We start from the raw sequence: 57,093 nt of genomic DNA on the forward strand, positions 1-57,093 counted from the left end.
CGGCTCCAGGCTGAAGTCCATGAAGTCTTCCATGCGCAACTCGCCACGGCTGTAGGCGTCCATCAGCTCGGTGTTCCGACGCATGAATGACTCGGGGTCGACCCAGCCCAGGCGGCCCATCTGCTCGCTCCACAGGGTGGCGCAGTCGCCGTGGATCAGGGTGTCATCCAGATCAAAAATTACCAATGCCATCCGTAATGCTCTCTCTTTCGTCAGTCAGTGCCGGTCAGGCTACTTCACACAGCGCGGCGGGGTCGATGGAAAGTGCCAGGCGCTGACCGTCCGGGTACAGGTCGTGGGCCGAGCGGTTGAGCACGTCCACCACCAGCTCCACGCCGCGTGCTTCGATGCGGTAACGGATGACGTTGCCCAGCAGGCTGTGGCTGCGCACCAGTGCGTCGAGTTCGCCGCTGCGGCTCAGTTCGATGGCCTCGGGGCGGATCGCGATGCGCCCGTGGATCGGCCGCTGCAACAGCTGGCTGGCTTTGCCTGCGTCGAGCAGGTTGTAGTTGCCGATGAAGCCGGCGGCAAAGGCATCGACCGGCGCGGTGTAGAGGGTCTCGGCGTCGCCGCTCTGCACAATCCTGCCCTGGTTCATCAGGAAGATGCGGTCGGACATGGTCAGCGCTTCCTCTTGGTCGTGGGTCACGAAAATTGTGGTCAGCCCCAGTTCGCGCTGGATCTGGCGGATCTGTTCGCGCAGGTGCTTGCGAATCCGCGCATCCAGTGCCGACAGCGGCTCGTCCAGCAGCAACAGGCGCGGACGGGTGACCAGGGAGCGGGCCAGAGCAACGCGCTGGCACTGGCCGCCGGACAACTGATGCGGGTAGCGCCCGGCAAAATCGCGCAGCTCCACCAGTTGCAGCACGTCCTGCACGCGCCGGTGGCTGTCGTCGGCGTTGACCTTCTGCATGCGCAGGCCGAACGCGACGTTCTGTTCCACGGTCATGTTGGGGAACAGCGCGTAGCTCTGGAACACCATGCCGATGTGACGTTTCTGCGGGCTCAGCGGGACGATGTCCTGGCCATCCAGCAGGATTTTCCCACTGTCCACCGAGGTCAGGCCGGCGATGCAGCGCAGCAGGGTGGATTTGCCGCAGCCGGAAGGACCCAGCAGGGTGACGAATTCACCCTTGGCGATGTCGCAGCTGATGTCGCTGAACACCGGCGTACCGGAATAGCCTTTTTGCAGATGTTGGACGCTGACGAAGCTCATTGGCTTTTGTCCTTGTTCAAGATATTGGCGGCCCAGGTGAGCACCAGCACAAAGAAAAAGTAGGAAATGACGATGGCGCTGGTGAAGTGGCCGCTGCTGTTGCGCATGTTGTTCAGGTACACCTGCAGGGTTTCGTATTGAGTGCCGACGAGGATATTGGCGAACACGAACTCGCCAAACAGGAACGAGAACGACAGCAGCAACGCCACCATCAGGCCCTTGCGCAGGTTGGGCAGCACCACCAGGATCGCCGCCTGCCAGGTGCTGGCGCCGAGCAGTTGCGAGGCGTCCATCAGGTCGCGCAGGTTGATGGCCTGCAGGTTGTTGGTGATCGCGCGGTACATGAACGGCAGCGCCACGGTGAAGTAGCAGCCGATCAGGATCCACGGCGTGCCCACCATCGCCAGCGGCCCGGAGCCGTAGAGTTGCAACAGCCCCACCGACGACACCACCGGCGGCACCGCGAAGGGCAGCAGGATCAGAATGTTCATCAGCGCATCGAGCCGTGGGAAGTGGTAGTGCACCACAAACAGCAGCGGCAGAATCAGCACCACCGACAGCACCAGCGCGCCCACGCACACCAGCAGCGACTGCCCGAAGGCCATCAGAAAGCGCGGGTCACTCCACAGTTGCACGTACCATTTCAGGGTAAAGCCGGCGGGCAGGATGGTTGCCGACCAACTGCTGGCAATGGAATAGACAAAGGTGCCGAGCAGCGGCAGCACCAGGATCGCAAACAGCAGATACACCACTGCGCGGTGGTAGAGGGAGGCCGGGCCGGCTTCAGCGCGAGACATGGTAGCTCCTCTTGAGCAGCAGTTGATGGACCGCCGTGACCACGGTCATCAGTGCCACCAGCACCACGGCCAGGGCACTGGCCATGTTCGGGTCGAGTGAAACATCACCGGACACCAGGCCTGCAATGCGGATGGGCAGCACGTTGAAGTTGCCAGTGGTCAGCGCGTAGACCGTGGCGTATGCACCGAGGGCGTTGGCCAGCAGGATCACGAAGGTGCCGAGCAGCGCGGGCGTGAGCACCGGCAGGCCGATATGCCGCCAGAACTGCCAGCCATTGGCCCCCAGCAGCGCCGCCGATTCACGCCAGTCTTCGCGCAATGCATCGAAGGCCGGGTACAGCAGCAGCACGCCCAGAGGAATCTGGAAGTAGGTATAGAGGATGATCAGGCCGGTCTTGGAGTAGAGGTTGAAATCCTGAATGATCCCGGCCTGCTTGAGCATGATGGTGATGCTGCCGTTGAAACCGAGCAGGATGATGAACGCGAAGGCCAGGGGCACGCCGGCGAAGTTGCTGGTCATATTGGTGAAGGCGGTGACGAAGTTGCGCAGCGGCGAGTCCACCCGGCGCAACGAGTAGCTGCCCAGGGTGGCGATGAGGATGCCGAACACGCTGGAGTAGAAGCTGATTTCCAGGCTGAGCTGGATCGCTTGCAAGTAAAACTTCGAGCTGAAGATCCGTGTGAAATTTTCCAGGCTCCAGCCGGCGTCTTCGGTTTGCACGCTGTTGATCAGCACCCACACCAGTGGGGCGATCTCAAACACCATGAAGAACAACGCGAAGGGCACCAGGCAGAGCAGGGCCAGCCATTTGCCGCGGGTCATTGAGTTCACGTGAGCAACTCCCGGCACACCGGTTTGTCGTGGGGCACGCCGAGCAGTTCGCAGACCGTGCCGCACAGTTCGGTCTGCTTTGGCGCAGCGTCAGGGTTGAGGCTGAAGGCATTGCCGAGGACAAACAGCGGCACTTCGCGCTCTTCCGGCAGCAGGCCGTTGTGGGAACGGTCATTGTTCATGCCGTGATCGGCGGTGACCAGCACCTGGTAGCCCGCGTCGAGCCAGCCTTGCAGATAATCGGCCAGGATGATGTCGGCCGAGCGCGCGCTGTTGCGGTATTGCGCGGTGTCGAGGCCGTGCTTGTGGCCGGCGTCGTCGATGTTCATCGGGTGTATCAGCAGAAAGTCCGGTGTGTGCTTGAGCCGCAGGCTCTCTGCGTCGGCGAACAGGTGGGAATCGGGGTAGTGGTCATTCCAGTAGAAATGCCCGTGCTGGATCGCCAGCGTCTCGTCATCGGTGTGGCGGTCGCGGGCGGCGAGGAAGGGCGTGCGGTTATACAGTTCGCTGATCCAGTGATAAGCCGCCGCAGCCGTGGTCAGGCCGGCGTCGGTGGCATAGTGGAAAATGCTGCGCTGGTTGGACAGGCGCGCGACCTGGTTGTGCACGATGCCGCTCTGGATCGGCGGCACACCGGTGAGGATGCATTCATACAGCGGGCGGGACAGGGCGGGCAGTTCACATTCCACTGTGTAGAGGGCTGCGCGTCCTGCGCCGACATAGGCCTGCAAGTGTCCCATGGCGTGTCTCGCAACCTCGAAGTTCAGGCCGTCGAGCACGACAAGGATGACAGTGTGCTTCATGGGGGCTGGCGCTCCGCAACAGAGGGGTTGACTCGATACTGAATTGAAACTGGATCAACTGTGGGAGCAGGCAAGCCAGCTCCCACACTGGCTGTATTTCTGGCAGAAACTGCGATTACTTCATCTCTACGATGACCTGCTCGTTCCACAGTTGCGGCAGCTTCTTGGAGGTTGCTTCCCAGGCATCCGCGTCCTTGATCGGCTGCGGGTTGGCCTTGGTGTACTGCTCGGCAGGGACCAGGTTCTTGGCGATGTCGGCCGGCAGTTTCAGGTCGGTTTCGGCACGGATCGGACGCGCATTACCCTTGGCCAGGGCCAGTTGGCCGGCATCGCTGAACACGTATTCGCGGGTCAGCTTGGCGGCGTTGGGGTGCTTGGCGTATTTGTTGATGATGGTGGTGTAGCCGGACTTCACCGAGCCGTCCGACGGGATCAGCACCACGTAGTCATCCGGGTTGGCCATCTTGGCTTTGTAGCTCAGACCGTTGAAGTCCCAGACGATGCCCACTTCGACTTCGCCCTTTTCCATGGTGGCGATGGTCGGGTTGGACAGTGACAGGCGACCTTGCTGGGCAATCTTGGTGAAGAACTGCAGACCGGGTGCGATGTTCTTTTCATCGCCCTTGTTGGCGATGGCAGCGGCCAGTACGGCGTTGGAGGCCTGGGCCGCCGTGCTCACGTCACCCACCGACACCTTGTACTTGCCGGTTTGCAGGTCTGACCAACGGGTCGGCACTTCGGAGCCGTGCAGCAGTTTTTTGTTGACGACAAACGCGATGGTGCCGGTGTAGGCCAAAGCCCAGTGACCGTCCTTGTCCTTCGCCCAATCCGGTATCGAAGCCCAGTTGGACGGCTTGTACGGCTGCGTCACGCCCTGCTTGACCGCGAGCGGGCCGAAGGCTGCGCCCACGTCGCCTATATCCCCGCTGGCGTTGTCTTTTTCGGCTTTGAACTTGGCAATTTCCTGGGCCGAGCTCATGTCGGTGTCGATGTGCTTGAGGCCGTAGAGCCGGGTCATGTCCGCCCAGATGCCTCCCCAGTTGGCCCAATCGTCGGGCATGCCGAGGCTGTTGACGGCGCCTTCACTCCTGGCGGCCGCTTCAAGGGTTTTCAAATCGGTATCAGCGGCCATGGCGGTAGTGCACAGGGCAATGGTCGAGCCTAACAGTGATGCCAGGAAAAGCTGTTTCATCCGAAGCTCCTTTGGGCGTTTTCAACGCGGCGTTTTAGCGGGCTGTGTTGTTGGTCTAGGTCAGAGCAATACCTGAGCCAATCTAGACGCGGTGGATGACAGTTTCGTGTCGATGTCGTTTTTGAAACGCCAATGTCGTCTGGCGCTGACTTAGCGTAGACCATGCTCAAGTGCCCGCAGGCCAGGGACTTGGCCGATGTATTGCAAGGTTTTCGCGTGAGTCGGGCAGCGGCTGTCATCTGTCGGTCATCTGTACTGCCTAGGCTGACACGGCAAGAAACAGGAGCGGTTATGCAGGGTTTTGTGCCCTCCAATGGTGCTGGTCTAGTCCAGATAGGTAACGTTGATGCGGGATGAGGCAATCAAGGCGGTAACCTCCATTGGCTTGGCGCTGCAGGAGCAGATCAACCACGGGCTGCTGGCGCCGGCGAGCAAACTGCCGGCCGAGCGCAAGCTCAGCGAGCTGTTCGGCACCACGCGCATCACGGTGCGCGAAGCCTTGTTGCAACTGGAGGCGCAAGGGCAGATTTACCGCGAGGAGCGCCGTGGCTGGTTTGTCTCGCCGCCACGATTGGCCTACAACCTCATACAGCGCAGCCACTTTCACGCGATGGTGGCCGAGCAGGGGCGGGTAGCCTCCACCGAAGTGATTTGCGCACGGCTGCAACCGGCATCGGCGGCGGTGTGCGCGTGGTTGCAATTGCCGGCGTTGTCCAGCGTGATCCAGATTTGCCGCAGCCGGCGGATCGATGGCCGGCTGGTGCTGTACGTGGAGCACTACCTGAACCCGCAGTACTTTCCGGGGATTCTTGAGTGCGACCTGAATCAATCGATGACCGAGTTGTATGCGCGCATTTACGACCTGCATTACGGTCGCGTGCGCTTCGAGATTGTGCCGACCTCACTGCCGGTCGAGGCCGCCGCTGCATTGCGCGTGTCGGCGGGCAGCCCGGGCTTGCGGATTGCCCGGGTCAATTATGACCAGCACCAGCGGTTGATCGACTGCGACCTGGAGTTCTGGCGACATGATGCGATTCATGTCGGGGTTGATGTGGTGTGAGAAACAACGTGTGGGAGGGGGGATGCTCCCACAGGCTGAGTGTCAGTCAGTGGCGAGGGCCTTGATCACCTGATCCACGTTGGTTTCCAGCTCTGCCACCGGGTCGGCACCGTCGACGTTAAGCACCAGCAGCTTCGCGCCGGCTTCGGTGATGGCTGCCTTGACCGCCTCACTCGGCTGGCGATGATGCAGCACCACCGCCACATCGTTTTCCTTCAGCTCAGCACTGAGCTTTTGCAAATCCTCGGGCGTCCACTGGGCGTCAGGGCGGGCGTCTGTGCGCAATGCTTCCAGGTTCAGGCTGCTGACCAGATAAGCGAAGTGATCGCTCAGGCTCACCACGCTCAGGTTGTCCGCCTTGGCCAGCCGTGCCTCGCTGTCGGCGCTGAGGTTGAGCAGGCGGTGTTTGAGTGCGGCCAGATTGGCGTCGATCTTCACCTTGGCGCCGGGCGCCAGGCGACTGAGGTCGGCGGCCATCACATCGGCCATGCGTCCCATGTTGTTGCTGGACTGCCACGGCTGGCTGTTCAGCCCATCGGCGGCGCCTGGCTGCAGGGCGATGCCCGGCAAGCCTCCATCCACCGGGCGCGCTGCATCGACCTCAACGATGCGGATGTTGCTGCGGCGCGCCACTGGATAAAGCGGGTCGTCCGGCCACAGTGAGCGCAGCCCGATGGCCGCGTCGGCGTCCTGGGCCAGGGTACCCAGCGCCTGGGCGCCGCGCCCGGTGAAGTAGGACACCTGCCGCGAGCCGGGCAGGTTGGCCGGCGCGGCGCGTTCCAATAGCACATCGGTGCCGTTGAGCAGCACCTCGGCCAGGCCGTAGGTGATGGGCAGCGAAGCCAGCACCTTGATCGGCTTGACGGATTTGGCCTTGATCAGCGCGGCATGGCCGAGCCCGTGATTGGCGACGAAATCCTTTGTGTGGAAACCATCCACCACGGCCAGCGCCGGTGTACTGAGCAAGCAAGCGATGGTCAGAGCCAATGGGCGACATACAGGGCGCATTATCCAAGATTCCCTTTGAGGCTGGGCACGGTGCCGCGCGCGATGGCGGCCACGGCGAAAGCGATGCCGGCTACCAGTATGATCGCGGCGCCGGACGGAACAGGCAGGTCGAAGATGATTGGCAGCAGAATCCCGCACAGGGTACTGACGGTGGCGATCAGCACCGAGATCCAAAAAAAGCCCTTGAGCGACTGGCTCAACAGGCGCGCCGCCGCCGCCGGAATCACCAGCAGAGCACCCACCAGAATGGCACCGATCACCTTGACCGCCGCCACGGTGATCAGCGTCACCAGAATCACGAACAGGTAATCCAGGCTCTTCACCGCCACCCCGCGCACCACCGCCAGCTGCGGGTTGAAGCTGGCCAGCATGATGCGGTTGTACAGCGGCAACGCGAGGGCCATCACCAGCGCACCGACAATCGCCAGCACCAGCAGATCATTGCCGTTGACGGTCAGCACCGAGCCGAACAGCACGTTCTCGAGGATGTGCACGTTGATTTTGCCGGCCAGGATCAGCAGCAGGCTCGCCCCCAGCGCCAGTGACACCGACAGGAACACGCCGATCAAGGTGTCCGGCGCCAGACCGGTGCGGTTGCGCAGGTAGTTGAGCAGGATGCCGAACAACAGGCAGTAGCCGAACAGGCTGCCATAGGGGCCGGTGTAGGGCTCGCCGAGCAGGATGCCCATGGCCACGCCGGTCAGCGCGGCGTGACCGACCGCCTCGGAGAAAAACGCAAAGCGCTTGACCACCACCAGCGTGCCCAGGCCGCCCAGCACCGGACCGATCAGCAGGCCGGCGAGCAGGGCGTTGACCACAAAACCGTAGGCCAGTGCTTCTGGCAAATAACCAGACGAGGCCCAGCCCTGGACCATCAGGCGAAACGCTTCATAACTCATTGCGCCGGGCTCCGAGGGTGGGTGGAGAACAGGGTCAGCAGGCGATCCGGGGTGAGCGCTTCTTTCGGGGTGGCGTCGAACAGCACGCGGCGGTTCAGGCCGGTGACGCGGTCTGCCAGGCGGCCGACGGCTTCCAGGTCGTGCTCGATCCACAGCACGGTGATGCCGGACGCGCGCCAGTCGTGCAGCAATCGCTCGAACACCTGGATACCCGCCTCATCGAGGGCCGACATCGGTTCGTCCAGCACCAGCAAATGCGGGGCCGGGATCAGGCCCTGGGCCAGCAGCACGCGTTGGCGTTCACCACCGGACAGCGCGCCCATGCGGCGCTTGCGTTTGTCCTGCATGCCGACACGTGCCAGCGCCTCGCCAATCGCTGCCGCGTAATGCCGCGACAGGCCGAGAAATGCCGGACGGCGCTGGCACATGGCGGCCATGAAATCGTCCACCGTCATCGGCAGGCCACGGTCGAATTCCAGCGCCTGGGGCACATAGCCGATGGTGCCGGGGCTGTGCGGCCATGTCAGGCTCAAGCGGCCCTGGTGTGGCGTCTGCCCCAGCAGGGTCTTGATCAACGAACTTTTGCCGCCGCCGTTGGGACCCACCAGGGCATGGATGCTGCCTGGCTGTACCTGGAAACCCACGCTGTCCAGAATCAGCGTGCGGCCCAGGGTGAGAGACACCTTGTCGAAGTCGATGGTCGGGCCGACGCTGGCGAGGTTGAGGTGTTGAGCCGCCGTCATGCCCCCGACTCCTGAATTGCGCGCACGACCGTGTTGAGGTTGCCGGTCATTTCCACTTCATACTTTTCAGCGCTGTAGTCACCGTAGGAAATGTGCGACAGCGGGTACAGCTTGACGCCTGACTCACGCTGGATGGTGTCGACATAGGTGGACGGGAAATCCATCTCCGAGAAGATCACCTTCACGTCCAGTGCACGCAGCTCATCGATGGTCTTCTTCAACTGGCTGGGGCTCGGTTCGATCCCATGGGCCGGTTCGACCACGGCGGTGACTTCCAGGCCGAACTCGCGCAGCAGGTAGTCGTAGGCTGCGTGCACAGTGGCCACGCGCAAGTCCGGGTTGGGCGCGCGGGTGAGCTTGGCCAGAGCGTCGGCGCGCATCTGGCGCAGGCGCTTGCCGTAGGCGCGGGCGTTGCGGGTGTAGGCACTGGCGTTGTCCGGGTCGAGCTTGCCCAGTTCGCGGGCAATGTTGTTGACCTGGGCTATCGACGCGCTGATCGACAGGAACGTGTGCGGGTTGACCACTTTGCCCGCACCGCGCGCGGCATTGCCGGTGGCGGCCAGCAGTGGCACGTTGGCGTTGGCTTCGATCACAGGTATGTCCGGGCGCTCGCTGGTGGCGATCATGCGGTCGGCGAAGTCGTCATGGCCGACGCCGTTGAGCACGATCACGTCGAGGGTGCCGATGCGTTTGATGTCTTCGGCGCGCGGTTCGTAGGCGTGGGGGTTGAAGCCGGCCGGGATCAACGGCACCACGTCGGCCTTGTCGCCGACAATGTTGGCCACGTAGCTGTAATAAGGGTGCAGGGTGATACCGATGCGCAGGCGTTTGGCCGCCTCGGCGTTGGCGAGGGGAGCCAGTAGCAGGCTGAGCAGGCCAACCAGTAACAGGCGCAACAGGGGAGATGAAATGGGCATAAGCAATCGGTCTTCTCGTTCAGTGACGGTGCTGGCGGGTGACGCCGGCATCGAATTGCGCGACTACCTGCCGCCAGCCGGCGGCCATCAGTGCCTGGTCAGTAAGGTCGGAGGGGGCGGCGACATGGGCGCTGCGGTTGAGCCAGATATCCGGCTCGCTGCCCTGCACGCGCATCAGTAGTGAACCGCTGGTGGCCGGTGCCTGGCTCAGGCCCAGGTAGGTCGCCGGCGCCAGCAATTGCCAACGATGGTCGCCACGGCTGACCGAGCTGGCGTCCTGGGCAAATGGCGCGAACCCTTCTGCGGCCAGTTGCTCAGGCGTTGGCAACGCGTTTTGTTCCTGCTGCAGCAGATGGATTTCATCCAGCGTCACCCGCAGGTCGGCGTAGATGCCTTGCTCGGCGGCGCTCAGATCGCGGCGGGCGTCCAACTGATGGCTGGGCACGGCGGCCACTTCCCGGGATTCACCGTGCAACGCCACCACGCTGCCCGCTACCGCGAGGATGATCAGGCACAGCAGCAACACGTAGAGGGTTTCGTGGCCGGCCCCGGCAGGGCGTACAACCTGTGGGGTACTCATTGCGGCTGGATATCCGCTTGGTCGATTTCCACCACATGGCCAGGGCCCGCATCGAACAGCACGTAGAACTCGGCCGAAGGCTTCTTGAAGGTCAGGGTCGAATCCTCGCCAAGCTTGCCTGGCACCAGGATGGTCTCGTCGTAGCCGATCACGTCGAGGGTCACGCCGGGTGCGCCGCTGCCGTCGGAAAAGCCGCCCTTGCACTGGATCTGCTCGCCGGGGATTTCCTTGCATTCGCACATCGGGTTGTGGGCCAGCGCTGGGGTACTGAGGCCGGCGCACAGCAGCAGGGCTGCGGCGACTCGGGTCAGGCGCATCATGTTCATGGTTTGACTCCTTGCTTGTTCAGCCAGGCAATGGTGGCAGGCGAGGCCTGGCTCAGCGGGATGGAACCCTGGTGCATCGTGCCGTCCCAGCCTTCCATGGTGACCCACAGTTCGGCGTCGGCCGGCGTGCGTTCCGGCACGGGCAGGGCGGCGCCCATGCGATACGGTGTACCGAAGAAGATCACCCCGGCGGCGCGCAGGCTGCGGGGTTTGCCGATACGCAGGTAGGTGGCCTTGACCTGTTCGGTGCAGCTGTCGCACAGGGCGGCGTTGAAAAACTTCATCGGGCCCGCCGGGTCGGGGCTTGGACCTTCGTTGCGAAATTCAGCGAGGGTCAGGCTCCAGGGCCCGACCTGCACCTGGCCGGCCACCCGCTCGCCCAGGCCGGTGTCACCGCGAAACAGCGCGGCGTCGGCAAAGTATTTGGGCATGAAACCCAGGGGGATCAACAGCAGCAGGACATTGATATGAAAGCGCCATTTGCGCCAGAAGGCGCGCAGTGGCGACGCCGGTACAGCGGCAACCTTGCTCATGAGTGGGCCTCCGAGGTCTCGGCCAGTTTCGCAATCGGCGCCCGCTGAACTTTGGCTTCGCGCTTGAGGGCATTGAGCGTGGCCAGCGCCGTGCGCTTGGTCCAGATCAACAGGCCGCTCAACACCATCATGCTCAGCACCAGGCCGAAGAAGGCCCAGATCAGCTTGATCCACAGCCCGCCAAAATCACCGGTGTGCAGTGGACGCATGGATTCGGTGACGAACTCCAGCGTGCTGCGGTCGGACAACAGGTGCGACACGGCGATTTCACCGTTATAGGGGTTCAGTTGCGCGGTCTGGAACATCAACGGGTACCAGCCCCGGCCGCCGATCTGCAGATGGCTGTAGGCATTGAGCGGCAGGAAGGCGAAGGTGGCGTCCAGCCCGGGAATGCGCTGGGTGGCGATTTCGATCGCCTCGTCCAGCGCAATCATGGGCGCCGGCACGCCAGGGGCCGACAACGGCACCTTGTCGCGGGCTATCACCGGCACGATGGGCTCGCTGGAGATGGAGATCTGGTTGTCGCCCAGAATCGCCTGGATCAGGAACCAGGTGCCGGTGATGGAAATCACGGCGATGAACCAGATCGACCAGATCCCGCTCAGGCGGTGAAAGTCGCCCCAGAAAATGCGCGCGCCGTGGCGGATGCGCAGGGTCGGACGCAGGAAGCCTTTCCAGAAGCGTTTGTACACAACCAACCCGGTGACCAACGATGCCAGCAGCGGCAGACCTAGCAGCGACACCAGGTACCAGCCCCAACTGTAGCCATTGGTGAACGGCACCAGCCACCAGCCGTGAAGGGCGCGGGTGAATTGCTGGAAGTTGAACGACGGACTGATGCCCTGGATGGCGCCGGTATAAGGGTTGGCGTAGGCCTCAACCGTGCGGCCATCGGGGTAGCTGAGGCCGACGGTCAGGGCAAAGTGTGATTCATCGGGACGGATGATCGATCGCACGATTGCCTTGGGCTCGTCGCGCCTGATGGCGGCGATCACCTGGTCGAAGCTCAGCGGTTCGGCATCATCCGACGGTTTGCTCGCGCGGATATCCGGGTTGGCCAGCCACACGATTTCCTGGCTGACCACTGCCAGGGTGCCGGTGACGCAGACGATCAGCACGAAGAACCAGATGGGCAACGCCAGCCAGCTGTGTACGAGAAACCAGAGTTTTGAGCGTGACTTCTTCGACATGTCAATGCGGGTCTTGATGGGAGAGGGCGCTGCAGGCCCGGGAAAGGCCGGTCGTAGCTTTTGCTGACGCGACAGGCTGTATCTAAGTTAAGACGGATGAGGATGAGAAATCCCCAAGGCGCAAATGAAAGAAAATGTTTCAGGTGGTCGTATCGTGCTCTTGTGGGAGCGGCAAGCCTGCTCCCAAATGAGTTCTCGTAGATCGAACGAGCGCCGTATCAGGGGGGTGGGGTGGGTTCCAGCAACTGCGCCCCCGGCCCGCGCTCACCGAGTTCATCGTTCTGGTTGCGCAGCGGACACGCCTCCAGCGACAGGCATCCGCAGCCGATGCAGCCGTTGAGCTTGTCGCGCAGCAGCGTCAGCTTATTGATGCGTTCATCCAGGTCTTCCCGCCATTGCGCCGACAGGCGCTCCCAATCCCGGGCATCCGGCGTGCGGCCGTCCGGCAGCGCCTGCAATGCCTCGCCGATGGCCGCCAGTGGAATGCCCAGGCGCTGGGCAATCTTGATCACCACCACGCGCCGCAGCACATCCCGCGGGTAACGCCGCTGGTTGCCAGCATTGCGATTGCTCTGGATCAGCCCCTTGGTCTCGTAGAAATGCAGAGCCGTGACCGCTACGCCGCTGCGGGCGGCAAGTTGGCCGACGGTGAGTGCCTTGTTGAGCATGAAAAAACTCCCTGGATGAGGCTTGACCTTGACTTAACTCGAGGTTTTAACCTGCATGGCATTGAATCGCAAGATTCTGCCTACAGAGAGAGGGGAGTGTTCATGCAGGTATTAGAGAAAAATCGCAGCTTCACTCAACTGATCGAGTTTCAGATCGAGCCCCGGCAGCAGGGGCCGCTGGTGGCCGCTCTGTGTACTCAAAGCGAGCGCCTGGCCGAGGCCCATGGTGGTTTTTTGAGTGCCAGCGTGCAGGTAAGTGACGATGGTCGGCGCGTGCTCAACTGCCTGCAATGGCGGACCCGCGAGGAGGGAGAAGCGGCGTTCCAGCGTTTTGAGCAGGGCGAAGAGAGCTTCTGGGCGCTGATCCGTGCGCACCAGGCTCGGGCTGTGACCTTTGGTTCATTCCAGGTGCTGCGCAGTTTTGAGCGTAGCCATGACGATGCCTTGCACTGCCGCCTAAACGGATAGGTGCAGTACACGCTCGCCTTGCATGTTTGCGCCGGGCCGCCGTTTGTTTACCGCCAGCTCGCCGATCTTGATCAGGCGTGTGCGCGTTACATTACGGCTCAGGCCCAGCAGATTGGCCGTATGCACCTGGTTGTAATGGCTGAAGCGGTAGGCGGCGCGCAGCAGCGCGTCTTCGACTTTTTCATGCAGGGCGCCGGCCTGTTCTTCGAACAGTTTTTGAAACGCACGGGCGAGCAGGGCTTCGGCACTGTTGTCGATGTGCGGGCTGTCGTCCTGGCGTTCGATGCGCAGGTTTGACAGACGCAGGTCGTCGCGTTCAATCACGCGGTTACGGCAGATCAGCAGGGTGTGGTGGATGACGTTTTCCAGCTCGCGGATATTGCCCGGCCAGCTATAGCCTTGAAGTTTCTGTTCGGCCTCGCGGCTGATGCTGATCGAGCCGTAGCCCAGGCGCCGGCTGTAGGCTTCGATAAAGTGTCGCACCAGCGGCATGATGTCGCCGGGGCGCTCGCGCAACGGGCTGAGTTCCAGGCTGACCACGTCCAGTCGGTAATAAAGATCCTCGCGAAAATGTCCGGCGTTGATGGCTTTTTCCAGTTGTACATTGGTGGCCGCGAGCACGCGCACATCGATAGGGATGCTCTTGCGCGACCCCAGCCGCACCACTTCGCGCTCTTGCAATACGCGTAATAACTTGACCTGGATGGCCATTGGCAAATCGCCGATCTCATCCAGAAACAGCGTGCCGCCATCCGCCTCCTCGAACCAGCCGGCCTTGGCGCCAAGGGCGCCGGTGAACGCGCCTTTTTCCTGGCCGAACAGTTCGGCTTCCACCAGTGATTCTGAAAACGCGCCGCAGTTGACCGCCACAAACGGCCGGTTTCGCCGCGCGCTGAGGTTGTGGATATGACGCGCCACCAGCTCTTTACCGGTGCCGGTCTCGCCGATGATCAGCACGCTGGCTTCGCTGGGCGCCACTTGCTGAATGTGGTCGAGCAGCGCCTGGGATTTGGGGTCTTCAAACACTTGGGCCGTGGCGCGTATCGAGGTGGCCAGGGCGGGTGAGGGCGGTAGGGTCAAAAGCTGCATGGTTTGCTCACTCCTTGTTTGAAGAAGATCTGAGGCGTTGGTGGGCAGGGCATCGTTGCGTCTTCCAGGGGCGGGTTTCCTTACCCTTTATAGGAGGTTAGGTTTATTCCGTAAATGAACGTATTTCTCTATTTATAGATCATAACTGAATATTAAGGTCTTGCTGTCGAGTGGGGTGAAACGGTTGATAGCGACTATCACGGGCGGTGATTTTTCACCTTGCGAGCCCAGGAGTAGCCTGTGTTCATTGACTCGCAACCGACTTCCCAGGGCCATCGCCATGAACCGTTCACTCGCTGTTTTGCTACTGCTCGTTACCTCTGTATTGGCCGGATGTGCGACGCATCCGGCGCCGCAATTGCGTCCGTACACCGCTGAAGAAACCCGCCAATTGGCCTTGGAAGCGCTGAGCCGTCGCGGCTTATCGTTTGATGAATACCAACAGCAGCGCGCCGCATTGACCCGGCAGTCGTCCAAGCCGATTGGTTTTGATCGCCAGGGCGAGATGAATGCAGAGCGCAGCATCAAGTTGCTGGGCCGTCCCAGTTGAGCTTGCAGCAGGCGGCAAAAAGCCCGAGGTTTTCCAGGAGGAACATCGGGCTTTTTGTTTGCCATGGGATCACTTCAGCCTGTTAAGCTGAATTTCAGGAGCGTTCCTACGCACATTTACATACAGTGGCCCTTTTTCAATGGCATTTGATCGGTTAAACCTGACGACTTCTGTTCTGGTCAATGCCCCGGGATGTTGCTCTCGGTAATACGCTCTGCGAGTTTTTAACGTCATGAATAAACGTCCGTTGTATTTCGACTACGCCGCCACCACCCCGGTGGATGCGCGGGTGATCCAGGTAATGGTCGAGTGCCTGGGCTTCAATGCCAATTTCGGTAACCCCGCGTCCAGCTCCCATGCGTTTGGGCAGGCGGCCCGGCACACGGTTGAACAGGCACGTGGGCAGGTAGCCGAGTTGGTGGGGGCCCTGCCTGAGCAGATCGTCTGGACTTCCGGCGCTACCGAGTCCAGCAACCTCGCGATCAAGGGCGTGGCTCAGGCACGCGGTGTGGCGGGTGGGCATGTCATTACCAGCCAGATCGAGCACAAGGCCACGCTGGACACCGCACGGCAGTTGCAGGAAGCCGGTGTGGCGGTGACCTACCTGGTGCCGGACGCCGATGGCCTGATCAGTGCCGATGCGGTCAGCGAAGCATTGCGCGATGACACTTTTCTGGTCTCGCTGATGCTGGTGAACAACGAACTCGGCACCCTCACCGATATCCCGGCCATTGGCGCGCGCGTGCGAGCCCATGGCGCGTTGTTTCATGTGGACGCGGCGCAGGGGGCGGGCAAGGTGGTGATCGACCTGGCGCAATGGCCAGTGGATCTGATGTCGTTTTCCGCTCACAAGCTTTACGGTCCCAAGGGGATTGGTGCGTTGTATGTCGGGCCTCGTGCGCAGCAGAAGGTGCTGGCGCAGATTCACGGCGGTGGTCACGAGGGTGGACTGCGTTCCGGCACCTTGGCCACGCACCAGATTGCCGGCATGGGCACGGCATTCGCCCTGGCGGCGCAGTCCTTTGCCGAGGAGAAGGCGCAGATTGCAGCCTTGCGTCAGCGCTTGCTGGATCAATTGCAGTCGATTGCCGGCATGCGCCTCAACGGCAGCCCCACGCAGCGTGTTCCCCACACGTTGAGCCTCACGTTCAGTGAAGGCGAATTCAATGCCGCCGCACTGAGTGCAGGCATTGCGTTTTCAGCGACGTCGGCGTGCAACTCGGCAAGCAACGCGCCATCGCACGTCCTTTTGGCGCTGGGACATGATGCGCGTGCTGCCGGTCGTACCATTCGCTTGAGCCTCGGTCGGTTTACCACCGAGCAGGATATCGACGAGGCCGTGCAACTGATCAAGGCCGCAGTCGCCAGTGCACCGGCGTTCTGGGCCGTCTGAGTTTTGATTCGCACACATAATAATGATGAGTGATTAGCAGGAGACACAATGAGTACGCAGCCTTTGACCCATGGCACGGTTCCCCGTCGCCTGGCACTCACCCGTGAATTGATGAGCCGCGAGGGCATTCATGCCTTGCTGGTGCCGTCGGCCGACCCGCATTTGTCCGAATACCTGCCGGGTTACTGGCAGGGCCGTCAGTGGTTATCGGGGTTCCATGGCTCGGTTGGGACGTTGGTTGTTACCGCCGATTTTGCCGGTGTGTGGGCAGACAGCCGCTACTGGGAACAAGCGACCAAGGAGCTGAAGGGCAGCGGCATCGAGTTGGTCAAGCTGCAACCGGGTCAACCCGGCCCGCTCGAATGGCTGGCCGAACAGACTCCCGAAGGCGCTGTGGTGGCGGTGGATGGTGCGGTAATGGCCGTGGCCTCGGCGCGAACCCTGGGCGGCAAGCTGGCCGAGCGGGGCGCGCGTTTACGCACCGATATCGATGTGCTCGGTAGTGTCTGGCAGGACCGACCGACGCTGCCGAACCAGCCGATTTATCAGCATTTGCCGCCGCAGGCGACCGTCAGCCGTGGCGAGAAACTCGCGGCCCTGCGCGCCAGCCTGGCAGAAAAGGGAGCCGCCTGGCATTTCATCGCGACCCTGGATGACATTGCCTGGTTGTTCAACCTGCGCGGCGCTGATGTGTCGTTCAACCCGGTGTTTGTGTCCTTTGCCTTGATCAGCCAGCAGCATGCCACCCTGTTTGTGGCTCTGAGCAAAGTCGACGCCGAGCTGCGTGCCGTGCTCGAGCAGGATGGCGTGACCTTGCGCGATTACAGCGAAGTGGCCGATGCGCTGCGTGCGGTGCCGTCGGGCGCCAGCTTGCAGATTGATCCGGCGCGGGTAACGGCGGGTTTGCTGGAAAATCTCGATGCTGGCGTCAAACTGATCGAAGGCCTCAACCCGACCACGCTTGCCAAGTCCCGCAAGAGTCTGGCCGATGCGGAACATATCCGTCAGGCGATGGAGCAGGATGGTGCGGCCTTGTGCGAATTTTTCGCCTGGCTGGACAGCGCTCTTGGGCGCGAGCGTATTACCGAGCTGACGATTGATGAACACCTGACAGCTGCTCGAACACGTCGACCGGGTTATGTGTCGCTGAGTTTCAACACCATTGCTGCGTTCAACGCCAATGGCGCAATGCCGCACTATCACGCGACTGAAGAAGAGCACGCGTTGATCGAGGGTGATGGCCTGCTGCTGATTGACTCAGGTGGCCAATACCTGGGGGGCACCACGGATATCACGCGGATGGTGCCCATCGGTACACCGAGCGAAGAGCAGAAGCGCGACTGCACGCGGGTGCTCAAGGGCGTGATTGCCTTGTCGCAGGCGCATTTCCCCAAGGGCATTCTGTCGCCGTTGCTGGATGCAATAGCACGTGCGCCGATCTGGGCTGAAGGCGTGGATTATGGCCATGGCACCGGTCACGGTGTGGGCTATTTCCTCAATGTGCACGAAGGCCCGCAGGTGATTGCCTATCAGGCGGCTGCCGCGCCACAGACCGCGATGCAGGCGGGGATGATTACGTCGATTGAGCCAGGCACGTATCGTCCGGGTCGTTGGGGGGTGCGTATCGAGAACCTGGTGTTGAACCGCGAGGCGGGTAAAACCGAGTTTGGTGAATTCCTGAGGTTTGAAACCCTGACCCTGTGTCCTATTGATACGCGTTGCCTGGAGCCGTCGTTGCTGACGGTCAATGAGCGAGTGTGGCTCAATGCTTACCATGCCGAGGTGCGTGAACGCTTGAGTCCATTGCTCAATGGCGCCGCGTTGGAGTGGTTACAGGTGCGTACTGTAGCTATCTGATGAGTTGCAGTGGGGGCGTCCGGGGCAGGGCGCTGCTGCTGCGATGGTCGAGCAGGCGGGATATGCAAGAGCAGTCATGGGCGGACTGCTCGGGCAATTACTTGCAGATAACGATCATGCTGCGGCTGGTGTAACCGGCAGGGTTGAGGCCGAACGGATAATCCCCCGGCTCTTCGGAGTTTTCACCGGACTTTGCGATAATCCGATAGCCCTTGGCGCCGCATGCATTGACTGCACTGGTGTAGCACTGGTCCCAGGATGAGGACAGGCCGGAACAGTTGATATGCAGTCCTTTTTTGCCCCGCTTAACTTCTGTCTTGGTGGTCGCAGCACAGCCTGAAACGGCCACGATCATTAACAGTATCAAAATTCGCTTCATTCCTATCCTTAAATAGCCGCCTGGCGAAAATGCTTGAAGCAGGCCGTGTTCGCTCTCGATTGCGTTCGCGCTGTCCTTGTCGAATTCTCCATGAGTGACATCTGTTTACGGCCTAAACATGGCCTAAAAAAGCGGCAAATACCATACCTGGTTTTGAAAGATGATCAGTCTACGGGCACCAGCGGTTTGGATTGGTTGCGCATTGTCAGGGTGGCGCCTACGGAGGCCAGGATGATGCAGGTGATTGCCATCCATTGCGCAAGGGAAAGATGCTCGTGCAGAAAAAACATACCCGAAAGCGCGCCGAATGCAGGTTCGATGCTCATCAGCGTGCCGAATGTGCGGGCAGGAAGCCGGGTGAGCGCGACCATCTCAAGGGTGTAGGGCAGGGCCGTTGAGAGAATAGCGACGCCAATGGCGACCGGGATCAGGGCTGGCGTCAACAATGCGGTGCCGGCGTGCACGATGCCGATCGGCGCTATGAACACCGCGGCTATCATGACGCCCAGGGCGGCGGTCTGTACGCCATTGTCGTTACCAGCCTTTTGCCCGAACAGTATGTAGAGCGCCCAGCACGCGCCTGCGCTCAGCGCGTAGGCAGCACCTGTCAGGTCAATGCCACTGCTGGTTTCGCCGGTCGGTATAAGCAGGAGCAGGCCGATGATCGCCAGTGCGATCCACAGAAAGTCTATTGCCCTGCGCGAGGCGTAGATTGCGACAGCGAGAGGACCGGTGAACTCAAGGGCGACCGCAATACCCAGTGGTACGGTGCGCAGCGACATATAGAAGAGGAAGTTCATGCCGCCCAGTGCTATCCCGTAGATGAACACGGTGCGCAGGGATCTTGCGGTAAACGTGGCGCGCCACGGTCGTAATATAAGCAACATGATGATACTGGCGAAAATCAGGCGCAAAGTGGTGGTGCCTTGTGCGCCAACGATCGGGAACATGCTCTTGGCCAGCGACGCACCGGTTTGGATAGAGGCCATGGCTATTAAAAGCAGGCCTACCGGAAAGAGGGCCGATGCCAGGCTGCGGGGTGGGGTGCTCATTAAGGGTGCTTGTCCGAAGTTATAAAGGCAGAGGCCGCTATGATGCTTAAAGGTGGCGCAATGAGCAATATATTGCTCATTGCTGGAGTCGTAGGGCTGGTCTGCAGAATTTGAGATGAATTGGCAGGGAATACAAAATTAGGGGTTGACGGCAGATTCTGGACGTCTATAATTCGCCCCACTTCCGGCGCAGTCGAAACGGAAAACTCCTTGGTAAACAAGTAGTTAAGCAGAATTCGGCAGCGAGTTGCTTCAGGTCATCGAAGCCCAGAAGGAGTTGATAGTGCAGTGTTGTTTGGCGCTATTAACGTTTCGATCTTCTCGATCGAAAGCGGAGAAAAAGAGGTGTTGACAGCAGCGTGTAACGCTGTAGAATTCGCCTCCCGCTGACGAGAGATCGGAAGCGCAAGTGGTTGAAGTTGTTGAAGAATTCTTCGAAAGCTTCTGAAAATAATCACTTGACAGCAAATGAGGCTGCTGTAGAATGCGCGCCTCGGTTGAGACGAAAGATCTTAACCAACCGCTCTTTAACAACTGAATCAAGCAATTCGTGTGGGTGCTTGTGGAGTCAGACTGATAGTCAACAAGATTATCAGCATCACAAGTTACTCCGCGAGAAATCAAAGAATAACCAACGATTGCTGAGCCAAGTTTAGGGTTTCTTAAAAACCCAAAGATGTTTGAACTGAAGAGTTTGATCATGGCTCAGATTGAACGCTGGCGGCAGGCCTAACACATGCAAGTCGAGCGGTAGAGAGAAGCTTGCTTCTCTTGAGAGCGGCGGACGGGTGAGTAATGCCTAGGAATCTGCCTGGTAGTGGGGGATAACGTTCGGAAACGGACGCTAATACCGCATACGTCCTACGGGAGAAAGCAGGGGACCTTCGGGCCTTGCGCTATCAGATGAGCCTAGGTCGGATTAGCTAGTTGGTGGGGTAATGGCTCACCAAGGCGACGATCCGTAACTGGTCTGAGAGGATGATCAGTCACACTGGAACTGAGACACGGTCCAGACTCCTACGGGAGGCAGCAGTGGGGAATATTGGACAATGGGCGAAAGCCTGATCCAGCCATGCCGCGTGTGTGAAGAAGGTCTTCGGATTGTAAAGCACTTTAAGTTGGGAGGAAGGGCAGTTACCTAATACGTGATTGTTTTGACGTTACCGACAGAATAAGCACCGGCTAACTCTGTGCCAGCAGCCGCGGTAATACAGAGGGTGCAAGCGTTAATCGGAATTACTGGGCGTAAAGCGCGCGTAGGTGGTTTGTTAAGTTGGATGTGAAATCCCCGGGCTCAACCTGGGAACTGCATTCAAAACTGACTGACTAGAGTATGGTAGAGGGTGGTGGAATTTCCTGTGTAGCGGTGAAATGCGTAGATATAGGAAGGAACACCAGTGGCGAAGGCGACCACCTGGACTAATACTGACACTGAGGTGCGAAAGCGTGGGGAGCAAACAGGATTAGATACCCTGGTAGTCCACGCCGTAAACGATGTCAACTAGCCGTTGGAAGCCTTGAGCTTTTAGTGGCGCAGCTAACGCATTAAGTTGACCGCCTGGGGAGTACGGCCGCAAGGTTAAAACTCAAATGAATTGACGGGGGCCCGCACAAGCGGTGGAGCATGTGGTTTAATTCGAAGCAACGCGAAGAACCTTACCAGGCCTTGACATCCAATGAACTTTCTAGAGATAGATTGGTGCCTTCGGGAACATTGAGACAGGTGCTGCATGGCTGTCGTCAGCTCGTGTCGTGAGATGTTGGGTTAAGTCCCGTAACGAGCGCAACCCTTGTCCTTAGTTACCAGCACGTCATGGTGGGCACTCTAAGGAGACTGCCGGTGACAAACCGGAGGAAGGTGGGGATGACGTCAAGTCATCATGGCCCTTACGGCCTGGGCTACACACGTGCTACAATGGTCGGTACAGAGGGTTGCCAAGCCGCGAGGTGGAGCTAATCCCATAAAACCGATCGTAGTCCGGATCGCAGTCTGCAACTCGACTGCGTGAAGTCGGAATCGCTAGTAATCGCGAATCAGAATGTCGCGGTGAATACGTTCCCGGGCCTTGTACACACCGCCCGTCACACCATGGGAGTGGGTTGCACCAGAAGTAGCTAGTCTAACCTTCGGGAGGACGGTTACCACGGTGTGATTCATGACTGGGGTGAAGTCGTAACAAGGTAGCCGTAGGGGAACCTGCGGCTGGATCACCTCCTTAATCGACGACATCAGCTGCTCCATAAGTTCCCACACGAATTGCTTGATTCATTGAAGAAGACGATAAGAAGCAGCCCGAAATTGGGTCTGTAGCTCAGTTGGTTAGAGCGCACCCCTGATAAGGGTGAGGTCGGCAGTTCGAATCTGCCCAGACCCACCAATTTTGTGTGGGAAACGCCTGTAGAAATACGGGGCCATAGCTCAGCTGGGAGAGCGCCTGCCTTGCACGCAGGAGGTCAACGGTTCGATCCCGTTTGGCTCCACCACTACTGCTTCTGTTGTATGAAAGCTTAGAAATGAGCATTCCATTGTGATGATGGTGAATGTTGATTTCTAGTCTTTGATTAGATCGTTCTTTAAAAATTTGGGTATGTGATAGAAAGATAGACTGAACGTTACTTTCACTGGTAACGGATCAGGCTAAGGTAAAATTTGTGAGTTCTCTTAATTGAGAAATTCGAATTTTCGGCGAATGTTGTCTTCACAGTATAACCAGATTGCTTGGGGTTATATGGTCAAGTGAAGAAGCGCATACGGTGGATGCCTTGGCAGTCAGAGGCGATGAAAGACGTGGTAGCCTGCGAAAAGCTTCGGGGAGTCGGCAAACAGACTTTGATCCGGAGATGTCTGAATGGGGGAACCCAGCCATCATAAGATGGTTATCTTACGCTGAATACATAGGCGTAAGAGGCGAACCAGGGGAACTGAAACATCTAAGTACCCTGAGGAAAAGAAATCAACCGAGATTCCCTTAGTAGTGGCGAGCGAACGGGGACTAGCCCTTAAGTGGCTTTGAGATTAGCGGAACGCTCTGGAAAGTGCGGCCATAGTGGGTGATAGCCCTGTACGCGAAAATCTCTTAGTCATGAAATCGAGTAGGACGGAGCACGAGAAACTTTGTCTGAATATGGGGGGACCATCCTCCAAGGCTAAATACTACTGACTGACCGATAGTGAACTAGTACCGTGAGGGAAAGGCGAAAAGAACCCCGGAGAGGGGAGTGAAATAGATCCTGAAACCGTATGCGTACAAGCAGTGGGAGCCTACTTTGTTAGGTGACTGCGTACCTTTTGTATAATGGGTCAGCGACTTATTTTCAGTGGCGAGCTTAACCGAATAGGGGAGGCGTAGCGAAAGCGAGTCTTAATAGGGCGTCTAGTCGCTGGGAATAGACCCGAAACCGGGCGATCTATCCATGGGCAGGTTGAAGGTTGGGTAACACTAACTGGAGGACCGAACCGACTACCGTTGAAAAGTTAGCGGATGACCTGTGGATCGGAGTGAAAGGCTAATCAAGCTCGGAGATAGCTGGTTCTCCTCGAAAGCTATTTAGGTAGCGCCTCATGTATCACTGTAGGGGGTAGAGCACTGTTTCGGCTAGGGGGTCATCCCGACTTACCAAACCGATGCAAACTCCGAATACCTACAAGTGCCGAGCATGGGAGACACACGGCGGGTGCTAACGTCCGTCGTGAAAAGGGAAACAACCCAGACCGTCAGCTAAGGTCCCAAAGTTATGGTTAAGTGGGAAACGATGTGGGAAGGCTTAGACAGCTAGGAGGTTGGCTTAGAAGCAGCCACCCTTTAAAGAAAGCGTAATAGCTCACTAGTCGAGTCGGCCTGCGCGGAAGATGTAACGGGGCTCAAACCATACACCGAAGCTACGGGTATCACGTATGTGATGCGGTAGAGGAGCGTTCTGTAAGCCTGTGAAGGTGAGTTGAGAAGCTTGCTGGAGGTATCAGAAGTGCGAATGCTGACATGAGTAACGACAATGGGTGTGAAAAACACCCACGCCGAAAGACCAAGGTTTCCTGCGCAACGTTAATCGACGCAGGGTTAGTCGGTCCCTAAGGCGAGGCTGAAAAGCGTAGTCGATGGAAAACAGGTTAATATTCCTGTACTTCTGGTTATTGCGATGGAGGGACGGAGAAGGCTAGGCCAGCTTGGCGTTGGTTGTCCAAGTTTAAGGTGGTAGGCTGAGATCTTAGGTAAATCCGGGATCTTAAGGCCGAGAGCTGATGACGAGTGTTCTTTTAGAACACGAAGTGGTTGATGCCATGCTTCCAAGAAAAGCTTCTAAGCTTCAGGTAACCAGGAACCGTACCCCAAACCGACACAGGTGGTTGGGTAGAGAATACCAAGGCGCTTGAGAGAACTCGGGTGAAGGAACTAGGCAAAATGGCACCGTAACTTCGGGAGAAGGTGCGCCGGTGAGGGTGAAGGACTTGCTCCGTAAGCTCATGCCGGTCGAAGATACCAGGCCGCTGCGACTGTTTATTAAAAACACAGCACTCTGCAAACACGAAAGTGGACGTATAGGGTGTGACGCCTGCCCGGTGCCGGAAGGTTAATTGATGGGGTTAGCTAACGCGAAGCTCTTGATCGAAGCCCCGGTAAACGGCGGCCGTAACTATAACGGTCCTAAGGTAGCGAAATTCCTTGTCGGGTAAGTTCCGACCTGCACGAATGGCGTAACGATGGCGGCGCTGTCTCCACCCGAGACTCAGTGAAATTGAAATCGCTGTGAAGATGCAGTGTATCCGCGGCTAGACGGAAAGACCCCGTGAACCTTTACTATAGCTTTGCACTGGACTTTGAATTTGCTTGTGTAGGATAGGTGGGAGGCTTTGAAGCGTGGACGCCAGTCTGCGTGGAGCCAACCTTGAAATACCACCCTGGCAACTTTGAGGTTCTAACTCAGGTCCGTTATCCGGATCGAGGACAGTGTATGGTGGGTAGTTTGACTGGGGCGGTCTCCTCCTAAAGAGTAACGGAGGAGTACGAAGGTGCGCTCAGACCGGTCGGAAATCGGTCGTAGAGTATAAAGGCAAAAGCGCGCTTGACTGCGAGACAGACACGTCGAGCAGGTACGAAAGTAGGTCTTAGTGATCCGGTGGTTCTGTATGGAAGGGCCATCGCTCAACGGATAAAAGGTACTCCGGGGATAACAGGCTGATACCGCCCAAGAGTTCATATCGACGGCGGTGTTTGGCACCTCGATGTCGGCTCATCACATCCTGGGGCTGAAGCCGGTCCCAAGGGTATGGCTGTTCGCCATTTAAAGTGGTACGCGAGCTGGGTTTAGAACGTCGTGAGACAGTTCGGTCCCTATCTGCCGTGGACGTTTGAGATTTGAGAGGGGCTGCTCCTAGTACGAGAGGACCGGAGTGGACGAACCTCTGGTGTTCCGGTTGTCACGCCAGTGGCATTGCCGGGTAGCTATGTTCGGAATAGATAACCGCTGAAAGCATCTAAGCGGGAAACTAGCCTCAAGATGAGATCTCACTGGAACCTTGAGTTCCCTGAAGGGCCGTCGAAGACTACGACGTTGATAGGTTGGGTGTGTAAGCGCTGTGAGGCGTTGAGCTAACCAATACTAATTGCCCGTGAGGCTTGACCATATAACACCCAAGCAATTTGCGTCGAAAGGCCAGATTGCGGTGTGTGAAGACGAGATGAACCGAAAGTTCGACGCTCACAAAGCACCGACAGCTGTCACATACCCAATTTGCTGAAGCGAGGCCATCTGGTCACGACTCAGTACCCGAATTTCTTGACGACCATAGAGCATTGGAACCACCTGATCCCATCCCGAACTCAGCAGTGAAACGATGCATCGCCGATGGTAGTGTGGGGTTTCCCCATGTGAGAGTAGGTCATCGTCAAGATTAAATTCCGAAACCCCATTTGCGAAAGCAGATGGGGTTTTGTTTTGGGCGATCGGAAAGTTTTAAAAATCGCTTACCGTCTCGGTCATCGCCTGATGACCAATGCCAGCCTGCCGTTCGGGAAATCGATGCAAAGTGTTTCCGCATTTTTGGTATGGTGCAGCACCTTTTCCAAAGGATTGATCTCTTACCGCAGGACGCGGCGTCGACCTTCTTCAACGAGATGCTGTAGAAATGCCCGGACCCATACCGATCAAAGATCACGAAAAAGAAAACAGCCTGGTCAACAAGCGCCTGCTGGCCTGCGCCCTGCTGGTGATCGGCATCACCTGTGCACTGGTGGGCCGCTTGTATTTCCTGCAGGTGGTGCAGTTCGATTACCACTCCACGATCTCTGAAAATAACCGTGTCCATGTTCTGCCTATCACCCCAACCCGCGGCCTGATCTATGATCGCAATGGCGTGGTGCTGGCTGACAACCGGCCCAGTTACAACCTCACCATCACCCGTGAACGCGCTACTGACCTCAAGGGTGAACTGGACGCCATCGTCAGCCTGCTTCACTTGCCCGCCGAGGACCGCGCGGTATTCGACAAGGCACTAAAGCAGGCACGCCATCCGTTCGTCCCTGTCACATTGTTTTACGAGCTGACGGAAGAACAGATCGCTCTGTTTGCGGTTAACGAATTCCGTCTGCCCGGGGTCGACGTCGAGCCGCAGTTCGTCCGGCATTACCCGCTCGGAGCGCACTTCGCGCACTCCATCGGCTACGTGGGTCGTATCAACGAGAAAGAATCCAAGGCCCTGGACTCGGTGGAATACCGCGGCACCCAGTCCATCGGTAAAACCGGCATTGAACGCTTCTACGAATCCGAGCTGCATGGTCATGTCGGCTATGAAGAAGTTGAGACCAATGCCCAAGGCCGCGTATTACGAGTGCTCAAGCACACCGATCCGATTCCCGGTAAAAACATTGTCCTGAGCCTCGACGTTCATCTTCAGGAAGCCGCCGAAGAGGCCCTGGGCGACCGTCGTGGTTCGGTGGTCGCTCTCGATCCGCAAACGGGCGAAGTGCTCGCCATGGTCAGCAAACCCAGTTTCGATCCTAACCTGTTCGTCACTGGCATCAGTTTCAAGGAATACGCCGCACTGCACGATTCCATTGACCGACCGCTGTTCAACCGCGTCCTCAGGGGCTTGTACGCCCCGGGTTCAACCATCAAGCCGGAAGTGGCCATCGCCGGCCTCGACAGCGGAGTCGTCACCCCACAAACCCGTGTGTTCGATCCGGGTTACTACCAACTGCCGGATTTCGATCACAAATACCGCAACTGGAACCACAGCGGTGACGGCTGGGTGGACATGGACGCGGCGATCATGCGCTCCAACGATACCTATTTCTACGACCTCGCCCACAAGCTTGGCATCGACCGCCTGCATGACTACCTGGCCGAATTCGGCCTTGGCCAGAAAGTCTCGCTGGACATGTTTGAGGAGTCCGCAGGTCTCATGCCATCCCAGGCCTGGAAGCGCGCTACCAGACGCCAGCCCTGGTTCCCCGGCGAAACCGTGATCCTCGGCATCGGTCAAGGCTATATGCAGGTCACGCCGTTGCAATTGGCGCAGGCCACGGCGTTGATCGCCAACAAAGGTGTGTGGAATCGACCGCATCTGGCCAAGACCATCAATGGTGTGCCGCCGGTGGATGAAAATCCGATGCCCAATGTCGTCCTCAAGGACCCGCGTGACTGGGAGCAAGTCAACCACGGCATGCAACTGGTAATGCACGACCCGCGCGGCATCGCCCGAGCAGCCGCGCAAGGTGCGCAATACCGCATCGCCGGCAAGAGTGGTACGGCGCAGGTGGTAGCGATCAAGCAGGGCGAGCGTTACAACCGCGACAAAACCCTGGAGCGCCATCGCGACAACGCCTTGTTCGTTGGCTTCGCGCCCGCCGAGCATCCGAAAATCGTCATCTCGGTGATGATTGAAAACGGCGAGGCCGGGGGGCGAGTGGCTGGCCCGGTGGTCAGGCAAATAATGGACGCCTGGTTACTCGACCAGGACGGCCATCTGAAGCCGCAGTACGCGACACCGAGCAAAGCGCCAGGCGACCCGCATGTCTAGATCAAGCCGTTAGCGCGCCAATTACAAAAGCAACTTCCCTGCAACGGATCAGTCATAACCATTGGCTTGGTCAAGGACGGGGCATCAGCGCGCGCAACCCAGGTTGCGCATCTGTCGATGTCACCTAAGGTCAATGGAGGAGGTGACTTATGCACGTATTGGATCGCATCGAGCGGAAAATTCTGCTCAACGCTTCACGTAAAAAGGTGTGGGAAGCGCTCACCGACGCCGAGCAGTTTGGCGCCTGGTTTGGCGTTGCTCTCAAAGGCAAGCGCTTTGTCGAGGGGGAAACCGTCGAAGCGCCGATTACTTATCCGGGCTACGAACACGTGGTCTGGAAAGCCAGAATTGAACGCATCCTGCCGCAAACCCTGTTCTCCTTCCATTGGCATCCCTTCGCGGTGCTGGAGGGCGTGGACTACGACAGCGAAACGCCGACGCTTGTGGAATTTACCATTGAGGACCGTGCGCCGGGCATCCTGCTGAGGGTTGTCGAATCCGGTTTCGACAAGGTCCCTGAAGCCCGGCGTCAGAAAGCGTTCAAGATGAACTCCCGTGGCTGGGACGACCAGATGGGCAACATCGAAAGCTACCTCGGCGCCGCTCGCCAGGCGTGACGCAAACGGGCATCGATAACGATGCCCGGTTTCGAAGCGATTAAAAATCAATGGTCGCCGACAACTTGGCAACGCGCGGTTCACCCTGACTCAGGTAGCCCCCCAACGCCGACTCCCAGTATTTTTCATTGGCGACGTTCTCCACATTGGCGCCGAGCGTCACATCGCGTTGATCCACCTTGAAGGTGTAGCGCGCACCCAGGTCGAAGCGATTCCAGGCCGGCAGACTCAGGTTGTTGGCCGCATCGGCGTACTGGCCGCCGGTGCGCAGCATGCGACCGCTGAGGGTCGCGCCCTGCAGCCCCGGCACATCCCAATCCACCCCTGCGTTGAGCTGGAATGAAGGCACACCGATAGGGCGATTGCCGTCGTTGGCGCCATTGAGCGTGTCCTTGAGTTCGGTCTTCATCACCGTTACGCCGCCGAGCAAACGCACACCACTCACCGGCTCACCGAAGACGTTCAGTTCCACCCCCTGGTTGATTTGCTGACCTTCTCGCACATAGGTCGCGGTGGTTGCGCCGGTCTGGATCGAGTAGCCATCACTCGGTTGCTCGATACGGTACACGCCCAGCGTTGCGCCGTAGGTGCCCATGTCCAGCTTGATCCCCGCTTCAGTCTGCTTCGAGCGGGCGGGCGCGTAGGCTTGTGCGCCATTGGTCACCGTCAGGCCGCCGGACGACACCGGTGCCGTTGGCCCCTGGGCCAAGCCTTCGATGTGGTTGGCATACAGCGACACATGTTCCCAGGGTTTGAACACGATGCCGTAAACCGGCGTATTGATTGATGCTGTGTAATTGGAACTGCGCGGGCCGGAACCATACGCATAGTTCTGCATGACCATTTCCTGATGGCGCAGCCCTGCGGTGAACAGCAGACGGTCGTCCAGGAAGCCGAAGGTGTCAGAGATGGCCGCACTGCGCACGAAGGTCTTGGCGGTGATGCCGGGGTCGCCCAGGTCACCACCGTTCACCGTGCCCCGCACGGGTTGCGCAATGTCGCTCGAAGGGTGGTAAATATTGCTGGCATTGGGCGTGAAGTCGAACTCGTAGGCATTGCGCGCCTGCGTCCAGGTGCCGGTCAGACCGACGTTCAGTTGGTGGCTGACCGCACCGGTCTGGAACTTGCCATTGAGGCCGGTCATCAGGCTGGTGTTGTCTTCCTGATGGGCGATGCGCGAACCCGTCACCCTGGCCGTGCCGAGGTTATCGGTCAGGGTTACCGACGAATAGCGCCCGCTTTCATTAGTGTGTTTGGCGCCGGCGGCAAGGTAGGCGGTCCAGGTGTCGTTGAGGTCGTATTCGCCGCGCAGCATGCCCAGCGTGTCCTCGATATCGGTTGCGTTCCAGCTCGGCGCGTAGTTGGTGTCGGCCGAGGGCGCATCCGGAATGCGGGTGACGCCGGTGCCGAGGAACACCGAGTTACGGCCGCCGTTGACGCGCTGTTTCTGATAAACGAAATCACCCGATAAACGCAGGGCATCGCCACGGTAATCCAGGCCGACGGCGAACAGCTTGGCGCGCTGGTTCTCGTCATCGATGCCGGTATCGCCTTCGCGCTGGGAAATATTCACCCGCGCGCCAAACCGGTTGTCCTGACCAAACCGCTGGCCAACATCCAGATGTTCGCCAACCCGACCATCACTGTTGATATCGGTACTGAAACGGCGCAGCGGCACATCATCGGCGCGCTTGGGTTGCAGGTTCACACCGCCACCAATTCCCGAGCCGCCTGGCGTGACGCCGTTGATAAAGGCATTGGGGCCCTTGAACACTTCCACACGCTCCAGCGCGTCGGTGGACATGATCTGGCGCGGCAGGATGCCGTACAGGCCGTTGAAGGAAATGTCGTCGCCATTAAGTTGCAGGCCGCGAATCACAAAGACCTGTGCCTGATTCGCATACCCCGACGCCTGACGCACGGATGAATCGTTGAGCAACACATCCGCCACCGTTTCGGCCTGCTGGTCGCGGATCAATTGCTCGGTATAGGACGCCATGCTGAACGGCACATCCATGATGTCCTGGTTGCCCAGCACACCCAATTGGCCACCGCGGGCCACCTGGCCGCCGCTGTACGCCGGCGGCAGTGTGTTTGGTGCGAGGGCGTCAGCGCTGATGTTGGTAGCGCCTAGCTCCAGCGTGCTGCCGTCCTGGCGCGTACTCGTATCGGCCGGGGTGGCGGCATGGGTGGTAAGGCTCAGGGAGCAGCAAAGAGCGAGCAGGGTAGGGCGCAACGGCACTGCGATTCGGTTACGGGTGGGCATGGTCGATCCTGACGGAAGAACCGTCAATGTGAGGAAAAAGGGCAACAGCGTTGCGCGTCCTCACTGCGCGGATACGACTCCGATGCAAATGATAGTAATTGTTATTAGCGTATTGCAACAAATTTGTCAGATTAAGGTCCGCGCGAGCGTTAACCTGCCGCACCTGAGCGGATGCCGGGTAGAATCACACGCTCAAGGCAACGGCTGAGGTGCGGTACGGTGGATTTACAGCAGGGTTTTGTCCTGACCCGGCATTGGCGCGACACCCCGGAAGGCACGCAGGTCAGCTTCTGGCTGGCCACCGACCAGGGGCCCAGGTTCATCCGCTTGCCCGTGCAGACCTCAGTGATGTTCATCCCCGAAGCCCATCGCAAGCCGCTCGATTGGCTGCTCAAGGACGAGCGCGAGATCGAGCTGCGGCCGTTGCAGTTGTGCGATTTTCATCACCGCCCCGTCCTTGGCCTGTATACACGCCAGCACCGCCAGGCGATGGACCTGGAAAAGCGCCTGCGCACCGCCGGCGTCGACGTCTACGAAGGCGACGTGCGCCCGCCCGAGCGCTACATGATGGAGCGCTTCATCACCGCGCCGGTGTGGTTCGGTGGCACACCCGATGCCGACGGCACCTTGCTCGACGCGCAGATGAAACCCGCCCCCGACTACCGCCCGCCGCTCAAGCTGGTGTCCCTGGACATTGAAACCACTGCCCAGGGCGATCTCTATTGCATTGGCCTGCAAGGCTGCGGCGAGCGCCAGGTGTACATGCTCGGCCCGCCGAACAACACCTGCGCGGTGGACTTCAAGCTTGATTACTGCGACACCCGCGCCCAACTGATCGAAGCCCTCAACCTCTGGCTCGCCACCCATGACCCCGATGCGATCATCGGCTGGAATGTGGTGCAGTTCGACCTGCGCGTGCTCCACGAACATGCCCAGCGCCTCAACGTGCCGCTGATGCTTGGCCGTGGCGATGAACCGATGGCTTGGCGCGAACATGGCAGCCGCAATCATTACTTTGCCGCCGCCGCAGGGCGCCTGATCATCGACGGCATCGAAGCCCTGCGCTCGGCGACCTGGAGTTTCGAGTCCTTCAGCCTGGAAAACGTCGCGCAAACCCTGCTCGGCGAAGGCAAGGACATCTCCACGCCGTACCAGCGCATGGACGAAATCAACCGTATGTTCGCCGAGGACAAGCCCGCCCTGGCGCGCTACAACCTCAAGGACTGCGAATTGGTCACGCGGATTTTCGCCAAAACCGAGCTGCTCAAGTTCCTGCTGGAGCGGGCCAGCGTCACCGGGTTACCGGCCGACCGCAACGGTGGTTCGGTCGCCGCCTTTACACACCTGTACCTGCCGCTGATGCACCGTCAGGGCTTCGTCGCGCCGAACCTGGGCGACAAACCACCCCAGGCCAGCCCCGGCGGCTTTGTCATGGATTCACGCCCTGGCCTGTATGAATCGGTGCTGGTGCTGGACTACAAAAGCCTCTACCCGTCGATCATCCGCAGTTTCCTGATCGACCCGGTGGGCCTGGTCGAAGGCCTCAAGCACCCTGACGACAGCGACTCGGTGGAAGGCTTTCGCGGTGCGCGTTTTTCCCGCACCCGGCACTGCCTGCCCGCCATCGTCGCGCGGGTTTCCGAAGGCCGCGAAGTGGCCAAGCGTGAGCGCAACGCGCCGCTGTCCCAGGCGCTGAAAATCATCATGAACGCCTTCTACGGCGTCCTTGGCTCCAGCGGTTGCCGGTTCTTCGACACGCGGCTGGCCTCGTCGATCACCTTGCGTGGCCATGAAATCATGCGCCAGACCCGCGCGCTGGTCGAAGCCCAGGGCTATGAAGTGATCTACGGCGACACCGACTCCACCTTCGTCTGGCTCGGCAGCGCCCAGTCCCAGGAGGACGCCAGCCGCATCGGCCAGGCGCTGGTGGCGCACGTCAACGAGTGGTGGCGTGCGCACCTGCAGACGGCGTTCGGCCTGCACAGTGCGCTGGAGTTGCAATTCGAGACCCACTTCACACGCTTTCTGATGCCGACCATCCGCGGCGCGGAGGAGGGCAGCAAGAAACGCTACGCCGGGCTGGTGGTGCGCACCGACGGCAGCGAAGAGATGGTCTACAAAGGCCTTGAAACCGTGCGCAGCGACTGGTCGCCCCTGGCCCGACGGTTCCAGCAGGAACTCTACCAGCGCGTCTTCCACCGCCAGCCCCACCAGGATTACATTCGCGACTACGTGCGACGCACCTTGAGCGGCGAGTTCGATGAACTCCTGATCTACCGCAAACGCCTGCGTCGACGCCTGGACGACTACGAGCGCAACGTGCCGCCCCATGTGCGCGCCGCGCGCCTGGCCGATGACTACAACGACCGCCTCGGCCGCCCGCGCCAGTACCAGCGTGGCGGCTGGATCAGCTACGTCATCAGCGTCAACGGCCCGGAGCCGCTGGAAGTGCGGCAGGCGCCGATCGACTATGACCACTACGTGACGCGACAATTGCAGCCGGTGGCGGACGCGATCCTGCCGTTCGTGAATGACGACTTCAGCACCCTCGTTGGCGGGCAAATGGGGCTGTTTTAACAGGAGGCAATACCATGTACACGCTCTACGGCACCGACGAATCCGGCTCGTGCATGATCGAAATTGCCCTGCAACGTTGCGCCGTGCCGTGGCACCGCGTGGACGCCAGTTCCTGTCATGAGGGCGAGGGCAGCGAAGCGCTTGCGCGGATCAATCCGCTCAAACAGATCCCCACTGTTGTGACACCCGATGGTCAGGTCCTCACCGAGAGCGCGGCCATTCTGATCCACCTGGGCCTGGAGTTTCCCGACGCGGGTCTGCTGGCAGGCAACCGTGGGAAGATCCTGCGCGGCCTGCTGTACATCGCCGCCAATTGCTACTCGGCCATCGGCATCATCGACTACCCGCAACGCTGGCTGGGCGATGCCGATCAGGCGCTGCAGGCGCACCTGGTCACCGGCACACGGCGCTACCTGCACCAGGCCTGGGTGGTGTTCGCCGAGCAGTTTGCCGACCAGTTGTTCACGCCCAATCATATGCCGAACGCTTTAGGCATCATGGCGGCGGCGGTGTCGCGCTGGGACGGTGCGCGGGAAGCGTTGAGCGCATTGGCCCCCGGTTTTGCCCACACCCTGGCGCAGGTGGATGCTGACCCGATCGTGGCCCCCGTATTTGCTCGGCATTGGCCACACTGGAATGGCCTCTGAGGTTTGTGCAATCAGAAGAAACAATCACCGCCCAGCCACCCTGATCCCTTGCGCGGCGGGCGTCATCACCTACGCTTTCAGAACCCGGCGTAGGAATCATCCTTGAAATTGACGGTCGCACACATGAAACTCAAGAACCTGCACGCAATTCAAAGGAGGTGCGCATGCTCATCCGGTCGCTGACCCTGGCTACCTTGATGGCTTTTACGGGGCCGCTGTTGGCCGCGGATGATATCAACCCGCTCAAGCAGGACATGGGCAAAGCCCGTCCGCTGGTGGTGGTGGAGCTCGATTCCGGTAACGCCACATTGTCCACGCTGCAGAAGCAGCTGGAGGAGCCTGCCAACAAGCAGTCTTTCGAAGAGCGCAACATGGTGTTCTACACCGTCAAGTTCGGCAGCATCGGCGCCGAAGGGGAAAAATTCGCCAAGGAGGCCAAGGACAACAAAAAGCTCACGCCGCCTGAAACCAACGCGCTGATCCGTGCCCTCAAGCTGGGCGCCGGCAGCGGCACCAAGGTGATCCTGATCGGCAAGGACGGAGAGAAGAAACTCGAGAAGACCGTGCCTCCGGATACCCTCGACCTGAAGGAGTTCTTCAGCGCCATCGACCAGATGCCCATGGCCGAAAAAGAGGCTGCCGCCGCCGCAGAGGCCGCGCCAGCCGAACCCGCGCCGGCCAAGGGCAAACCCGGCAAGCCGGGCGCTAAAGCCGCTCCACAACAACTCGACGACTAACTCACCACTCCCTGTGGGAGCGGGCTTGCCCGCGATAGCGGTAGATCAGCTGGTACACAAGCAAGCTGACCCACCACCTTCGCGAGCAGGCCGCCCCACCAGGCAATTCAGCGTTGCCTTGCTACCGGAAACGGGAAATAGAAAAACCGCAGAGCCGCCACCCGCTTGATCACTTCCCCGATCAGCAACGGCCCCACCACCGCCACCACCAGTCCGACACTCGCCGCCAGGAACGCGTGCAGTCCCAGGCGCTGCATCAGGTCGAAGGTCTTGTGCTGGATCTCCCCGTGAAAAATCAGCAGGATCAGCGTGGACTGACCGATGTAAGTCATGGCCCGCGTCACCAGCGCCGAGACAGTCAACACTTTCGCCAGCGCCCAGCTTGCATACATGCCAATCACTGCCAGCAGGCTGGTCCACAGCCAGTGGTCATAGCGCCGTTGCGCCAGGTCCATGGTGTCCCAGGTCAAGTCGAATACCACCGCGAACGACACCACCGCGATCAACAGCGTCAGCCAACTGCCAGGGTGCGTGCGCAGCCAGTCGCGCAGCAGGTAGCCGGCGACGAAACAGGCGCTGCTGATCAAGGTGATATCCAGGCTGAACGGCAGCCCCGGCAGTACCCAGGTGTGCTCGCCGAGTGTCACCGGCAGTTGCCAGAACAGCGGCAACATCCAGATCCCCAGCAGCAACTGCACGGTGAGCAGCAGGCCACTGGCCCACGGCGCAAGGTTCAGCCGCAGGATCAGGCGCAGCATCACCCAACTGAACAGAATCGCCACCCACATGTGCGGCAGAAACCACATGGCCTGCCACGGAATGGTGTCCACCGAGGCATAAAGCACGCCGCCGATGTCCGGCAGCAAGGGTTGGTCGCGCAGCAGCGCACGCAGGCTGACATACAGCAGCAAAGTGAAAAAAAACGGTTTGAGAAGACCATCGGCCTTGCGCACGGCCATTTCCACAAACGGCTGCTCCGGCTTGAAAAACACCCCTGACAAAAAGAAGAACAGCGGTATGACGAACGAAGCCAGTATCGGATACATCAGTTCCCGGGAGTTGGCGACGAACCAGCTGTGGGCGAACACGATCACCAGGATGCCGATGCCTTTGGCAATATCCATTTGAATCCAACGATGTTTCATACGCTTCTTCCCGATCGATCATTCATGCCTTGCGCCACGGCTTGAGCCACAGCCCCATGCCCAGCAACACCACAGCTCCGGCCAGGGTGCTGAGCCCCAGTTGCAGCCATACGCCGTCAATTGCAAATAACAGCACCGCCGCCAGCAGCATCAGTGCTGCGCTCAGCAGCCACTGTCTGGCCCAGGGGAGCGCGCCCAGCAGCGCCTGACGCTGCATCAACAACAGCGCCGTACAGATCACCCCTGCCAGCGCCGCCAATGGAATACCGGCCAGGCCAAACGCAAAGGGCAGGGCGCCCAGCAACAGCACATTGACCAGGCTGCCGAGCAGCTCGCAGCGCAGGGGCTGGCGCGTGTCACCGGCCGCATAGGCATAACGCGCCAGCAACGCGTTCCAGGCGCCGAACACCAGTGGCACCGCGAACCACGCCAGTAGCAGCGGCAGCGGTGAGTCCGCCGACTGCCGGGGCAACAGCAACGCCACCAGACTCGGCGCCGCCGCCACCAGGCCGACGCCGGCGGGCAGGGTCAGCATGCTCGCGGTGTCCAGGCCGCGCTTGAGCAGGGCCAGACGCGCATCGCCCTCGCGACGGCTCATCATGCCCAGCAACACCTGATTGAGGCTCATCAGCGCAATCAGCGGCAGATTCATCAGCTTGCGTGCAAGGTTGACCCAAGTCACCGCGCCTTCGCCCAACAGCGACGCCACCAGTCGTTCGATCAACGCCAGGCCCTGGCTTGCAACGTTGCTCAGCAACAGGGGACCGATGCGCTGGCCCAGCTCCCGCAACGGCGCCGCCGACCACTCCCAGCGCCACGGTCGCCAGCCCTGGCGCCAGATCGACGGCAACATCGCCAGCGGCATCAGCGCACTGCCGGCCAGGCACGCCAGGGCCAGGGTGTGCGGCGTGGTCGCGGTTCCGGCCAGGGCGAGGTAGGTCACCGGCGGCAGGTTGAACAGCAACGAGCCCAGCCCCGCCAGCACAAAACGCTCACTGGCCTGCAACGGAATGCTGAACAGCGCGTGCAGCATCAAGCCCGGCACGCACCAGGCGACCACCTGCAGATTGCCGGCGGCGAGTGCGGTGGCGCTGTCCGCCAACCCCGGCCCCAGCAGTTGCACCAACCACGGTGCCAACAGTGTCAGCAGCAGGCTGGTAACCAGCGCAATCGCCATCAAGGCAGGGAACAACACGGCCAGCCAGCCCAGTCGTTCAGCGTCCTTGCGTTGCAGATACAGCGGCAACGCTGCGGCACTCAGCACGCCACCGGCCAACGACATGCGCAGCGCCTCCGGCAAAAACAGCGCGATCAGGAATGCATCACTGCGTTCGCCCGCGCCCCAGGCCGCTACCAGCAGCCATTCACGCGCGAACCCCAGGCACAGGCCCAGCAGGGTCGCCAGCGTCAGCCAGGCGGCAGAGCCGAGCATCAGGGACGCGCGCCATCAGGCAGCGGTTTGCGATACGCCGCGGTCTTGATCTGCGGCACGCGCGCCGCAAACAGGCGGCGCGCTTCCAGCACATTGAGCCCCACCATCAGCCAGAACAGCGCGACCATCACCACCGCAAAGCTGAAGTAGTGGTCGAACAGCCCGCTGACCAGCGCCGCCAGGATCCCGGCGGTACTGCCCAGCCACAGCGCATTGTCCTTGGTCAGACGGATCGGGCCGCGCTCCGGGCGTGCCTCACGCCACCAACGCACGGTCACCGCGACGAACAGCAGCATGCCGACAATGCCGGTCTTGTAGATGAAGTTCAGCCACAGATTGGAGATCCCCAGAAACTGTGTGCCTGGCACCGGTGGGTCAACCTTGAAGCCGATGCCGAACGGGTACGCCGCCACCGCCTGGGGAAACATGCGGTATTCGTCGAACCGGATTTCGGTACTGGCGTTGTCCGACGAAAATATCGTCGCCAGCCGCTCCTGCAACGGTGGATACGCCAGCACCAGCGCCACGGTCAGCGCCGCGCCGATCATCAGCAGGCGTCCGGTGTACGGCACGCGGCGTGTGGCCATCCACATCAGCACCAGCGCCAGGCTGACCATCGCGCCACGGCTGCTGGCCAGCAGCAGCGCCGCCGCGCCCAGGCAGGCCACGCCCAGCCCAAGCGCGCGTCTCCAGCCGCGCTCGGTCATGCCGAAACAGAACGCCAACGGCAGGAGCAGCGCCATGATCCCGCCGATGGCATTCGGGTGCATCCACGGCGAGCCCATGCGCGAAGACATCGCTTCCAGACCGAATTTGAGCATGTCGAAGTTGCCGTAATTGAGCAGCGCCAGGATCGGTGCAATGCCTGCTCCGGACCGCGTGCGCACGAACACCGCAATCGACATCACCAGCATTGCCAGCGTGCCCAGCAGCAGGGCCACCACCAGCGACTCCCGCTGTTTGGGCTCCACCAGCAGTTTGGCGCACAGAAACACCGCCGACAGGCTCAGCAACCAGCGCAACCAGTTGGCCACGCCGCTGGTTTCGACATCGGCGACGATCACTTGGCCGACAATGAACGGGAACACGCTGAACAGCATCAGCCACAGCAGCATCTGGTCGGTGGGTCGGCGCCACAGACTTGGCGCCGCCGGCAGACGCGAGAGAAACGTCTGCCACAGCACCGCGCCCCAGGTCAGCGCCAGGATCGCCTCGCTGACCGTGCTGCGAATTCCCAGGTTGATGGTGGAATACGGCATGAACGTCGCGATCAGGGCGAACAGCAACAAGCCCCACAGCGGAAAGCGCAGGATGGTCACCGCCGCCGCCAGGCCAACCACGCCAAGCAACGCCTTGGCCGGTGACAGCGCCAGCGCCATCACGCCGAACAACAGGCCGAACAGGATCGCGACAGGGGCGCCCAAGGAGTCTCTCATCGCAATTCCTCGATCAGTTGCGCCAGACGCTGGCGGTAGGCCTGATGGTTGAAACGCTGCGCCCACTGCCGGCGTAGCTCGGGTGATTCTTCGTCCGGCCGCTCGCTCAGGTTTACCATCAGTTGCACCAGCGCCGGCCCATCGGTGGGCGAAAAACGCGGCGCCGAGGGCGGGGTGATTTCATCCAACGACGTGCCGCTGGCCACGGCCACCGGCGTACCGACACTCAGCGACTCGATCACCGGCAAGCCGAACCCTTCGGCATATGACGGCTGCCACAGGCGCGCGGCGCGGCGGTACAGGGCATGCAGCTCGGCATCCGACACCCCGCTCAGGGCACGAATCCCCGGCACGGTGCGCTGGGCCTCGGGCAGATGATCCAGGCTGCCCACCAGCACCAGTTCCGGCACGGCGGGGCACAGCCGACGCGCCTCCTGCCAGGCCTGCACCAGAAACGGCACGTTCTTGCGCAACTCGCGAGTGCCCACCAGCAGCCAATATCGCTCGGGCAACTGCCGCGCCGTGAGGTCCGCCGCCAGTTCGATAAAGCTGTCCACCTGGTTGGGCAGTACGCGAACCTTGCCCGCCGCTTTGGGAAACAGGCGCACGGTTTCATCGGCGCTGTACTGCGACGGCGTCCACACGCGGTCGGCGCTGTGCACCGCGTAGGCAATCGACAGGCGATCGCTGGTCTTGTAGATCAACGCTTTCAGGCGGTTGGCGTGGTAGTTGTTCAGGGTGATCTGGAACAGGTCATGCAGCAGCACCACGGTGCGCAATCCCTTGGGCCTGGGCGGCAACGGCAAGCCCATGTTGAAGGTGCTGATGTACAAATCGATATGCTGCTCGCGCAGCGCCCGTGGCAAAAAGCCGGCTTCGAAGCGCAGGCGATTGTGCGGCTGGTGCATCGCCGTTTTCGCGCAGCCCCAGGCAGGGCAGTGCGCCTGCAGACGCGTTTCGTCCCCCAGCGGCGCCACGGTAAAGCGTTCGAGCGCAATGCCCGGCAAGGTGTGCAAGGCGCTTTCCAGCGCGTACACCTGGCGGCTGATGCCCGATTGCGGCGAGGTGCCGACGGTGCGGTAATCAAGGCCTACACGCATGCGGGTTCCTTTTCGGTGAGCTGCGAAAGGCTGGCGTACACGCGCTCCAACTGGCTGGCGGCGACGCTCCAGTCATGGGCGCGGCGCACATAGGCGCGGCCGGCTTCACCCATGGGCGTGGCGGCATCGGGAAACTGCAGCAGGCGCACCACGGCATCGGCCAGGCCGGTAGAACTCTGGGCGCCGAGGTAATCCAGGCCTTCCACCAGGTCCAGGCCGGACACGCCCTGTTCAGTGCTCGCCAGCGGCAGGCCGGCTGCCAGCGCCTCGAGTACCTTGAGCTTGGAGCCGCCACCGTGGCGCAACGGCGCCAGAAACACTGAACAGCTCGATTGCAGGCTCAGCAGGTCAGGCACGAAACCCTGCCACTCGATACGCGGGTCCGGCCAGCGCGTACGCCAACTGTCGGGCATGCCGAAGCCGCACACGCTCATGCGCGCCTGCGGGCAGCGCTCCCAGACCTTGGGCAGGATCTCATCCAGCGCCCATTCGATGGCGTCCACATTTGGCGCATATTCATAGTTGCCCAAAAACAGCACGCGGCGGCTCGACGCGTCCGGGCGGGCGCCGGCAAAGTGGTCGCAGTCCACCCCGTTGACCACCACCGGCACCGGCTTGCCGGCGATCTTTGCCAAGGTTTGCGCGTCGCTGTCGGTGACCGCCACCACCTGCGTCGCCTGGCGCATCACCCGGTGTTCCCAACGGCCGTAGCGCCATTGGTCGTAGCGAATAAACGGCAGCGCCCAGTTCGGCAGGCGATCGTATGTGGCGGCGCCGAGGGCCGATTCCACGTTGTGTTCGGTGAGCACGAAGGGCTGGGCCGTGCGCGCCAGCGCATCTTCGTAGGGCTGGAAGCTGTAGGTATGTTCGATCTGCACCACGTCCCAGTGTTCGTTGAGCAGTTGGTTGAAACGTGTCTGCAAGGGCGCGGACAGACCATTCACGCTGGTCAGCAGCGGGTAGGGCGCAAACAGCCCGGCCAGCAGGGTTTTCAGGCTGCGCAGTGGGCGGCGTGGCAGCACGATCAGGCGTTCAAGAAAAGTCTCCAACACCTGGCGATCAGCGGGCGACACCGGGTGCTTGTCATGCAGCAGCAGAGTGATCCGGTGCCCGCGCGCCGCGAGGCTGCGCAGCAGGTGGAACTGACGCGTCTTGCCGCCGCTGGTGGCCGGCCAGGGCGAATAGGGCAGGATCCATAAAATGCGCATGGCAGGCTTCAATCCCATAGCAGAATTTGCAGGTTGGATTTGACCGGCACGGTCAAGCCACCGGTGCCGCTGACCGGGGTTTGCGTGCCGCGCAGTGGGTCGTACAGCGTCGCGCTGGCCAGGCCCGGCAAGTGCGCGTTGCCGCCCTGAGCTGACCAGAAAAACCACAACTTGCGCCCATCAGCGCGGGTCCAGCCGATGCTGAACAGGCCGTCGGGCACTTGGTCGGCGCTGGGTGGGTCGCCGGGGGTGAGGCTCGGCCCGCTCACGTCGAGAAAATACTTCAAGGCGGTGTAGACAGGCTTGGGGTTGGCGTCTATATCGAGCAGGCCATAGGACTGGTCGCGCACGCTGGCGCGCTGGTCGAGGTCGCTCAAGGTGAACAGGAACGTGCGGTCGTAATCCAGCGCGCTCATCAGCGCCAGACGCCGCACCACATAGTCGGCCTGGCCTTGCAGGGAAATGATGTCCTGAGCGTCCTTGGGGCCGGTGTAGGTGGACCAGCCCCACTCGGTGGTCCACAGCGTTTGCACGCCGCCTGCACGCAGGGACTGGTTGAGCGCGGTGGTCTTGGCGATAAAGTCCAGGTTGGCCGGGTCGTTGCCTTCAGGCAGTTGGGTGTAGGGGTGGTAGGCAATCACCGTATTGAGGCTGGCGATACCCAGTGCGCCCAGGGCGTCGAACATGGTCTGACCGTTGGGCATCTCACTGAAGAACGCCATGCCGGCGGCCACCACCGGTTTGTCCGGGCGCATGGCGCGCAGCGCGGCGGCGGTAGTGGTCAACAGGGTGGCGTAACCTGCCGGGTCGGCCACCGGGCGCCAGAAGCCGAGCAGGTTAGGCTCGTTCCACACCTGCCAGGCATCCACGCTGGGGTATCGCTCGGCCAGCAGTGCCATGCGGTTGGCGAACACGTGCGGGTCCTTGGGCGGGTATTGGTCCTGATACGGCATGCCCGTCGGCGCAGTGGTAGCGAAGGGCGCCGAACCGACCAGGTAGAACACCGACTTGATCTGGTTGTCCTGCAGCTTGTTCACCAACTGGTCGAGGGTTGCCACCTGGTAGTGGCCCTGTACCGGCTCCAGCTGATCCCAGTGCAGATCCAGGCGCACCCACTCCAGGCCCAGCGCCTTGAGACGGTCGATCTGCTTCTGGTAGCGCTCGGGGCTGAACCACAGGAACTGCGCGTTAACGCCCAGGAAATCCTTCCACACCAGCACCTTGCTGCCCTTGAGCACATGGCTCTCGGCATCGGCCTGACGCCCCCACAGCACGGCACCCAGGCCCAGCGCCGCAACCAGCACAAGCGTCAAAACGTACGCGCCCCTACGCACCATGGGGACCTCCCATCATTGCCTGCTTGAAAAGTTGCTTGAACTGCTGCGCGGTCGACGGCCACAAACGTTCGCGCCCGATTTCCCCGGCGCGCTCGGCCCAATCCCGCGCCAATGTCGGTGTACGGGCCAGGCGTAGCAGTTGCGCACTCAGGGCGGCCACATCGCCCTGGGGATAGATCGCGCCGTTGCCACTGGCGACCTCTTCGGCGAACGCCCGCGCATCCGAAGTGATCGCCCCACGCCCGCACGCCGCCGCCCACGACAACGCTCCACTGGTGCCACGCTGGCGCCCCAGCAGGCCGAGTTTTTTCGACTCGCGGTAGGGCAACACCATCACATGATGGGCCTGGATCGTCCCGGCAATCTCATCAGCCGGCAGGTTCAACCGCCAGTCGATAGCGTCGGCCAGGTCGAGGTCGGCGATCTGGCTGTGCAACTGGTCGAGGTAATTCCCCCCGGCGCCGAACGCCATTTCCGCAGCCGTGCCACCGGCCAATGTCAACCGCACGCGGCCACGCAACTCGGGCGCTTGCCTGAACACGTCGGCCAGTGCCTGCAGCAGGTCCTCGATGCCTTTGCCCCGGTATATGAACCCGAAGTAAAGCAGGCGCAGCGTGTCCAGCGGTGGCAACGGCGCCGGTGCAATCGCCAGGTTGGCGTGGTTGATCACCGCGACTTTGCCGGCCGCCAGGCGCATGCGTTGGCTCAGGCACTCGGCCCCCAGGCGCGTCAGGGTGACCAGCCGGGTCAAACCGGCGGCGACCTGGCGCTCTTCGCGCAACGTCAGCGGATCTGCCAACACCACCGCCGCCTGCGGCAACGGGCTGGGCAATCGCTCCAGCAGTTGCAGTGGAAACGGCAGGCGTTCGCGGCGCCACACCATGCGCTCCGGGTCGTGCACCGTGGCGGTCAGCGGCAGGGCAGGGTAGGCCTTGTGCAGTTCACGCAGGGCCAGAAATTCCCCCAGCCGTCCGCCGCCCAGCTCGCCATGGACCAGGTCCACGCTGTGCCAGTCGAACGTGCCGATGGCCCGCTTGATCGCCGCGCTCGATCCCTCGACGCCGCTCAACGGTGTCAGCACCGTCACCCCCAACTGTTCCAGCGCCAGCTTGAAATGGTTCGCGTAGTCGGCGATGCCGTTTTTCTCGGGTGGCAAGGGAGCCAGCAGGGCAATGCGCATCAGAACACCCCCCGATATTTGGCAATGGTCTTGAGCACTTTGGCCGGTACCTCGAATTTTCGTCGGTTGATAATGATGCCGTCCACCTTGCCAAAGGCCGTATTGAGGATCGACAGCGCATGTTCCACCACCGGTACCGTGCTTTTCTGGGCCTCCACCACCAATGCGATCAGATCGGCCCGCCTGAGGCTGACAAAGGCATCGCGGTTATCCAGCAGCGCTGAGGCATCGAGCAGCACCACTTCTCCCGGCGAGGCCGTCCGCGCACCTCCGACGCGGACCGTGATGCCATTTTCCTGAAGCAGTTGTCGTAATTGCCCCACCACAAAACTCACCCCTTCGCCGTGGCGCGCCGAGGTCAGGCCGAGGGTCATGCCTTGCTCGGTTATGCGCTCGGGCTCAAGCAAACCATAGAGTCGATAGATGCTGGCATTGAATGCGTTGGTGCTCTGCGCGGTGCTGGTGTCCAGCTCCGGCAGGGTCGTCCACAACGGCAGGCCGAACTTGCGTTCCACCAGGCCCCCATCGTGGATGCGCTGGTCGAGCAGGTAGCACAGGTACACCACCAGCAGGCCGACGACGATGGCGAACGGGATCGCCAGCGTCAGCATCACCAGCGTTTTCGGAAAGATGCGCCCCGGGTTCAGGGTGGCTTCTTCGATCACGGCGATGTTGCTGATCTGGCTGTTGTCCAGTTCACGGTCGATGCGCGATTTTTCCAGGTTGTCCACATACAGCGCGTAGTTGCGCTCGGTGGCGCTCAGCTCGCGGGACAGGCGCGTCAACTCCGGTTCAATCTCCAGCGCCTGCTTGCGCTGGGCTTCCAGGTTGACCAGTTGTTTCTGCTGCTGAATCAGTTGGGTACGCAACGCCAGGTTATTGCTGGACTCATCCAGCAGCACCCGTTGCAAGTGAATTTCCAGGGTGTTCGGTGCACGGTTCTCCGAGCTCTGCACGGTGTTGCTTTCAGCCGCCACCTGCACCTGCATGGCACGGATCGACGCGTCGAGGGCTTTGACCGGCGGCGCGTTATCGGTGTAGGTACGCATCATGTCGGCGCGTTCCAGCAACTTCTGGTTGAGCAGGCGGCGCAGATCCTGCTGCTGCGGATTGAGCGCAATCTGACGCACCGTGGTCACTTCCTTGGGCTGGCTCTTGAGCTGGGTGCGGGTGCTCTCGATGGCGCTGTCGGAGGAAGCGATCAGGCGGGTGGTGTTGAAGGTTTCGCCGCGCAGCACGTTGATGCGCTCGGACAGATCTTCCAGACGATCAGTGATGCTGGCCGCGCCGATTTCGTTCAAGTGCGTGAGGATCTGCTCCTTGTAGCTCTTGATCTCGGTGGCGCTGTTGGACACCTGGCCCTCATAGAATGCGTAGAGGCTTTTACGCCCCAGCGCCTGGGTGCGCTCGTTGATATATATCTCGACCCAGCTCTTGACCACGGCCTGGGCAATCTGCGGGTCGCCCCACTTGAAGGTGATGTCCATCACCGTGGAACCGGCGGCGTGGCTGACTTCGAAGCTTTGCTCCAGCCCTGCGGCCAGGCGCTCGACCGGGGTGGTTTTTTCAATCACGCCCAGGGATTCGAACACTATGCGCACGGCGTCGGAGATCGCGCCGGTCGCATTTTTGACATGGTATTTGCCCAACTTCCAGATGCCCTCCGGCGGCGGCTGGTTGGCCATCACTTCCAGGTAGCGCTCGGCGACCGCCCGCACAATCGGACGCCCCGTCAGCAGGCGCTCTTCGTCGACAATCGGGTCGCGCTGGGTGCTGGGCATCACCAGCGCCTGACGGTTGCTGATCTCGATGGGCAGCGTCGAATCACGCCCCGGTTTCACCAGCAGGCGCGCGGTGGATTCATACTTGGCCGGCAGCAGGAACGCCCCCAGCAGGATAATGACCAGCGCAGCGATGGCCGCCAGTTTGAACTCGTGGCGGAAGATGAAAAACAGGCGCAGAAGATCACGAAAAGAACGGATCTCGATCATGGGATGTCGCTCCTTTAGTTGGTGCCGCCGCTGGTTCGGGAGTAGTTGTAGCCAACCCCGATGGACTTGGTGAACGGAATCAGCTGGTTCAAGTAGGTGTCCACTCCCTGGATACGCTCGCCCACGTTGGATTTGGGTACGAACACCACGTCACCGCGTTGCAGTCGCACCGGTTTGCGGCCGTTGGGGCCGGTCTTGAGGTATTGGCTGAAGTCCAGGAAGTAGGCGCGGTAGGTGCCCTCGGCATCTTCGCGCAGCAACGCAACCATGCTTGCGTTGCCCGCGGGGTTCACGCCGCCGGCGCCTACAATCGCCTGCTCAAGCGTGTTGGCGATACCGATCTGCACCGAGGTCGGGTTATTCACCGCGCCGCCGACGATCACCGAGTTGCTCGGTGCCTGGTTGATATTCACCGTCACCCGCGGTTCGCGGTAGACCGGGGCCAGCTTGTTGCTCAATTCGGCCGCCAGCTCCGAGGGCTGTCGCCCCGCGACCTGCAGCGGCCCCAGGAACGGGTAGTTGATCTTGCCGTCGGTCTGCACCGTGTACAGCGTCAGCTCGTAGATGGTGCTGACGTTGAACGCCGACAGCGTCGGCATCTCGCCCGCATCGCGCACGATACGCAACTGGTCACCGACGCGGATGCGCTCCACCGCCGGTGGCAATTGGGCCAACTGGTCGAGGGCGCGTTTGCCTTCCTCCACCGCCTGGTCATCCGGCGCAACAATACGGGCCGGTGTGTTGCACGCGGCCAGGGCGAGCATCGCCACAACAAGCAAGATTCGTTTCATCATAGGTGACTTCCTGTAGGTCATGATGCTCACTTCCAATAGCCGGGGAACATGCTGATGCGACGCTTGAGGGCAACGGGGAGGCGGCGCTCCAGGTGGCCCAGGCGATAACCGAGCAACTTGAACGCACTGCGCACCAGCACTTCCGGTATGCGGTGCACTGCACCGGCCTTGCGCAGCGCCACCAACTCTGCCAGCACGTAACGTTTACCTTCACCGCCGGCATCGCCAAAGGCCTGGCGGATCCAAGGTTCGCGACCGTAGAACACGCCAATGTCGAAGTAGCGGTGAAATTCATCCATGACACGGTAATCGTGGGAGTGGTACACCCGCGCCGAGGCGGCGTAGCGCACCTTGTAGCCGTCGAGCAGCATCCGCGCGGCGACGTAGGCGTCCTCGCTGCCGATGACATCGGCGGGGAAGCCACCCACGGCGTGCAATGCGCTGCGCCGGTACACCGAAAACGAATCGGAACTGAAGCAGGTCTTGATCCCCAGTTGCGGGGCGTCGGCCAGGCTTTTGCTGCGGCTTTGGGCCGGGTAATTGAAATGCCGCGACTGCGCGCCGAGTACGCCGGCGTCCGGGTGCGGCAATTGGCGACCGTAGGCCACGCCGTTGAGCGGGTCCTGCTGCAGCTCTTCGAGCAGGTGGGCGAACGTCTCGGGGTCGGCGGGAATTGCGTCCTGGGTCATCACGATCAGGGCGTCGCCGCTCACCTGTTCGCTGGCCCAGCGCCGCGTCCCGCCGTGGTTGAAATCGCGGGCGTCGATCACCTCGACCCGGGCGCCGAACTCGCGAAAGCGCGTCACCGTGTCATCGCTGGAGGCGCTGTCCACCACCAGCATCTCGTCCGGTTGCAGGGTCTGCATCTTCAGCGCAGGCAACAGCCGCGCCAGATGGCCGGCGGCGTTGCGGGTGGGGATGATCAGCGAGGTGCGCATGTCACTTCTTCACGTCGGCAGGCGCGCGCCCGTAGATGTCGTCAAAGCGCACGATATCGTCCTCGCCCAGGTACTCGCCGCTCTGCACCTCGATCATCACCAGGTCGATGATGCCGGGGTTGGTCAGGCGATGCTTGTGCCCAGCGGGAATGTAAGTGGACTCGTTGGCGTTGATCAGAAAATCGCGCTCGCCATTGGTGATCTGCGCGGCGCCGCTGACCACCACCCAGTGTTCGCTGCGGTGGTGGTGCATCTGCAACGACAACGACGCCTGGGGCTTGACCACGATGCGCTTGATCTTGAACCGGCTGCTTTCCTCCAGCACGGTGTAGGTGCCCCAAGGCCGGGTAACGGTGCGGTGCAGGCTGTACGCCGGATGGTTCTGGCGCTTGAGTTCGGCGACGATGTAGCGCACATCCTGGCTGCGGTGAGCGTCGGCAATCAGCAGGGCATCAGGGGTGTCGACGATGATCAGGTCGCGCACGCCCACGGCGCCAAGCACGCGTTTGGGCGAGTCGATGTAGCAGTTGTGCACGTCATGCAAAATGGCTTCGCCGTTGACCTGATTGCCATGGGCATCGCTCGGCGTGAGCTGGCGCAGCGCTTCCCACGAGCCGATGTCACTCCAGCCGATATCGCAGGGCACCACGGCCACCTGCGTGGACTTCTCCATCAGCGCCACGTCGATGGACACGTCCGGCGCGCTGCCGAAGGCCTCCGAATCCAGTTCACGCTGGCGCGAGGTTTTGTTCTGCAGGTGCTGGCTGTGTTCCAGGGCGGCGCGGGCCGCCTGCAGTACCTCGGGCGCGTAAGTGGTCAGTTCGTCCACCAGGGTTTTGGCCTTGAAGCAGAACATGCCGGCGTTCCACAAATGCTTGCCGCCGTCGAGGTAGGCTTGCGCGGTGGCCAGGTCCGGTTTCTCGACAAAGCGCTGCACGCGGTTGCCGGTGCTCAGCGCCTCGCCTTTTTCGATATAGCCAAAGCCGGTTTCCGGGTGGTCGGGCTGGATGCCGAAGGTCACCAGAAAGCCGGCTTCGGCCAGGTCGCGGGCCTGAGTCACGGCGGCGGCGAACGCGGTCTCGTTGTGGATCAAGTGGTCGGCGGGCATTACCAGCAGTTGTGCGTCGTCGCCAAAATGTTCCTGCACATGCAGCGCCGCGACGGCAATGGCGGCGGCTGTGTTGCGACCGAATGGCTCCAGCAGCAGGTCCAGGGGCAGGCGTGACGGGTTGACCAGCCGGTAGTCATCGAGGGTGCGAAACAGCATCTCGCGGTTGGTCACCGTCAGCACGCTCTCCACACCGGGCAGGTGCGCGGCACGCTGGAAGGTTTTCTGCAACAGGCTCTGGCCATCACGCATGCGCATGAACGGCTTGGGCATGTTCTGGCGTGACACCGGCCACAGCCGCGTGCCCGACCCACCGGAAATGATGCAGGGAATTAATCCGTTGAGGGTATTCATCAATAGACTTCCTTGGTGGATAGAACGGCGGGAACCGTCATGAAGACGATGTACAAGTCAAACCACACCGACCACTTGGAGATGTATTCCAGGTCGTACTCGACACGTTTCTGGATCTTGAACAGAGTGTCGGTTTCACCCCGGTAACCATTGATCTGCGCCCAGCCGGTAATACCCGGTTTGACCCGGTGCCTTGAGCTGTACTCGCTGACCGCCACCTCGAAGGGCACGCCGGCAGCCTTGGTGGCAGTGGCGTGCGGGCGCGGGCCGACCATCGACATGTTGCCCAGCAGCACGTTGAACAGCTGCGGCAGCTCATCGATGCTGGTCTTGCGGATGATGCGCCCGACGCGGGTGATGCGCGGGTCGTGCCGGGTGGTTTGTTGCTGCGCGGTGAAATCGCTCTGGTCGGTGTACATCGAGCGAAACTTGAACACCCGTATTTCATTGTCGTTATAGCCAAAGCGGTTCTGGCGAAACAACACCGGGCCCCTGGAGTCGAGTTTGATGGCGATGGCCGTGATGATCATCACAGGCGACAGCGCCACCAGCGCCAGGCTCGCCAGCAAACAATCCTCAAGACGTTTGATCACCGGCGACCAGCCGCGCAGCGGTAACTGCGACGTGTTGAACATCAGGATGCCGCCCACGTCGGTGATCTTGCTATGGCCATAGCGCAGCGCGGCCATGTCCGGCACCAGCATCACGTTCACCGACAACTGTCGCAGACGATTGACCAACCCATGGATGCGCTGCTCCGCAGCCCAGGGCAGGCAGATCATCACCTGGTTGACCTGTTCGGCGCGGATGAGCTTTTCCAGGTCGCGGGTGTTACCCAGCAACGGCAGATTGCTCAACTCCTTGGGGATCCGCTCGGTGCGATCATCAATGAAGCCGATCAGACCGGAGCGGATATCGCCGTTGCGTTGCAGATGGTCGGCAACGTGCACGGCGGTGTCGGTAAACCCAAGGATCACCGTGCGCTGCAGGTACTTACCCTTGCGCATCAAACTGCTGTAAAGGCGCAGCATCAACAAACGTTCGAGACAAAACAGCCCAAGGCTGGCGAAGTACCAGGTCAACAGGTTACGTGGCGTCAATTGTGGAAAAAATTGCAATATCTGATACATGAACAGCAGGATGCAGAAAGCGGCTGACCAGGCCTTGACCTTGGTTTTCAAGCGGAGACGGTTGCTGAACAATTCCTCCGAATAAATGCCCAATGCCTGAAACAAAATGATGGTCAGAAACGCAAAAAATACGAGCAGACCAAGGAAGTGCGAACGCATCTCTGGGTTCATCGGATCGATGAAAAAAACCAGTAACAGCGGGGGTAATATCGCACTTAAACCATGGATGAATTTGACAAAAACAACAAAAAACTCAACAAAACCGGCACGCGTTAAAAACAAGCTATCGACTGATGACTTTTCTCGCATAAAACATCCCTCATTGCACTCCATGCGCTTTAGCCGGTATGCGTTAGTAGTGCATTAAACTCGGCTACGCTGGATAAATCGCAACTAATCAATCCAAATGCAACAAATCCATTTGAAGGGACCTTGCGGGGCAGTGGCTAAAGGAAGTGTTCCTCATGGTTGCTTAGTCAACGAATTGACGATGGTGCGGATGCAGCGTTCTAAAGGTGTTAAGCAAGGTTTTCTGAGGCATTTTATTGACATTCCTTGTCCAGATACTTGGTTAGAGGAGGGTGTGTTTTTGAGTGTAGGAACAAAAGTGAAATTTTTCCTGCTCAACAGCGAAGGTTTTTCAAAAGGCGGTGGGAAAGGGGGACAGGGACAAGGTCGAAGTTACGACTAAGTGCCGTGGCTGCGGGGTTTTAATGGCGTGGAAGTTGTCTTTTTAACTTCAAAAATAAATGAAAAAAAGTTATTCGAAGGTCGATAGCGACCAGTTTGAAGAGTGGTGCTTGTTCCCGACGGGGCGGGGCATCACTCGGTAAGAAATGGGGAGCGGGCTTGCTCGCGAAAGCGCTGTGCCAGTCACCGGATTCAGCGAATGCCACACCACCTTCGCGAGCAAGCCCGCTCCCACATGGATCCTGCGATGTCAGCCTAATCGCGCGGCGGCGCGTGCGGTGATTTCACCCCGCACTCTGCGTGACTCGGCGGTGCGCTTGCGGGCTTCGTCCAGCACCTGCTGCGGCGCAGTGTCCGGGCGCCCGGCGTCGAAGGGTGGCGCGGGCGCGTATTCGATCTGTAACTGCACCAGTTGCGCTGCCGCTTCGCTGTACAGCTCCGCTGCCAGCACCAGCGCAAAGTCGATCCCCGCAGTAATGCCGCCGCCGGTGAAGAGGTTGCCGTCGCGCACCACGCGTTCCTGCACCGGGATTGCCCCGAGCGGGGCGAGCATGTCGTGGTAGGCCCAATGGGTGGTGGCCTTGCGACCGCGCAGCAAACCCGCTGCGCCGAGTACCAGCGAGCCGGTGCACACCGAGGTGACGTAACGCGCGGTGAGGGACTGGGCCTTGAGGAAGTCGAGGGTGTCGACATCTTCCATCAGCGCACCGACGCCGGCCCCGCCGGGTACGCAGAGCACATCCAGGTTGGGGCAGTCAGCGTAGGTCATGGTCGGTGTGATCACCAGGCCAGTGCTGGAGGTGACCGGTGCGAGGTCCTTCCACACCAGATGTAATTTCACCTCCGGCAGCGAGCCCAGTACGTCGTAAGGCCCCGTGAGGTCCAGTTGTTGAATGCCGGGGAACAGCAGGAAACCGATCTGCAAGGTCATGAATGAAACTCCGCTCTGAAGAGGTAGACGACTGCACTGTAAAAGCCTAGGCTCTGGCGTATACGCCATTGAGCCCACAAATCGCGCCAATCATGCCCAAGATTATTCACGTACTCGCTTTTGATAACGCCCAAGTGCTCGATGTAACGGGGCCGTTGCAGGTGTTCGCATCGGCCAATGACCTGGCCCGTCAGCGCGGCCAGCCGTTGCCGTACAGCGTTTCGGTGGTTGCGGCCCAGGCCGAGCCGGTCATGACTTCGGCCGGTCTGGCGCTGGTGGCCGAGCCGTTGCCGACGGTCGACACACCGTGCGACACCCTGGTCATCGCCGGTGGCTGGGGCGTCTACGGTGCCGCCGAGGACCCGACGCTGGTGCAGTGGATACGCGCAAAAGCCCGGCACACGCGGCGCATGGCCTCGGTGTGCACCGGTGCTTTTCTGCTGGCAGCCAGCGGCCTGCTCGACGGTTGCCGCGTCGCCACCCACTGGACACGTTGCGAGGAACTGGCGCGCAAGTTTCCCGCGTTGACGGTGGAGCCCAACCCGATCTTCATCCAGCAGGGCGCCGTGTGGACGTCGGCCGGTGTGACCGCCGGTATCGACCTGTGCCTGGCGCTCGTCGAGGAAGATCTCGGCCGCGCCGTGGCCCTGGAGGTGGCGCGACACCTGGTGGTGTTCCTCAAACGCCCAGGCGGTCAGTCGCAATTCAGCGTCACCCTGTCGCTGCAGAACGGCGGCAGCCGTTTCGCCGAACTGCATGCCTGGATCGCGGAGAACCTGACGCTGGACCTGAGCATTGCCACCCTGGCAGCCCAGGCCGGCATGAGCGAGCGCAGCTTCGTGCGCCACTACCGCGCCGAAACCGGCCAGACCCCGGCCCGCGCCGTTGAACGGATCCGCGTCGAAACCGCCCGCCGGCAACTGGCGGACAGCGCAGCGTCGATCAAGCGCATTGCCGTGCAGTGTGGATTTGGTTGCGAAGAAACTCTGCGTCGCAGCTTTCTTCGCGCAGTATCGGTGACACCTCAGGCATACCGAGAGCGCTTTGCGCCCGCACAGCCATAACAGGTGGCTCCTGTGGGAGCTGTCGAGCTTCAGCGAGGCTGCGATGGGATCACTGCGGTGTGCCTGCCGGACCGCAATGCCCGTATCGCAAACCTTATCCGGCGGGGCATGACGCTGTTATCGGCGCAGCAATTCCAGCAGCGCAGCCAGGGTTTCTCGCGGTGCTTCCTGAGGAATATTGTGGCCCACACCGGGTAAGACCTGGCGTCGATAAAATCCGCTGAAATGCGCGAGGTCGTCATCTTCTTCCGACGCAGGCCCGACGCCGTCGTCGGCACCGCACAACGAAATACTCGGCACTGAGATGGGGGGCTGTTGCGCCAGCGCCTGTTCAATGGGCTCCAGGGCAGGATCACCCGGCGCATACATGAATCGATGGCGATAGGAGTGAATCACCACCTCGACAAAGTCCGGGTTATCGAATGAACGCGCGGTCTGCTCATACAGGCGCGGTCCCGCTGCCCACGATGGCGACCAAAGCGCCCACAGCAACTGGCAGAGTTCGCGGCGGTTGGCCGTCAACCCCGCCACGCCGCGTGGAGTGTGAAAATAGTACTGGTACCACAATCGATGCTCCGTCGCAGGCGCTTGAGGCTCGTGGGCGTGGGCAATGTCCTGAATGTTGTAGCCATCCCCGGTGACCAGTCCACGCACCCGTTCTGGCCACAGCGCCGCGACGATACAGGCCGCGCGCCCGCCCCAGTCGTAACCGGCCAGCGTCGCTTGCGCAATGGACAGCACATCCATGAAGTCCAGCAAGTCCCTGGCCAGCGCCGCTTGCTGACCCGAGCGCATCACCTGCGCATTGATAAACCGCGTCGGCCCGTAGCCGCGCAGGTAGGGCACCAACACCCGATAACCCAGCTCGCCCAGGGCCGGCGCAATTCCATCATAGCTGCGCGGGTCATAAGGAAAACCGTGCAGCAGAATCACCGGTTCGCCGTTGTCGGGGCCGTGGGCTTCATACGCCACGTCGAGCATGGAGGTACGCACGTAAAGCAGCGGGGCAGGGCGGTTCATTGTGGGCTCCTATCGACGCGTCAAAGGTTACACCTTGTCTTCACGGTTGCCACACCGTCTTCTCCCCACTCAACTTCCTGTCCAGAAACGACGCCGCGCTGATCAACGCCAGATGGCTCAGCGCCTGGGGCGTGTTGCCCAAGTGCCGTGCCTGGGTGTCGAATTCCTCGGCGTACAAGCCCAGCGGGTTGGCGTAGCGCAGCAGCTGTTCGAATTCCAGGTGGGCCTTTTCCAACTGGCCGGCGCGGGCCAGGCATTCGACGTACCAGAACGAGCAGGCCGCGAAGGCGCCTTCGGTGCCTTGCAGGCCGTCGATCTGGCTGTCGTCGTTGCGGTAGCGGTAGACCATGCCGTCGCGCACCAGGCTTTTCTGGATCGCGGCCAGGGTCGACAGCCAGCGCGGGTCGGTGGCGGCGACGAAGCGAACCAGCGGCATCAGCAGCATTGAGCCGTCGAGGGCGGTACTACCAATGTGCTGCACGAAATGGCCGCGTTCCTCGTTCCAGAAATTTTCCCAAATGTCGGCGTAGATCGCCTGGCGCGTCTGGTCCCAGCGGGCGAACGGGGCCGGCAGCGAACGTTTTGAGGCCAGGCGAATCGCGCGGTCCAGGGCCACCCAGCACATCAGCCGCGAGTGCAGGAAGTGATGCTGTTCGCCGCGCATTTCCCAGATGCCCACATCTTTGGTGTCCCAGATTTCGCAGACCTGATTCGCCACGTCCACCGTGTGTTTCCAACCCTCATGGGAAATGGCTTCACCGTATTTGTTCACCAGGTAAACCGCGTCCATCAGCTCGCCGTAGATGTCCAACTGGATCTGATCGAACGCTTCGTTGCCCACTCGCACCGGCGTGGCGCCGCCGTGGCCGCTCAAGTGGTCCAAGGTGGCTTCCGGCAACTCCTGGCGACCGTCGATGCCGTAGAGAATATTGATCTTGATCGACTGGCCGCAGCAGTCGCTCACCCGTCCTTTTAGCCAGCGCATGTAGCTGTTGGCTTCTTCGACGAAACCCAGGCGCATGAACGCGTAGACGGTGAACGACGCGTCGCGGATCCAGGTGTAACGATAATCCCAGTTGCGCTCGCCGCCAGGGGTTTCCGGCAGGCCGAAGGTGGCGGCGGCGATGATTGCGCCGTGTTTGCGCGAGGTCAGCAGTTTCAGCGCCAGGGCCGAGCGATTGACCATCTCGCGCCAGCGGCCTCGGTAGTTGGATTGGCTGATCCAGCCGCGCCAGAACTTCAACGTGCGTTCCAGGTAGAGGTCAGTGCAGGCGTTGGTGACGCGCGGATCATCCTCACCGCCGAGCACGAATTCGGCGCCTTCGTCCTGGGCCAGGCTGAAGCTGGCGACGGCGGCATCGTCTTCGAGGGTCAGCGGATGGCTGCCGATCAGGCGCAGGCCGGGCTGGTCGGCGGCGCTGAACACCACGCCTGCATTGGCAATCTCGGCGCGGGTGGTGGCCCGCGCATAATCATGGCGCACGGCGCAGCGCAGATGAATGGTCGCCTTGCCGCTGACCACACGCACGCGACGAATCAACAGCGGCAGGTCATCGACGTTTTCACTGACCGTGAGCAAATCGGTGATCTCCACCACGGCCTCGTCACTCAACCAACGGGTTTGCAGCACATTGGTGTCGGGCAGGTAGATCTGCTCGCGACGGGCGTTGGGTAGGTCGGGGGTGAGCTGGAAAGTACCGGCGTCGGGGGTGTCGAGCAGCGCGCAGAAGATCGACGGACTGTCGAATTCCGGCCAGCAGAAAAAATCGATGCTGCCCTTGTCGTTCACTAACGCAGCGCTGCGCATGTCGCCGATGATGCCGTGAGCATCGATCGCGCTCTGGGGTTCGTTTTTGAAATCAACCATTGCCACGGAACTCCGGATAAAGGCTCATGCCGCCGTCGATGAACAACGTGCTGCCCACCACGTAATCGGATGCATCACTGGCCAGCCACACCACCGCATTGGCCACGTCTTCCACATCGCCGACCCGGCCGTAGGGAATCAGCTTGAGCAGCTCTTTTTCCGCCGCGCCTTCGGTGGCTGCGCGATTAATCGCGGTGCGAATCGCCCCCGGCGCGATGCCATTGATGCGAATGCGTTGTTCGCTGACCTCCTGGGCCAACGTGCGCATCAGCATGTCCACACCGCCTTTGGAGGCTGCGTAGTTCACATGGCCGGCCCAGGGAATCAACTGGTGCACCGAACTCATGTGGATGATCTTGCCGGCTGCGCGGGAAACACCTTCGCGCAGTCCCTGGCGGTTGAAAATGCGCACCGCTGCACGAGCGCAGAGGAACTGCCCGGTGAGGTTGACGCCGATTACGGTGTTCCAGTCGTCGAGTGTCATGTCGACCAGATTGGCGTCTTTTTGCAGGCCGGAGTTGGCGACCAGAATATCCAGGTGGCCGAACGCATCGAGGGTCTGGGCAAACAGACGCTCCACGTCAGCCTCTTTGGACACGTCGCCGCCGATGGCAATGGCGCGGCCGCCGCTCGCATTGATCTGCGCGGCCAGGGCTTCGGCCGGCGCCGCCTGGGAATTGTAATTGAGCACTACCGCCGCGCCGGCGTCGGCCAGGGCCTTGGCGGCACCTGCGCCGATGCCGGAGCTGGCACCGGTGACCAGCGCTACTTGTTGCTGCAATGTGATCTGCATGGCCCACCCGTTGATTGTTGAACGTCCCTTGTGCTGACTGACGGGCAGCGCCGGAAGTTCAGGGCCATGCCTGATTGCCTGCCAGGAACTGATCACGACGGATGCGCCACACAGGTGGTCAGTTGATGCGTTTCGACCGCAGGTCGCCTCTCTCGACTGCAGACCGCCCCGTTCACTGGAGAACCCCATGTCGGTATCGACGACTGATCCATCCGTATCCACTTCATCCTTCCATGGCCACTCGCACGCGAATACCCGGCCTGATGAAGCCGCCCAACGCTCTTCGCCTGCTGCGTCCCCCGTCAACGGGCAAAAAACGGCCAATGTGAGCTTTCATTTTCATCAAGATCACGCTGGACCGGTTTTCGGGCAACCGCAAACCACAGCGCCCCATCAGCATCAGCACGCCGAGCCGCAGCGCCCTGCGCCCTCGATGTGGGGGTTGCTGGCAATGGTCAATAACTTGATGAGCCTGTTAGGGTTCGCCCGGCCACCGATGCTGACGGGCTTGTCGACGAAGAGCAACGAACAGTTGGCGCAGATGCTGCTCAATAATTTCGACGCCTTCAGAGACCCCAAGAGGCCCAATTATGTCAGCCTCGATAGTATTCGAACGATGGCGAAAAAAGCGTGGACCAGCGATCCGGTCATGAACCAGAACATCCTCCTGGCCAGAGAGATGCTCAAGCGCCCGGCGCTCATGAGAGGTCTCGATCAGCATGGAGCAACGGGCGCGCAGGATGGCCTGATCAGTTGGCAAAACCTGGCCGCTGTCAGTCGGGGCGACACCCTCTTCAAGTACAGGAGCGATAAGGAGCTGGTCGGATCGATATTCCAGCACTTCAACCAACTCAAAACGCCCGGTGCGCAGGACCTGCGGATCAGCGATCTGGCCAGGTGGGCGGCCGCACCTCTGATGGGCAAAGGTGATCAGGATGACTTGATTCAGATGGCCCGTGAAATCCTCAAGCGTACTTGGTTGCTGGAAAATATTGATGACTTTCAACTCGGGTCCAACGGCGACATTATCAGCCTGTCAGCGCTCTACCACTTGTCTCGCTGACAACTGCCCGGGCGCCACCCACCCTGCGTGGCGCCTGGGTAATGGGTTGGCTGCCCGCCATGGCGCACGGGTTTTTACATGCTGTCATTGGTATTTCCC

General features: G+C 60.8%; 48 protein-coding genes, 2 tRNA genes and 3 rRNA genes (1 of these 53 running past the window's edge). 18 read left to right on the forward strand and 35 right to left on the reverse strand.

Features of this window, described 5'->3' with window-relative positions; genetic code table 11:
• The 6 genes from H045_RS05815 to H045_RS05840 form a co-directional block, all read right to left on the reverse strand.
• Positions 1-192 carry the 5' portion of an HAD family hydrolase gene (locus H045_RS05815; protein ID WP_015371706.1) on the reverse strand. It extends 462 nt beyond the left edge of the window, so the window shows 192 of its 654 coding nt (coding positions 1-192); it begins with the start codon at positions 190-192; its stop codon lies beyond the left edge, outside the window.
• Positions 193-226: 34 nt separating this feature from the next.
• Positions 227-1,216, reverse strand: a complete 990-nt coding sequence (locus H045_RS05820; protein WP_015371707.1) for an ABC transporter ATP-binding protein — start codon at positions 1,214-1,216, stop codon at positions 227-229.
• Positions 1,213-2,013, reverse strand: a complete 801-nt coding sequence (locus tag H045_RS05825; protein WP_003231883.1) for an ABC transporter permease — start codon at positions 2,011-2,013, stop codon at positions 1,213-1,215. The genes H045_RS05820 and H045_RS05825 overlap by 4 nt, the downstream gene beginning before the upstream one ends.
• On the reverse strand, positions 2,000-2,836 hold the full coding sequence (locus tag H045_RS05830; RefSeq protein WP_003231881.1) for an ABC transporter permease: 837 nt from the start codon (positions 2,834-2,836) through the stop codon (positions 2,000-2,002). The genes H045_RS05825 and H045_RS05830 overlap by 14 nt, the downstream gene beginning before the upstream one ends.
• A 5-nt stretch (positions 2,837-2,841) precedes the next feature.
• Complete coding sequence (locus H045_RS05835; RefSeq protein WP_015371708.1) at positions 2,842-3,648, reverse strand: alkaline phosphatase family protein; 807 nt, start codon at positions 3,646-3,648, stop codon at positions 2,842-2,844.
• A gap of 115 nt (positions 3,649-3,763) precedes the next feature.
• Complete coding sequence (locus H045_RS05840; RefSeq protein ID WP_003231877.1) at positions 3,764-4,840, reverse strand: ABC transporter substrate-binding protein; 1,077 nt, start codon at positions 4,838-4,840, stop codon at positions 3,764-3,766.
• Between the two features lie 346 nt (positions 4,841-5,186).
• Here H045_RS05840 and H045_RS05845 point away from each other — a divergent pair, with 346 nt between their 5' ends.
• On the forward strand, positions 5,187-5,900 hold the full coding sequence (locus H045_RS05845) for a UTRA domain-containing protein (protein ID WP_003231876.1): 714 nt from the start codon (positions 5,187-5,189) through the stop codon (positions 5,898-5,900).
• A gap of 42 nt (positions 5,901-5,942) precedes the next feature.
• Here H045_RS05845 and H045_RS05850 read toward each other — a convergent pair whose 3' ends face one another.
• From H045_RS05850 to soxR, 9 genes are all read right to left on the reverse strand, one after another.
• Positions 5,943-6,908: a metal ABC transporter solute-binding protein, Zn/Mn family gene (locus H045_RS05850; RefSeq protein ID WP_015371709.1), complete on the reverse strand. Its 966-nt coding sequence runs from the start codon at positions 6,906-6,908 to the stop codon at positions 5,943-5,945.
• Positions 6,908-7,807 carry a metal ABC transporter permease gene (locus tag H045_RS05855; RefSeq protein WP_015371710.1) on the reverse strand — a complete coding sequence of 300 codons (900 nt, stop codon included), beginning with the start codon at positions 7,805-7,807 and terminating at the stop codon, positions 6,908-6,910. Before H045_RS05855 ends, H045_RS05850 begins: the two co-directional genes overlap by 1 nt.
• Positions 7,804-8,550 carry a metal ABC transporter ATP-binding protein gene (locus H045_RS05860; protein WP_015371711.1) on the reverse strand — a complete coding sequence of 249 codons (747 nt, stop codon included), beginning with the start codon at positions 8,548-8,550 and terminating at the stop codon, positions 7,804-7,806. The genes H045_RS05855 and H045_RS05860 overlap by 4 nt, the downstream gene beginning before the upstream one ends.
• On the reverse strand, positions 8,547-9,467 hold the full coding sequence (locus tag H045_RS05865; protein ID WP_003231868.1) for a metal ABC transporter substrate-binding protein: 921 nt from the start codon (positions 9,465-9,467) through the stop codon (positions 8,547-8,549). The genes H045_RS05860 and H045_RS05865 overlap by 4 nt, the downstream gene beginning before the upstream one ends.
• A 19-nt stretch (positions 9,468-9,486) precedes the next feature.
• On the reverse strand, positions 9,487-10,047 hold the full coding sequence (locus H045_RS05870; RefSeq protein WP_015371712.1) for a DUF6162 family protein: 561 nt from the start codon (positions 10,045-10,047) through the stop codon (positions 9,487-9,489).
• Entirely contained in the window at positions 10,044-10,373 is a 330-nt protein-coding gene (locus tag H045_RS05875; RefSeq protein WP_003231864.1) for a hypothetical protein, read from the reverse strand. Before H045_RS05875 ends, H045_RS05870 begins: the two co-directional genes overlap by 4 nt.
• Positions 10,370-10,906 (reverse strand): hypothetical protein, encoded by a 537-nt coding sequence (locus H045_RS05880; protein ID WP_015371713.1) that lies wholly within the window; start codon positions 10,904-10,906, stop codon positions 10,370-10,372. Before H045_RS05880 ends, H045_RS05875 begins: the two co-directional genes overlap by 4 nt.
• Positions 10,903-12,096: a PepSY-associated TM helix domain-containing protein gene (locus H045_RS05885; protein ID WP_003231859.1), complete on the reverse strand. Its 1,194-nt coding sequence runs from the start codon at positions 12,094-12,096 to the stop codon at positions 10,903-10,905. Before H045_RS05885 ends, H045_RS05880 begins: the two co-directional genes overlap by 4 nt.
• A gap of 218 nt (positions 12,097-12,314) precedes the next feature.
• Complete coding sequence (gene soxR / locus H045_RS05890; RefSeq protein WP_015371714.1) at positions 12,315-12,764, reverse strand: redox-sensitive transcriptional activator SoxR; 450 nt, start codon at positions 12,762-12,764, stop codon at positions 12,315-12,317.
• Between the two features lie 102 nt (positions 12,765-12,866).
• Here soxR and H045_RS05895 point away from each other — a divergent pair, with 102 nt between their 5' ends.
• Positions 12,867-13,232 (forward strand): antibiotic biosynthesis monooxygenase, encoded by a 366-nt coding sequence (locus tag H045_RS05895; RefSeq protein WP_003231855.1) that lies wholly within the window; start codon positions 12,867-12,869, stop codon positions 13,230-13,232.
• Here the strand turns inward: H045_RS05895 and H045_RS05900 are convergent.
• Entirely contained in the window at positions 13,221-14,321 is a 1,101-nt protein-coding gene (locus H045_RS05900; protein ID WP_015371716.1) for a sigma-54 interaction domain-containing protein, read from the reverse strand. The genes H045_RS05895 and H045_RS05900 overlap by 12 nt on opposite strands.
• 280 nt (positions 14,322-14,601) lie before the next feature.
• Here H045_RS05900 and H045_RS05905 point away from each other — a divergent pair, with 280 nt between their 5' ends.
• The 3 genes from H045_RS05905 to H045_RS05915 all read left to right on the forward strand — a co-directional run bounded on the left by H045_RS05905 (position 14,602) and on the right by H045_RS05915 (position 18,121).
• Positions 14,602-14,871: a hypothetical protein gene (locus H045_RS05905; protein ID WP_032870041.1), complete on the forward strand. Its 270-nt coding sequence runs from the start codon at positions 14,602-14,604 to the stop codon at positions 14,869-14,871.
• A gap of 232 nt (positions 14,872-15,103) precedes the next feature.
• Entirely contained in the window at positions 15,104-16,264 is a 1,161-nt protein-coding gene (locus H045_RS05910; RefSeq protein WP_015371718.1) for a cysteine desulfurase family protein, read from the forward strand.
• Positions 16,265-16,312: 48 nt separating this feature from the next.
• Complete coding sequence (locus H045_RS05915; RefSeq protein ID WP_015371719.1) at positions 16,313-18,121, forward strand: aminopeptidase P family protein; 1,809 nt, start codon at positions 16,313-16,315, stop codon at positions 18,119-18,121.
• Between the two features lie 97 nt (positions 18,122-18,218).
• Here H045_RS05915 and H045_RS05920 read toward each other — a convergent pair whose 3' ends face one another.
• The gene (locus H045_RS05920; RefSeq protein ID WP_003231845.1) at positions 18,219-18,500 is read right to left on the reverse strand and encodes a hypothetical protein; all 282 of its coding nucleotides are present in this window, start codon (positions 18,498-18,500) and stop codon (positions 18,219-18,221) included.
• 164 nt (positions 18,501-18,664) lie between these two features.
• On the reverse strand, positions 18,665-19,552 hold the full coding sequence (gene rhtA / locus H045_RS05925; protein ID WP_015371721.1) for a threonine/homoserine exporter RhtA: 888 nt from the start codon (positions 19,550-19,552) through the stop codon (positions 18,665-18,667).
• Positions 19,553-20,234: 682 nt separating this feature from the next.
• Between rhtA and H045_RS05930 the strand changes: the two genes are divergently transcribed.
• The 7 genes from H045_RS05930 (at position 20,235) to H045_RS05965 (ending at position 28,186) form a co-directional block, all read left to right on the forward strand.
• Positions 20,235-21,771, forward strand: a 16S ribosomal RNA gene (locus H045_RS05930).
• A gap of 82 nt (positions 21,772-21,853) precedes the next feature.
• A tRNA-Ile gene (locus tag H045_RS05935) sits at positions 21,854-21,930 on the forward strand.
• Positions 21,931-21,960: 30 nt separating this feature from the next.
• A tRNA-Ala gene (locus H045_RS05940) sits at positions 21,961-22,036 on the forward strand.
• Positions 22,037-22,283: 247 nt separating this feature from the next.
• Positions 22,284-25,175: ribosomal RNA gene (locus tag H045_RS05945) — 23S ribosomal RNA — on the forward strand.
• Between the two features lie 151 nt (positions 25,176-25,326).
• Positions 25,327-25,442 (forward strand): 5S ribosomal RNA (gene rrf, locus H045_RS05950).
• The 16S, 23S and 5S rRNA genes sit together here with 2 tRNA genes alongside, the layout of an rRNA operon.
• Positions 25,443-25,676: 234 nt before the next feature.
• Entirely contained in the window at positions 25,677-27,569 is a 1,893-nt protein-coding gene (mrdA, locus tag H045_RS05960) for a penicillin-binding protein 2 (RefSeq protein ID WP_003238591.1), read from the forward strand.
• A 149-nt stretch (positions 27,570-27,718) separates the two neighbouring features.
• Complete coding sequence (locus H045_RS05965) at positions 27,719-28,186, forward strand: SRPBCC family protein (RefSeq protein WP_015371722.1); 468 nt, start codon at positions 27,719-27,721, stop codon at positions 28,184-28,186.
• Positions 28,187-28,226: 40 nt separating this feature from the next.
• On the opposite strand, the gene H045_RS05970 is transcribed toward H045_RS05965, so the two are convergent.
• A complete protein-coding gene (locus H045_RS05970) occupies positions 28,227-30,452 on the reverse strand; it encodes a TonB-dependent receptor (RefSeq protein WP_015371723.1) in 2,226 nt (741 codons plus the stop codon).
• Positions 30,453-30,671: 219 nt separating this feature from the next.
• On the opposite strand from H045_RS05970, the gene H045_RS05975 reads away from it, so the two are divergent.
• The 3 genes from H045_RS05975 to H045_RS05985 all read left to right on the forward strand — a co-directional run bounded on the left by H045_RS05975 (position 30,672) and on the right by H045_RS05985 (position 34,413).
• On the forward strand, positions 30,672-33,029 hold the full coding sequence (locus tag H045_RS05975) for a DNA polymerase II (protein WP_015371724.1): 2,358 nt from the start codon (positions 30,672-30,674) through the stop codon (positions 33,027-33,029).
• 14 nt (positions 33,030-33,043) lie between these two features.
• Positions 33,044-33,676, forward strand: coding sequence for a glutathione S-transferase N-terminal domain-containing protein (locus H045_RS05980; protein WP_015371725.1), 633 nt, complete (start codon positions 33,044-33,046; stop codon positions 33,674-33,676).
• A 164-nt stretch (positions 33,677-33,840) separates the two neighbouring features.
• Positions 33,841-34,413, forward strand: a complete 573-nt coding sequence (locus H045_RS05985) for a DUF4174 domain-containing protein (RefSeq protein ID WP_003238583.1) — start codon at positions 33,841-33,843, stop codon at positions 34,411-34,413.
• A gap of 107 nt (positions 34,414-34,520) precedes the next feature.
• Here the strand turns inward: H045_RS05985 and H045_RS05990 are convergent, their stop codons facing one another.
• Genes H045_RS05990 through H045_RS06045 form a run of 12 tightly spaced genes read right to left on the reverse strand, consistent with a single transcriptional unit; the run spans position 34,521 to position 49,875 of the window.
• Positions 34,521-35,558 carry an acyltransferase family protein gene (locus H045_RS05990; RefSeq protein ID WP_015371726.1) on the reverse strand — a complete coding sequence of 346 codons (1,038 nt, stop codon included), beginning with the start codon at positions 35,556-35,558 and terminating at the stop codon, positions 34,521-34,523.
• Positions 35,559-35,580: 22 nt separating this feature from the next.
• Positions 35,581-36,990, reverse strand: a complete 1,410-nt coding sequence (locus tag H045_RS05995) for a lipid II flippase MurJ (RefSeq protein WP_015371727.1) — start codon at positions 36,988-36,990, stop codon at positions 35,581-35,583.
• Positions 36,990-38,426 (reverse strand): O-antigen ligase family protein, encoded by a 1,437-nt coding sequence (locus H045_RS06000; RefSeq protein ID WP_003238577.1) that lies wholly within the window; start codon positions 38,424-38,426, stop codon positions 36,990-36,992. Before H045_RS06000 ends, H045_RS05995 begins: the two co-directional genes overlap by 1 nt.
• Positions 38,423-39,526, reverse strand: coding sequence for a glycosyltransferase family 4 protein (locus tag H045_RS06005; protein ID WP_015371729.1), 1,104 nt, complete (start codon positions 39,524-39,526; stop codon positions 38,423-38,425). Before H045_RS06005 ends, H045_RS06000 begins: the two co-directional genes overlap by 4 nt.
• On the reverse strand, positions 39,517-40,734 hold the full coding sequence (locus H045_RS06010; RefSeq protein WP_015371730.1) for a glycosyltransferase family 4 protein: 1,218 nt from the start codon (positions 40,732-40,734) through the stop codon (positions 39,517-39,519). Before H045_RS06010 ends, H045_RS06005 begins: the two co-directional genes overlap by 10 nt.
• Positions 40,735-40,742: 8 nt before the next feature.
• Positions 40,743-42,071 (reverse strand): GH39 family glycosyl hydrolase, encoded by a 1,329-nt coding sequence (locus H045_RS06015; protein ID WP_015371731.1) that lies wholly within the window; start codon positions 42,069-42,071, stop codon positions 40,743-40,745.
• Complete coding sequence (locus H045_RS06020; protein ID WP_003238569.1) at positions 42,061-43,251, reverse strand: glycosyltransferase; 1,191 nt, start codon at positions 43,249-43,251, stop codon at positions 42,061-42,063. The genes H045_RS06015 and H045_RS06020 overlap by 11 nt, the downstream gene beginning before the upstream one ends.
• Positions 43,251-45,242 (reverse strand): GumC family protein, encoded by a 1,992-nt coding sequence (locus H045_RS06025; RefSeq protein ID WP_003238567.1) that lies wholly within the window; start codon positions 45,240-45,242, stop codon positions 43,251-43,253. The genes H045_RS06020 and H045_RS06025 overlap by 1 nt, the downstream gene beginning before the upstream one ends.
• Before the next feature lie 14 nt (positions 45,243-45,256).
• Complete coding sequence (locus H045_RS06030; RefSeq protein WP_041931601.1) at positions 45,257-46,033, reverse strand: polysaccharide biosynthesis/export family protein; 777 nt, start codon at positions 46,031-46,033, stop codon at positions 45,257-45,259.
• A gap of 29 nt (positions 46,034-46,062) precedes the next feature.
• Positions 46,063-46,974 carry a glycosyltransferase family 2 protein gene (locus H045_RS06035; protein ID WP_015371733.1) on the reverse strand — a complete coding sequence of 304 codons (912 nt, stop codon included), beginning with the start codon at positions 46,972-46,974 and terminating at the stop codon, positions 46,063-46,065.
• Position 46,975: 1 nt separating this feature from the next.
• Entirely contained in the window at positions 46,976-48,436 is a 1,461-nt protein-coding gene (locus tag H045_RS06040; RefSeq protein WP_015371734.1) for a mannose-1-phosphate guanylyltransferase/mannose-6-phosphate isomerase, read from the reverse strand.
• Positions 48,436-49,875 carry an undecaprenyl-phosphate glucose phosphotransferase gene (locus tag H045_RS06045; RefSeq protein WP_032871593.1) on the reverse strand — a complete coding sequence of 480 codons (1,440 nt, stop codon included), beginning with the start codon at positions 49,873-49,875 and terminating at the stop codon, positions 48,436-48,438. Before H045_RS06045 ends, H045_RS06040 begins: the two co-directional genes overlap by 1 nt.
• Before the next feature lie 190 nt (positions 49,876-50,065).
• On the opposite strand from H045_RS06045, the gene H045_RS25010 reads away from it, so the two are divergent.
• The gene (locus H045_RS25010; protein WP_141687575.1) at positions 50,066-50,257 is read left to right on the forward strand and encodes a hypothetical protein; all 192 of its coding nucleotides are present in this window, start codon (positions 50,066-50,068) and stop codon (positions 50,255-50,257) included.
• Between the two features lie 249 nt (positions 50,258-50,506).
• Here the strand turns inward: H045_RS25010 and inhA are convergent, their stop codons facing one another.
• Positions 50,507-51,187, reverse strand: a complete 681-nt coding sequence (gene inhA, locus H045_RS06050) for an isonitrile hydratase (protein ID WP_003238556.1) — start codon at positions 51,185-51,187, stop codon at positions 50,507-50,509.
• Positions 51,188-51,279: 92 nt separating this feature from the next.
• Here inhA and H045_RS06055 point away from each other — a divergent pair, with 92 nt between their 5' ends.
• Positions 51,280-52,251 (forward strand): GlxA family transcriptional regulator, encoded by a 972-nt coding sequence (locus H045_RS06055; protein WP_003238554.1) that lies wholly within the window; start codon positions 51,280-51,282, stop codon positions 52,249-52,251.
• A 117-nt stretch (positions 52,252-52,368) separates the two neighbouring features.
• Here H045_RS06055 and H045_RS06060 read toward each other — a convergent pair whose 3' ends face one another.
• From H045_RS06060 to H045_RS06070, 3 genes are read right to left on the reverse strand one after another with little or no spacing between them, the layout of a single operon-like run.
• On the reverse strand, positions 52,369-53,271 hold the full coding sequence (locus H045_RS06060) for an alpha/beta fold hydrolase (RefSeq protein ID WP_003238552.1): 903 nt from the start codon (positions 53,269-53,271) through the stop codon (positions 52,369-52,371).
• Between the two features lie 40 nt (positions 53,272-53,311).
• On the reverse strand, positions 53,312-55,138 hold the full coding sequence (locus tag H045_RS06065) for a glycoside hydrolase family 15 protein (protein ID WP_015371735.1): 1,827 nt from the start codon (positions 55,136-55,138) through the stop codon (positions 53,312-53,314).
• A complete protein-coding gene (locus tag H045_RS06070) occupies positions 55,131-55,931 on the reverse strand; it encodes a glucose 1-dehydrogenase (RefSeq protein ID WP_003238549.1) in 801 nt (266 codons plus the stop codon). Before H045_RS06070 ends, H045_RS06065 begins: the two co-directional genes overlap by 8 nt.
• Positions 55,932-56,118: 187 nt before the next feature.
• Here H045_RS06070 and H045_RS06075 point away from each other — a divergent pair, with 187 nt between their 5' ends.
• Complete coding sequence (locus tag H045_RS06075) at positions 56,119-56,994, forward strand: type III secretion effector protein (RefSeq protein WP_176717669.1); 876 nt, start codon at positions 56,119-56,121, stop codon at positions 56,992-56,994.
• Positions 56,995-57,093 lie beyond the last annotated feature (99 nt).

Origin of the sequence: Pseudomonas poae RE*1-1-14, assembly GCF_000336465.1 — a bacterium.
Lineage (GTDB): Bacteria > Pseudomonadota > Gammaproteobacteria > Pseudomonadales > Pseudomonadaceae > Aquipseudomonas > Aquipseudomonas poae.

Excerpts from the sequence above, each read along its gene's own strand:
- H045_RS05820 (WP_015371707.1), bottom strand. The coding sequence starts at position 1,216 with ATGAGCTTCGTCAGCGTCCAACATCTGCAAAAAGGCTATTCCGGTACG.
- H045_RS05825 (WP_003231883.1), bottom strand. The coding sequence starts at position 2,013 with ATGTCTCGCGCTGAAGCCGGCCCGGCCTCCCTCTACCACCGCGCAGTG.
- H045_RS05830 (WP_003231881.1), bottom strand. The coding sequence starts at position 2,836 with ATGACCCGCGGCAAATGGCTGGCCCTGCTCTGCCTGGTGCCCTTCGCG.
- H045_RS05835 (WP_015371708.1), bottom strand. The coding sequence starts at position 3,648 with ATGAAGCACACTGTCATCCTTGTCGTGCTCGACGGCCTGAACTTCGAG.
- H045_RS05840 (WP_003231877.1), bottom strand. The coding sequence starts at position 4,840 with ATGAAACAGCTTTTCCTGGCATCACTGTTAGGCTCGACCATTGCCCTG.
- H045_RS05845 (WP_003231876.1), top strand. The coding sequence starts at position 5,187 with ATGCGGGATGAGGCAATCAAGGCGGTAACCTCCATTGGCTTGGCGCTG.
- H045_RS05850 (WP_015371709.1), bottom strand. The coding sequence starts at position 6,908 with ATGCGCCCTGTATGTCGCCCATTGGCTCTGACCATCGCTTGCTTGCTC.
- H045_RS05855 (WP_015371710.1), bottom strand. The coding sequence starts at position 7,807 with ATGAGTTATGAAGCGTTTCGCCTGATGGTCCAGGGCTGGGCCTCGTCT.
- H045_RS05860 (WP_015371711.1), bottom strand. The coding sequence starts at position 8,550 with ATGACGGCGGCTCAACACCTCAACCTCGCCAGCGTCGGCCCGACCATC.
- H045_RS05865 (WP_003231868.1), bottom strand. The coding sequence starts at position 9,467 with ATGCCCATTTCATCTCCCCTGTTGCGCCTGTTACTGGTTGGCCTGCTC.
- H045_RS05870 (WP_015371712.1), bottom strand. The coding sequence starts at position 10,047 with ATGAGTACCCCACAGGTTGTACGCCCTGCCGGGGCCGGCCACGAAACC.
- H045_RS05875 (WP_003231864.1), bottom strand. The coding sequence starts at position 10,373 with ATGAACATGATGCGCCTGACCCGAGTCGCCGCAGCCCTGCTGCTGTGC.
- H045_RS05880 (WP_015371713.1), bottom strand. The coding sequence starts at position 10,906 with ATGAGCAAGGTTGCCGCTGTACCGGCGTCGCCACTGCGCGCCTTCTGG.
- H045_RS05885 (WP_003231859.1), bottom strand. The coding sequence starts at position 12,096 with ATGTCGAAGAAGTCACGCTCAAAACTCTGGTTTCTCGTACACAGCTGG.
- soxR (WP_015371714.1), bottom strand. The coding sequence starts at position 12,764 with ATGCTCAACAAGGCACTCACCGTCGGCCAACTTGCCGCCCGCAGCGGC.
- H045_RS05895 (WP_003231855.1), top strand. The coding sequence starts at position 12,867 with ATGCAGGTATTAGAGAAAAATCGCAGCTTCACTCAACTGATCGAGTTT.
- H045_RS05900 (WP_015371716.1), bottom strand. The coding sequence starts at position 14,321 with ATGCAGCTTTTGACCCTACCGCCCTCACCCGCCCTGGCCACCTCGATA.
- H045_RS05905 (WP_032870041.1), top strand. The coding sequence starts at position 14,602 with ATGAACCGTTCACTCGCTGTTTTGCTACTGCTCGTTACCTCTGTATTG.
- H045_RS05910 (WP_015371718.1), top strand. The coding sequence starts at position 15,104 with ATGAATAAACGTCCGTTGTATTTCGACTACGCCGCCACCACCCCGGTG.
- H045_RS05915 (WP_015371719.1), top strand. The coding sequence starts at position 16,313 with ATGAGTACGCAGCCTTTGACCCATGGCACGGTTCCCCGTCGCCTGGCA.
- H045_RS05920 (WP_003231845.1), bottom strand. The coding sequence starts at position 18,500 with ATGAAGCGAATTTTGATACTGTTAATGATCGTGGCCGTTTCAGGCTGT.
- rhtA (WP_015371721.1), bottom strand. The coding sequence starts at position 19,552 with ATGAGCACCCCACCCCGCAGCCTGGCATCGGCCCTCTTTCCGGTAGGC.
- mrdA (WP_003238591.1), top strand. The coding sequence starts at position 25,677 with ATGCCCGGACCCATACCGATCAAAGATCACGAAAAAGAAAACAGCCTG.
- H045_RS05965 (WP_015371722.1), top strand. The coding sequence starts at position 27,719 with ATGCACGTATTGGATCGCATCGAGCGGAAAATTCTGCTCAACGCTTCA.
- H045_RS05970 (WP_015371723.1), bottom strand. The coding sequence starts at position 30,452 with ATGCCCACCCGTAACCGAATCGCAGTGCCGTTGCGCCCTACCCTGCTC.
- H045_RS05980 (WP_015371725.1), top strand. The coding sequence starts at position 33,044 with ATGTACACGCTCTACGGCACCGACGAATCCGGCTCGTGCATGATCGAA.
- H045_RS05985 (WP_003238583.1), top strand. The coding sequence starts at position 33,841 with ATGCTCATCCGGTCGCTGACCCTGGCTACCTTGATGGCTTTTACGGGG.
- H045_RS05990 (WP_015371726.1), bottom strand. The coding sequence starts at position 35,558 with ATGAAACATCGTTGGATTCAAATGGATATTGCCAAAGGCATCGGCATC.
- H045_RS05995 (WP_015371727.1), bottom strand. The coding sequence starts at position 36,990 with ATGCTCGGCTCTGCCGCCTGGCTGACGCTGGCGACCCTGCTGGGCCTG.
- H045_RS06000 (WP_003238577.1), bottom strand. The coding sequence starts at position 38,426 with ATGAGAGACTCCTTGGGCGCCCCTGTCGCGATCCTGTTCGGCCTGTTG.
- H045_RS06005 (WP_015371729.1), bottom strand. The coding sequence starts at position 39,526 with ATGCGTGTAGGCCTTGATTACCGCACCGTCGGCACCTCGCCGCAATCG.
- H045_RS06010 (WP_015371730.1), bottom strand. The coding sequence starts at position 40,734 with ATGCGCATTTTATGGATCCTGCCCTATTCGCCCTGGCCGGCCACCAGC.
- H045_RS06015 (WP_015371731.1), bottom strand. The coding sequence starts at position 42,071 with ATGGTGCGTAGGGGCGCGTACGTTTTGACGCTTGTGCTGGTTGCGGCG.
- H045_RS06020 (WP_003238569.1), bottom strand. The coding sequence starts at position 43,251 with ATGCGCATTGCCCTGCTGGCTCCCTTGCCACCCGAGAAAAACGGCATC.
- H045_RS06025 (WP_003238567.1), bottom strand. The coding sequence starts at position 45,242 with ATGATCGAGATCCGTTCTTTTCGTGATCTTCTGCGCCTGTTTTTCATC.
- H045_RS06030 (WP_041931601.1), bottom strand. The coding sequence starts at position 46,033 with ATGAAACGAATCTTGCTTGTTGTGGCGATGCTCGCCCTGGCCGCGTGC.
- H045_RS06035 (WP_015371733.1), bottom strand. The coding sequence starts at position 46,974 with ATGCGCACCTCGCTGATCATCCCCACCCGCAACGCCGCCGGCCATCTG.
- H045_RS06040 (WP_015371734.1), bottom strand. The coding sequence starts at position 48,436 with ATGAATACCCTCAACGGATTAATTCCCTGCATCATTTCCGGTGGGTCG.
- H045_RS06045 (WP_032871593.1), bottom strand. The coding sequence starts at position 49,875 with ATGCGAGAAAAGTCATCAGTCGATAGCTTGTTTTTAACGCGTGCCGGT.
- H045_RS25010 (WP_141687575.1), top strand. The coding sequence starts at position 50,066 with ATGCAGCGTTCTAAAGGTGTTAAGCAAGGTTTTCTGAGGCATTTTATT.
- inhA (WP_003238556.1), bottom strand. The coding sequence starts at position 51,187 with ATGACCTTGCAGATCGGTTTCCTGCTGTTCCCCGGCATTCAACAACTG.
- H045_RS06055 (WP_003238554.1), top strand. The coding sequence starts at position 51,280 with ATGCCCAAGATTATTCACGTACTCGCTTTTGATAACGCCCAAGTGCTC.
- H045_RS06060 (WP_003238552.1), bottom strand. The coding sequence starts at position 53,271 with ATGAACCGCCCTGCCCCGCTGCTTTACGTGCGTACCTCCATGCTCGAC.
- H045_RS06065 (WP_015371735.1), bottom strand. The coding sequence starts at position 55,138 with ATGGTTGATTTCAAAAACGAACCCCAGAGCGCGATCGATGCTCACGGC.
- H045_RS06070 (WP_003238549.1), bottom strand. The coding sequence starts at position 55,931 with ATGCAGATCACATTGCAGCAACAAGTAGCGCTGGTCACCGGTGCCAGC.
- H045_RS06075 (WP_176717669.1), top strand. The coding sequence starts at position 56,119 with ATGTCGGTATCGACGACTGATCCATCCGTATCCACTTCATCCTTCCAT.